This window comes from Allolucifera butyrica, from assembly GCF_900476375.1.
In the GTDB taxonomy this organism is placed as follows: Bacteria; Bacillota; Negativicutes; order Sporomusales; family UPPP01; genus Lucifera; species Lucifera butyrica.
Genome location: NZ_UPPP01000071.1, coordinates 1 through 57,671 on the forward strand (window position 1 = coordinate 1; position 57,671 = coordinate 57,671).

Below are 57,671 nucleotides of genomic sequence, written 5' to 3' on the forward strand. Positions count from 1 at the left end.
AAGAAAATACTTAAACGACATATCATATTTGGATCGCTCGACGATGTCCACGTCAGACAGTTCGAAGATCGTTTTGAGCAGCAAATATTTAAACATCCGAATCGGGTCAATCGCATTTCTGCCATTATCCAGACAATAGCGCTCTTTCAATTCCTCATACACAAAGGAGAAATCAACAAGTTCGCTGATTTGTCGCAGCATATTATCCTTGGGAATAATCAAGTTATAGAGCTCTATATAGGGACTTAAAACCATGGCTTGTTGTTGTTGTATCATTTGACTCACCTGCTCCCTTTGATACCTTAATTATACAGGAAAAAAGGTACAGCCTCTTCAGTTTTATTGAGAGACTATACCTTTTTTAGCATCATAGGGACTTTTTCAGTGGCCTCCGCAATGGCGGCCCGGATTTTCAAACTTTATTTACCGGTAAAGTTAGCTTTTCTTTTTTCCGTAAAAGCAGTCATACCTTCTTTTTGGTCGGCTGTAGCGAAACACAATCCGAATACTTCCGCCTCATAAGCCACACCGGAATCGAGGTCCATATCCATCCCCTCGTTGACGGCAGCCTTACAAAGCTGAACGGCAACCGCCGCCCGGGACAGGATTTTAGCCGCCATTCCTTTCGCCACCGTCAGCAGTTCTTCCGGCGGCACTACTTTATTGACCAGACCAATTCGATAAGCCTCTGCGGCATCAATCATATCGCCGGTATACAACAGTTCTTTGGCCCGTCCTTTTCCAACCAGACGGGGCAGCCGCTGCGTGCCGCCAAAACCAGGCGTAATGCCCAGAGTAACCTCAGGCTGGCCAAATTTAGCCTTCTCCGACGCAATGCGAATGTCGCAAGCCATAGCCAGTTCACAGCCGCCCCCCAGGGCAAACCCATTGACGGCAGCAATCACCGGCTGCGGCAGATTCTCCAGTTTATTAAACACGGCCTGGCCGAATTTCCCCCAATTGCGGCCTTCTACGGCGGACATAGGCTGCATTTCCGTAATATCGGCGCCGGCTATAAAGGCTTTTTCACCGCTGCCGGTCACAATCACGACTTTAACCGAATTGTCTTTGGCCAATTGATCGCACAAAGCATCCAATTCGCTAAGGGTAGCGCCGTTCAGCGCATTCAGCGCTTTCGGCCGGTTAATGGTGATCATCCCGATGCCGTTGTCCTTCTCAAACAACAGATTTTCAAATTGCCCCATCATGATCCCTCTCCCCCTATTTTATTTGGCGTAATCATAAAACCCTTTACCGGTCTTACGGCCTAAATAACCGGCCTGCACCATCTTTTTCAGAAGCGGGCAGGGACGATATTTGGGATCGCCATAACCATTGTACAGGACTTCCATAATATACAAAACGGTATCATTGCCGATCAAATCGGACAACGCCAGGGGACCCATGGGATGATTGAAACCAAGCTTAGCCACATTATCAATATCTTCCGCACTGGCCACACCTTCCATGAGGGCATAGACCGCTTCATTAATCATGGGAATCATGACCCGGTTGCCGACAAAACCGGGATAGTCGGCCACTTTAACCGGTGTTTTCCCCAACTTTTCCGCCAATTCTTTTACGGCTGTAAACGTTTCTTCACTGGTTGCCAGGCCGGTAATCACTTCTACCAGCTTCATAACCGGCGCCGGATTGAAGAAGTGCATGCCGACAAACTGAGCGGGCCGTTTGGTCAGCGCCGCCAAAGCCGTAATAGGCAGGGAAGACGTATTGCTGGCCAAAATGGTATGAGCCGGACAGAATTTATCCAGGGTCAGAAAAATATCTTTCTTTATTTCCATATTTTCCACAGCGGCTTCCAGCGCCAAATCTACTTTACACGCAGCTTCGTCCAAATCGACCACGCCGGAGATTTTAGCCAGGGCCGCATCCTTTTCGGCCGCCGTTATTTTGCCCTTTTCCACACTTTTGTTCAAATTTTTGGTAATGCCGTTGATTCCCTTGTCAACAAATTCCTTTTTTATGTCCCGCAAAACCACTTCAATACCGTTCTGGGCCATAACCTGGGCAATGCCGCTGCCCATTTGCCCGGCCCCAATAATTAACACGCGTTTGAATTCCATAAAAACACCCCTTTATGTATGGTTTCTTGGTTTTCGATTTCCCTTTTCAATTTCCGCGCAACTTGCGAAATTCCTCTGTGAGTATGGGGAGAACTTCCATCACATCGCCCACAATGCCATAATCGGCGACTTTAAAAATGGGAGCATCCGCATCTTTATTGATAGCAATGACAATGTCGGACGAGGACATACCGGCCAAATGCTGGATTGCGCCGGAAATGCCGCAGGCAAAATAAATTTTTGGTCCCACCGTCTTTCCGGTCTGGCCGACCTGGTGCAACGCCGGCTTCCAGCCCGCATCCACCGCTGCCCGGGAAGCGCCGACCGCCCCGCCAAGCGCATCCGCCAGTTCTTCAATCAATACAAAGTTCTCCGGTTTGCACATCCCGCGGCCACCGGACACAATGATTTCGGCTTCTTCCAGGTTACAACTGGCCGTACAGACTTTGATCACATCGACCAGTTTGGTGCGAATATCCGTTGGCCGGACTTTACTGGCAACCCGGATTAATTCACCGCTGCGGCTGTAATCAGGCTGCGGCTTCTTGAATACCTTGGGCCGTACCGTTCCCATTTGCGGGCGATGCTCCGGACACAAGATGGTAGCCATAATATTGCCGCCAAAAGCCGGACGGGTCCAGGCCACCAGCCCCGTCTGTTCGTCAATACCCAATCCGGTACAATCGGCCGTTAAACCCGTTTCCACCCGGCAGGCCACGCGCGGCCCCAAATCCCGGCCGTCATTGGTAGCCCCCAGTAAGAAAACGGATGGTTTATAGGTTTTTATGAGATCGGTGCAGGCAATGGTAAATGCATCCGGACTGTAATGCGCGTACTCCGGTCCCTCAACCAGATAGACGGCATCCGCTCCCGCAGCAAAAGCCTCTTTGGCGACCGGCTCAACGTTATCGCCAATCAATACACCGCACAGTCTTTGTCCCATGGCCTCCGCCAGTTTACGCCCTTCACCCAAAAGTTCCAGGCCGACATTGCGGAGCTGTCCTTCATTCATTTCAATATAAACCCATACATCCCGGTAAGCACTTTTATCAATGCCTGCCGTTTTCGCTTCTTCCTCCCGGATAATGGCTCCGACCGGACAAACATCAATACAGGCGCCACAGGCCGTACAGGCTTCGGTAATCAGAGCCTTGTCATCCTCCTCGGTGGTAATGGCGCCAAACGGACATGTATTTACACAAGCGCCGCAGGCGATACATTGTTCTTTCGTTACTTTAACAGCCATTGGTCTTTCCTCCCGTTACACAATCTTGGCATCGGTCAGTTTTTGCATCAGTTCGGCGACCGATTCCCGTGCCGTATCCCGCTGGATAATCACTCCCTGCGTGCGCTGTTTCGGCGTAAAGATTTTGCGTACTTGGGTGGGTGACCCCTTGAGGCCGAGTCTTTGTTCCTGTACAACCAGGTCTGCTGCCGTCCAGACCGGTATTTCCTTCCGGTTGGCTTTCATAGTTCCTCTAACCGTAGGAAACCGCGGTTCATTAATCGATTTTACAACCGTGAGCAATACGGGCAGCTTCGTCTCAATTACTTCATAGCCGTCCTCATGTTCCCGTTCGACCGTAACGACCTCGCCATTCACGCCGATCTTGGCAACATAGGTTAACTGGGAAATACCCAGGTGTTCGGCTATTTCCGGCCCTACCTGAGCCGTATCGCCGTCAATGGCCTGCTTGCCGCACAAAATAATATCAAATTTGGCAACTTTACGAATGGCAGCCGCCAGAGTATAACTGGTCGCCAGCGTGTCGGCGCCGCCAAAGGCCCGGTCGCTTATGAGCAGCGCCTCGTCGGCGCCCATAGCCACGCATTCCTTTAACGCGTCTTTGGCCTGCGGCGGCCCCATAGAAATGACAGTCACCTTGCCGCCGTGCTTTTCTCTTAATTGCAGTGCTGCTTCCAGCGCATTTTTGTCAAAGGGATTGACAATGCTTGGCACCCCTTGCCGGATCAGCGTGTTGGTCGCCGGATCAATCTTTACTTCCGTCGTATCCGGCACTTGTTTGACACAAACAATAATATCCATGATCTTGCCTCCTGGTGGAAAGCCTTAAAGGTCGGAACAGCAGGCCCGCGGACTTCCTTGCCGAATATCAGCGCAGAATGGAACCGGAAACAACCATGCGCTGTACCTGGTTAGTTCCTTCATAGATTTGAGTGATTTTAGCGTTCCGCATCAAACGTTCCACGGGGTATTCCCGGCTATAGCCATAACCGCCGAAGATCTGAACGGCGTCGGTAGTAACCGACATAGCGGCATCGGATGCGAACATCTTCGCCATGGCCGCCTCTTTGGAATAAGGCAGGCCTTTTCCTTTCAGATAAGCGGCCCGGTAAACAAGCAAACGGGCGGCGTCAACCGAAGTAGCCATATCAGCCAGCATAAAGGCAATGGCCTGATTGGCGGCAATGGGTTTACCGAATTGAACCCGTTCTTTAGAATATTTCACGGCATGTTCCAATGCTCCCTGCGCAATGCCCAGCGCCTGCGCGGCAACACCGATCCGGCCGCCGTCCAGAGTGCTCATGGCAATTTTAAACCCGTCGCCTTCCTTGCCCAGCAAGTTAGCTTTCGGCACTTTTACATCCTGGAATACCAGTTCCATCGTCAGGGAGGTGTGGATGCCCATCTTATGCTCCTGCTTGCCAAAAGTAAAACCGGGCATGCCCTTTTCCAGAATAAAAGCGGAAATTCCCTTTACTCCTTTGGATTTGTCCGTCATGGCAAACACGACATAGGTATCGGCTTCCCCCGCGTTAGTAATAAAAATTTTGCTGCCGTTTAAGACATAATGGTCGCCATCGGCAACAGCAACCGTCTGTTGGGAAGCCGCATCCGTCCCGGCGTTGGGTTCGGTCAGACCAAACGCGCCCAACTTAGTTCCTTCTACCAGCGGCACTAAATACTTCTGTTTCTGTTCTTCCGTTCCGTAGGCAAAAATAGGCCAGGAGCATAAGGAAACGGATGCCGACAGCGTAATCCCTATGCCGTCATCCACGCGGGACAATTCTTCCACCGCTAAAATATAGCTTAAAACATCGCCATCGGCGCCGCCATACTTTTCCGGGAAGCAAATACCGGTCAGTCCCATTTCACCCATGGAATTATAAAGCTCACGGGAAAATTCACTTTTTTCATCCCGCTCCGCCACCGTGGGCGCCAATTCTTTTTCCGCAAATTCGCGCACCATTTTTTGCATCATTTTTTGTTCTTCATTGAATTCAAACTGCATGAAAATCCCTCCTCATTTTTTTAACGCGGCTTACCGCCGGCTACAAGCTTTCCACAATGGTTGCACAGCCCTGGCCGCCGCCAATGCACAGCGTAGCCAGACCCCGTTTGGCGCCGCGATGTTTCATGGCATAGAGAAGGGTCACGAGAATTCTTGCGCCGCTGGCGCCAATGGGATGACCCAGGGCAATGGCGCCGCCATTGACATTGACCTTTTCCTGCGGAAAGCCCAGTTCTTTGCCGACTGCCAAAAACTGAGCGGCAAAAGCCTCATTGGCTTCAATTAAATCCATGTCGCTGATGGACAGATTGCCCTTAGCCAACGCTTTACGGGTAGCCGGCACCGGTCCCATCCCCATAATCGCCGGATCCACGCCGCCCACGCCATAAGCAAGAATCCGCGCCAGCGGTTTAATACCCATCGCTTTGGCCTTATCGCCAGACATAACCACTAAGGCAGCGGCTCCGTCATTAATCCCCGATGCATTGCCGGCCGTAACCGTACCATCCTTTTTAAAAGCCGGCCGCAGGCCGCATAAGGCCTGGCTGTTGCTGCCGGGGCGGGGATACTCGTCCGTATCAAAAACAACATCGCCTTTTTTCGTTTTGATCGTAACCGGTAAAATTTCCTCTTTAAAAGCGCCGTTTTCAATTGCCTTTAATGCTTTTTCCTGCGACGCAAGAGCCAGCTGGTCCTGCGCCTCCCGGGTAATACCAAATTTTTCCGACACATTCTCCGCGGTAATTCCCATGTGATAATCATTGAAGGCGCACCATAGCCCGTCCTGGATCATCTCATCAACTACCTTGCCGTTACCCATGCGGTATCCCCACCGTGCCTTGTTTTCCAAAAGATAGGGCGCATTAGTCATACTCTCCATACCGCCGGCAACAATAATATCCGCATCCCCGGTCAAAATAGCCTGCGCCGCCAGATTAACGGCTTTCAGACCGGAACCGCACACTTTGTTGACGGTAAAAGACGGAACTTCATAAGGCAATCCCGCTTTCACGGCGGCCTGGCGAGCCGGATTCTGACCAAGACCGGCCTGGAGAACATTGCCCAGAATGACCTCATCGACCTTTTCCGGCGCGACGCCGGCCCGCTTCAAGGCTTCCTGCACAACAAGAGCCCCCATTTCCGTGGCGGACAGCGATGCCAACGACCCGTTAAAGTTGCCGACAGCCGTACGTACGGCACTGGCGATTACTACTTCTTTCATAGACAAATACACCTTCCTTTTTATTTATTGACTCACTTTTCGCAGGCCTCTATTATTTGACACTGTTTCTCCCGGGGAAGATAAACTTGGTGAATTTTTAAAGGACTATGACCCCTTTATTTTATTAGGGCTATAAATTAGGAGAAATACTGTCGACAAAGCTGGGTGCGAAATGTGGGTTATTAAAATGACGGCTTACGCATACGCGTATTTGTATGAAAAGACTCCCTTTTAATGTGCTTTGTTTTGCGGGGTTTGATACTTGCAACACCGCTAAGTTGTTATTTTTTTCGGTTACTGCTTCATAAAGGCAAGGATTCTTATCCTGTTAAATTTGATTTTTTATTTGTTAAAAAATGCACGTACTTTGTCAAAAAATAACCCCGGAAAAAAAGCAGTAAGTTTTTTGTAGCTTATTTTACAGCAGTACGTAGTTTGTTAAAAAATGCACGTACTTTTATAAATCAAACCCTCTTCAAATTCAGCTTAATAAGATATATTCTTTTTCAGCTTATATTCTCCTGCTCTCTGGGAAAGGTTTTTTTAAAATATTTTAAAAACTTTGGCAGGTTCAAAGAGACTGAAACCGATACAAAGAATCCCGCAATTCAATAATTTTTTCAATGGGAATGCTTCCCGGCTGTGAAAACCGGTAAATATCCCTGGCAGCCTGGAGAAGCATTGCCGCCGGCCTGCCCGGTAAAGCCGTCTCAGGACAAGCTGCGGCGGCAGAAGGCTTGCCTTTTAGTTCGGTGGCCACAAGTTCCGTCAGTCTGACAGCCGCGGCCACATCCACTGCTGCTTTTACTTCCAAATCATGATATATCGCCTCTAACGTTTCGGGATTTACCACAGCATTCTTCATTCGTTCCCCGCTCCTCTCCATTACCACCGTTTCAGATACGGTGGCCCTCAATAAATAGTAGTATTTAACGGCAATTTTCTGGCATCCCCTTTAGCCTGCAAAAACTCATTAATATAAAGTGGATCGACCAAAAAGCACCCAAAAACTTCCGCCCATTTCATCCGGCCGTTCCAGTCATAAATGATATAACTGTTCATAACGCCTTCCCCCGCAAAATGAAAATATCGTACAAATTCCGTATTTACCATTGCTTACAGGGTATACCTGCAGGACAAAATACGCAATTCCCTTTCACTTGCCTGGTATCCTCTATAGTCCGGTACTGAACCGTATTAACAGGTAGTGATTCATTATCTCCTATTTGCATAAGAAAGACCCAAAGGGTCTTTAAATGGAAGGAAAGTATTTTACTTTTCGGCATTCTAAGCAAAAACATGCGTTTTGGGGAGATAGCCCGAAAAGTTATATTTTCCGATCCCATGAAAAATTTACCGGATTTCATTTTCTTGTAATGTGGCAAAATAAAGCAGGAGATGGCATGCATGACAATTCGCATTTTATCTGATTCCGAAACTGCCCGGCGCACGTACCCCAAAGAGGTCGGGGAATTTCTGGAAAATGGCCTTCCTGCTGCCGGTATTCCGCAAGAAAGTAGTGACATTTGGCTGAAAAGCCCGGTTAATCCGGACCCTGCAGAAAATCCCCGGTAAAATAGGTAAGAAACGCAGGACGGCACTTCAGGCAGTTCTGCGTTTCTTTTGAAAAAGCTTTATGTCCCATTCCTTTTCATTGTCGCTATAAGTTCAGGGTGCGAAATGTGGGGTTCAGCAGTATCATAGAAAATCTTGCTGTCCAGCCAAAAAAAAGGTATAATTTTTACGATTGTTTCTAAACTTTACGTTCTATTAACTCAGATTATCAACACAATGTAAGAAAGACCCAATGGGTCTTTAAATGGAAAGAAAGTATTTTACTTTTCGGCTTTCTTAAGAAGAATGTGTTATGTTTAGAAATAACCCGAAAAGTTATACTTTCTGATCCCACAAGAAAGGCCTAAGGGTCTTTAATATGGAAGGAAAGTATTTAGCTTTCCGGTCCCAAAAGAAAATCAATCGGAGGAATTATGCAAGACACTATGAGTACAGCTTCCCAACGACGTACCTTCGCGATCATATCTCACCCCGATGCCGGCAAAACAACGCTAACCGAAAAACTCCTTCTATACGGCGGAGCCATACATCTGGCCGGGTCTGTCAAAGCCCGCAAAGCACAAAAACATGCCGTGTCCGACTGGATGGAAATCGAAAAACAAAGGGGTATCTCCGTAACCTCCAGTGTCCTGCAATTCGATTATCAGGGTTACCGGGTCAATATTCTCGATACTCCGGGCCACCAGGACTTTAGCGAAGATACCTACCGGACGCTTATGGCCGCCGACAGCGCCGTCATGCTGATTGACGTTGCCAAAGGGGTGGAAGAACAAACCAAGAAATTGTTTCGCGTCTGCAAACAGCGGGGAATTCCGATTTTTACCTTTGTCAACAAATTGGACCATTTTGGCCGTAATCCTTTTGACCTGATGGAAGAAATTGAAAAAACACTCGGAATCCGCGCCTATCCCATGAATTGGCCCGTTGGTGTCGACGGAAATTACAAAGGCATTTATAACCGCCGGCAAGCCCGGGTGGAACTTTTTGACAAGGACAGTTCCCATGGCCAGAAAATGGTTGCTTCCACCGCCGGCAGCGTTGATGATCCGGTTTTTCGCCAACTGTTGGGGGAAGAAATCCATCAAAGTCTGTGCGACGACATTGCGCTTTTGGATATGGCTGGCGACCAATTTGACCCGGAAAAAGTGGCTCATGGTGAGCTTACACCTATGTTTTTCGGTAGTGCCATGACCAATTTCGGCGTCCAGCCGTTTCTGGAGTCCTTCCTGGAATTAGCGCCTCCCCCGGCGCCCCGGATTTCATCAGCCGGCCCCATTCGTCCGGACAGCGCTGATTTTTCGGCTTTCATCTTTAAAATACAGGCCAATATGAATCCCGCCCACCGGGACCGTATTGTTTTCATGCGGATTTGCTCCGGTAAGTTTGAGCGGGGAATGACGGTATATCATGTTCAATCCGCTAAACAGGTAAGGCTTAGCCAGCCGCAGCAGTTTCTGGCGCAAGACCGTACCATTGTGGAAGAAGCCTTTCCGGGAGATATCATCGGCGTCTTTGATCCCGGCATGTTCGGTATCGGCGACACGTTATGCCAGGTTGGCCGTGATTTCCGCTTTCAGGGGTTTCCTGTATTTCCGCCGGAACAATTCGCCCGGGTGCAAGCCAAAGATACGATGAAACGCAAGCAGTTTCTCAAGGGAATGACCCAAATAACCCAGGAAGGCGCCGTTCAGGTCTTCCGCCAGCCGGACATGGTCGAATCGTTCATCATCGGCGCTGTGGGCAGCCTGCAGTTTGACGTATTGCAATACCGCCTCAAACAGGAATACGGCGTGGATATCCTGATGAACACCCTGCCGTACGGTGTGGCCCGCTGGCTGGAAGGTGAAAATTTAAATCTGAAAGCCCTTAAAGGGTTGGATAACGGCATGGTCGTTCAGGATATTAAAGAGCGTCCGCTGATACTCATTAGTAATGAATGGCAGCTCAACTGGCTGAGAGAACGGAATCCCGGTGTAGAATTCCAGGCGACCCCGTCGGACCCCCAGTCTCTCTCCCTGACCGGAACTTAACATTTATCAAAATAAAAATAGTCGTGCCCTTTATAAAAGGGCATGACTATTTTTGTTGTCAATGGAAGAGACTCTGTACAAGCTTGTTGGCTACAGCCTGTTGTAATTCGGCCCGGGTTGTGGGAACCTGCCGGCTTTTTAGTCTTTCCATCGCTTCTTTACTTAATTGTTCGGGATAAAAGGTTCCTAAGGACGTGTTTACGGCAAGGTCGGAAATCTCCGTAGCCGTACCCTGCTTTACAAACGAACCGGTCATCGTGCGAAAAGCAATGCCATAGGCCTTACCATCCTGAATAGTAAACGTCCCCTTTGTTACTGCATCACTGCTGTGTCCGCTTGTATGGCCGGTAAAAGCCAGCGGTCCGTGCACATCCTTATCGGTAAGACGGGAACTTTCCATGTTTTGCCCGGAGACATCCAGCTCATAGTTTTGAGTTTCCGCATCAATCGTACCGGCAGCGGCCAGTGTACCTTGATAAAGTTCGCCGTGGGCCTCTTCCAGCACCAGTTGCGGAGCATTGTAACGAAAAGATCCGCTGATATTGTCCACCGCCATACCTGCCATACGAAACTGCGGTGCACTGAAGCTTCCCCGGATGCGGGGCTGGGTCAATGATCCATCCACCTGCAGTTGAATCGCCAGCGGCCGCTGTATTTCCAAGCCATTTAAGAAAGCTGCCGGATCAACATCAGGCAGGGCGAGGGAAAATTCCAGAGAACTGTTGCTATTCTGCCAGGAAACGGTCCCTTTACCTGTTGCCTGCTGCCCGCCAATCTGCAACGAAAGGTCGGTAAACTGCACTTTTTTACCATCACTGCTGATTTTGCCGCTTCCCTCCCGGATCTTAACCTTCCCGTCGAGAGCCAGCCCGGAAAAACTACTGTCCAGCCTGTATGTAATCGCCCCGTTAGTCTGGCGCTTAGCCGTAATGGTCAGTTGCTCCAGCTTTCCGCCCGTTAAATGCACCGCCTGTTCAGTCGTAAACGACTTGGCTAAAGGGGCTAAATCCAATTCAGCCAGCCGAATTGCCATTTCACCGGGACGTTCCTCACCCCAATGGCCGGAAATGCTCAGGTCCTTTCCTCCTGTTTTTCCCTGTAAATTAACAGCTACGTCGGGATACGCCTGAAAGCCGAGTGAGCCGCTTACATTCTCCATCAATTGGTTAAACAAACCGGTCGCCACATGAATTTTTCCATCGGCCAATTCAAGATTTCCATGATATCCCGTTGTTTCTTTACCGCTATCTTTTAGCAGACCTTCCCAATTCCACCGGCTGTTTTTCTCCTGCAGCCAGATTTCGGCTCCTTCCAGCCTGACACTTTCTATACTTTGCAGGCCTACATTCCCATGAGTAAGGTCGGACCAGCGATAATTCAGTTTCAATATAGGAACACGAAGCAGGATATTTCCGCCGGCATCATAAAGAGCCACATCTTTTACTGCGATCCAGCCTGACACCGTCAAACCGATGTCTCCTACCTGCAGCCTCCCATTCAGATGCTGGCTTATCTGACGGATCAGGTTATCCTGCAGCATTTTACCCGCCTTAGCGGAAAACGAAAACCAGGCGCCGGACAATACTCCCAGTAAAGCCAGCATTATAATAAATCCTTTTTGTCTTTTTGAAAGCTGCCTCTCCATCGGTGAACCTCCATAATCATTGAGTTGCAACTAACATTTAAATTCCTGGCGGACGGGCCAAAATCCTCTTTCCGCCCGTCCAGAAGCCCAAGCCAAATCCCACCAATCCCATAAGAAAAACCGCTAACGCGGTTTTTCGGTCCATGGCGCAGGGCTCGAGGCGCAGGAAAACCATCTGGAAATCATTTTGGGCGAACAATCCAGGCAGAAGGATCGTCTTGTCATAAGCGGAGGTTAAGTGGCAACGGCGCATCGTTGATAAGGCGATTCTTCTGCCGTTATCGGCTATAAACTTATACTTTTCAGTCCTATAAAGAAAACCGCACCAAGTAAGTTCTTGGCGCGGCGATAAGAATATCTGCTTTTTATAACGAATCCTGGTAAATAGCCCGGACTGTTTCACGGGTTGCCGGAACGGGCGCCAAACTTAGCAACAATTCCAGACTGGGAGTTTCAAATGCCAGTTGCGTCAACTTTTCCACGTCGGCTTGCGTAAAGCCTTCTTCGGCAAGATGTTCCTTAATACCAATTTCTTTCAGCCACTTCTTCAGCCCGGCATAGGCCTTGTCCGCCTCCGATGGCGAACCGGTCAGCCCCGGTACAATGGGCGCAAGAATATGAGCCAGAATTTCCGACTTGGCGGCGTAGATTTGTTTGACAACAGCGGGCAATAAAATGCCCAGGCCCAGGCCATGAGTCAATTCCGGCTTCACGCCGCTAAGCGGATGTTCCAGTGCGTGTGTAAAATGAAGTAAGCCGTTATCAAAAGCCACACCGGCAATCATCGAGGCATACAGCAGAAAATACCGCGCTGTCAAATTGTCCGGCTCGGCTTTGGCCAGCGGCAGATATCTGGCAACCAGCCCGACGGTCTCTTGCGCCAGAGTGATCGCCAAAGGATTGGCGTTGATTGTCGTAGCCGCTTCAACAACATGATTGATCGCATCCACCGATACGTATACCGTTTGCTCCGGCGGTAACATGGTCATCAGCGCCGGGTCATTAATGGAATATAAGGGATAAAGGCAATCATAGGCGAGAGCCGGCTTATATTCTTTTTCCGGAATGCTGACCACTGCAAAACGGTCGGCCTCCGTACCGGTACCGTGTGTCAGATTAATAGCTATAATTGGCGCCGCTTTTTCCGGCGTAAATTTAAACTCACACAGATTTCTGGCCGTTTGATCCGGATATGCCAGCAAAACGGCAACACTTTTGGCGGCATCAATCGGGCTGCCGCCGCCGATAGCCAGGACAGCCTGCGCCCCAAAATCACTTGCCAGTTTGGCGGCCTCATCCACTTGATCGACGGTAGGGTTGGGCGTAATTTTGCTATACAATATGTAGGTAATCCCTTTTTCATCCAGTGCTTTTTGGGTAACAGCCCAGGCACCGGTCTTCACATGCGAGGAGCGTCCGGTAACGACCACTATTTTACGGATACCCCGTTTTGCCAGGCTGCCGGCAATATCCTCCATCTTATTTATGGCTCCCACACCGAAATATACCGTGGTTTTGCTTCGGATTTCAACTACCTGATTAAGATTGATCTGTTTTTCCCACATAGGATTCTCCACCCCTTTATGCTAGTTTATAAATGACGATTCTCTCGAACTCTATACAACTTTATTGTATCCAGAGTAAGGTATAAAGACAAAGCCCTTCTTGTGAAAAAAATAACGTCTGTGACTGTTTAGGCCGGTTCAGCTCGCCCATTTATCTTTTCTCTTCTTTTTTGAGATTATTTTCACAAATATTCATTATTCCTTGCGTCTTTGGCAAAAATTTTGTTATGCTGTAGATTATAATAGATTAGGATACAATAACAAAAAAATGAGGTGTTTTCATGGAATTTAACCTTAAGATTGGCATGTCTGCTGAAAAATCGGAACTTGTAAGTGAAAATAATACCGCCCTAAAATTTGGCAGCGGCGGTGTAGCTGTCTATGCCACGCCGGCTATGGTCAGCCTCATGGAGGGCGCCAGCCTGGCCGCAGTAGATTCCCACCTGCCGTCAGGAATGACAACAGTCGGAACGGCTCTGGAAATAAAGCATATGGCGGCCACGCCGATTGGCATGAGGGTTCGCGCAACAGCTGAGCTGGCAGGAATTGACGGTAAACGTCTTACCTTCCAAGTCCGTGCGTATGATGAAAAAGAACAAATCGGAGAAGGCACGCATCAACGATATATAATTGATCTGGTCAAATTTTTGCAAAAAGCCGACAGTAAAAAATAATGCAGCCTTGCTTACATGAATACCGGACATCCGTCTGAAGGATTATCGGTTTTCGAATCGAATAGAAAAAATGAAAAAATACATGTCAGAGTAGGGATTTATTATGAGGAACTGCCTCAGCCTGCCATGGATTGCCAAACGAATATTTTCCCTGCTGTTATTTTCCTGGTTAACTGCTTGGCAGGGTCTTAGCTGTGCTCAGCCACGGGGGGACGGGAGTTCCCCTTTCCTGATAACCGCTACTCATTTGTCCGAGGGTGCCCTGCTGGCATTATTTTTCTTATCTTTAAGTATCGCCTTGCCACTTTGTCTCTTTCTTACCAATTTAAGGGACAGCCGCTATCTGCCGCTTGGGGCTACCGCGCTGGCCGCCGGAATTTATATTGTAGCGTCATCCGGCCTCGGCGTGTCCTTATTGAGCACATCCGTCTTATGGCCTTATCTGGCTTTATGCTTTCTCTTTCTCTTACCGCCTGCTTTTTGTTTATATCCGGTACAGGCTTTTCCAGCAGAATCGGCCTTATTTCATCTTTCTTTTTGGCAAAAGACTCATCTACTCTTTGCTCTGGCAGCTCTTATCGGCGTGGCTGCCAATCTCTTCACCGCCATAACAGCATTGAAATTATTTTTAGTTTTGACTATGATTACTTTTTCGACACTATTTTTACTGCTTATCCGAGTCATCCGGACCGGCCGCCGGGATGCGGAAATTGTTTTGGCCGGTTTGGCGGCCTTCTTGCTTATAAGTCTTGCCGGACCGGTTAGTGAAGCTGTTTCCGTTACTTTGCCGCTTAGCTATCTGCCGGCTTGGGGCGGACTGCTCCTATTGCTCAGTATTTTATTTTCCCTTAAATTGTCCCCGTCACTGCCGGAAAAAACGACAAAACCGGCTTCCGGCGCCGACGCCGGTTTTTCCGCTTATTATGCACCGACCACCCACCTGTCGCCGCCGGTAAAAAAAGGGGCTTCCTGGCAAATCGAAGTGGCCGGCTTCGCACATGATGTCAATACACCGTTGGGCACCGGCATCTTGGCGGCCAGCCGGCTGACGGAAGAAATTAATGAACTGTATACTCTCTTCAGTACAGGGGAATTGAAGAAATCGGAACTGGAAAAATACTTGCTGTCATATAAAGAATCGGCTGAAATTATTGCCGCTAATTTGCAGACCGCAGCCGATGTTGTCCGGGCGTTCCGGGAAGAGGCTGCTGCCAATGGCCGGCAAAGCAAGGTATATTTTAATATTAACACCTGCCTGCAGTCGGTATTGACCGGCCTTAAACCCCGTATTAAACAATCCGGACATGAACTGACCTTCACCTGTCCGGAAGAACTTTCTGTTTCCGGCTACCCGGCTGCATTATCACAAATTGTGACCAATCTGATCATGAACTCCCTGATTCATGCTTATCCGTCCGGTAAGCGGGGGCATTTAACCCTTGCTGTTACCGCAACACCGGGCATGATAACAATCAAATACACCGATGACGGTCAAGGAATCGCCGGTGACTTACTTGACAAAATTTTTGAACCCTATGCTACCACGAATTCCTCGCCCGCAAACACGGGTCTGGGTCTGTTTGTCGTCCATTCCCTGGTTACCCGCCGCCTGGGAGGAACCATTGAATGTGACAGTGTTCCGGGACAATACACCTGCTTTTTGATTAAAATCCCGACTGAGAGGAGCTAACTGCCAGTGCTTGACGAAGAATACCTGCTTTGGAAACCGGAATCTCCCGACGAGGAACTGTTTCAGTTCGCAGTGGAAAATTCCCCCCATACCACATGGAAAGTCATCATTGTCGACGATGAAAAAACAATTCACGCCGCCACCCGAAAAGCCTTAAGCGGCTTTTCTTTTGAAGGCAAGCACCTGCGGTTTGTCAGTGCCTATACCAGGGAAGAGGCTAAACAGGCAATTTTCCGTCACCCCGATGCTGCCGTCATTCTTTTGGACGTTATGCTCAATGGTGAAAAAGCCGGTTTGGATGTTGTATCTTATATCCGGGATGAACTCAAGAATTTCTTTGTCCGCATTATTTTACGGACAGGCCAGCCGCAGGAAGCACCGGAAGAGGTCGTCATCCGGGAATACGATATTAATGATTACCGGGAAAAAACGGAAATGACGGCCCGTAAATTGTATACCATACTGACGGCTTCTCTCAGGGCGTACAGGGACATCATGCTTATTGAGAATAACAAGCGGGCCCTTGAGCGCATTCTGGCCTCTTCTTCCTCCCTGCTGGAATCACAATCCATGCATAAACTGGCCGGCCGGGTGCTAAATGAACTGACGGACATTCTAAAATTGAACACAACCCGGAACCGCGGCACTCTTTCCGGCCTGATTGCCACAAAAGATACCAATGGCGACTTTTACGTAATGACTGCTACCGATAATTACGGGAATATTGTCGGACAATCAATTAACCAGGTATTCTCAGCCTGCTCGCTGGAAATGTTCCGCAAAGGCCATACGTCTTCTACTGAATACCATAAATTTTTTTGCAGCAAGCACGGTCACGAAACGTTTATTTATCTTGAAGGAGTCGGACTCATAGACGACTGGGAAACCAAGTTTATGGAGATCTTAATGCTTAATGTCCTCGCCGCCATCGATAATATCTATCTAAATAAAGAAATCGAAGAAACTCAGAAGGAAATTATTTTTACCCTTGGTGAGTTTTCCGAAGCCCGCTCGCGGGAAACCAGCTATCATGTCAAGCGGGTTGCCGAATATTCCCGTCTGCTGGCTCTCAAGTACGGACTGCCGGAAGAAGAAGCCGAAATTATCCGGATTGCCACGCCTATGCACGACGTTGGAAAACTGGGTATTACCGACAACATTCTGAACAAGCCCGGCCGCCTTACGGCCGATGAATTCGAAATTATTAAATCACATGGTATGCTCGGGTATGAAATCTTAAAAAATTCCAACCGGACCATTATGCAGGCCGGCGCAGTCATCGCACTGCAACATCATGAAAAATACAACGGGGAAGGCTATCCGCAGGGCCTTAAAGGGGAAGCGATTCATGTTTACGGCCGGATAACCGCCATTGCTGATGTTTTTGATGCCCTGGGCAGCGACAGGGTATATAAAAAAGCCTGGCCGTTAGATCAAATCCTGGCCTATTTTGAAAAAGAAAAAGGTCAGCATTTCGACCCGGTCCTGGTAGATATTTTTTTTGCCAATCTCCCCGAATTTCTGGAAATCCGGGACCGTTTCAACGATCCTGCCTCCCAGGTCTAAACAAGAAAGACCCAAAGGGTCTTTAATGGGAAAAGAACCACCGCCGGAAAGGCGGTGGTTCTTTTTATTTGTTAACAGATGGTCGAACTGCTGCTGAACGATTCTTCTTCACCGAAGCAGCAGAATAACAGTAGAATAATAATAATGATGATGATCCACCAACTTCCACGGCCGCCACCACAACCAAAACCCATGTTAATTCCTCCCTTTAAACAATTCATATTTTGTAAAGGCTACTTTATCCTATGCAGCGGGCCGTATTTTTGCTATTTCTCCGTCAGTAAAAATCCTTGACAGAGGACTGCGGAAAGTGGATTTATAAGTAAATTTTCTGTATTTCTTTTACAACCTGACGGGCCTGACAGGAAACCTGAGGGATACCGTACCCGATAAACAACGGCGAAGTAATAAACCGCGGCATAATTTTAACGGTAATTATGCCGTCGATCTGATAAAAAAACAGATTATAACTTTTACAATGTTTATTAAAGTAATGCAGTAAATAATGTGTTACAATCTGGATATAATCGGCCATGCGGTCGATATATTGCAAATTCTCCAACCGGACGTTAAACTCATAGAAACCGACTTGCGGCTCCCTGGTCAGGTTCAATTCCACGCCGGTATCGCAGTCAATAATTTCACCATGCAAGCTTTGCCGCGAAATATTAGGTGTATAATCAATGTTTTTTAATCCGACGATCTGCATGTGCGGATGCCGAATCGTACCACCGGAATAAGGGCCATGATTCTTATAAAACAGGACCGATGCAAACTGACCGCTCTGCATCATTTCCTGCCATTTTTCCACACCAAACCGGATAACCTTATGAAGATGCTCCCGGGAGTAGGTCGACAGTTCCGCATCACAATCATAGGTTTCAATTAGCACCGTCTGATAAGTATCCTGTAAGACAGGATACTTATTTACCAAAAATAGAATGGGGCCTTCCTCCGCCAGAATTCCTTCCAACTGGTCCCGATGGCAGAAAGGACATATATCACCGGAATTAATAACAGTAATCGGCTTAGTACCGCCGAGAATGGAATCAAATGATAAATGTTTTTTATCTACCACTGCTTTTATCTCCCATGCTGAAATCCTCACTATGTTACATTTTATGCTATGCGTTCCTTTACGACATATTCCACATACAGACAAATCATCCTGCCGGTGTTATGGGTAAAATATCACGTATCTAGTGGTCTGTAAACTCTAAAGCTACAGGATGAATTGCGAGAGGTTTTTCGTCCTGTGAGGCGGAGGAGGCGCGCATATCGGAAATATGTAAGCCGACGAAAACAAAGCAGGGCGGAAAACTTCTCGTAAGAACACTATAGAATTAGGGTTTACAGACCACTAGTATAAAAAAAGACCGGAATGCACGCGCCATGCCTCTCCAGTCCCTTTTATGCGATTCCCTTTGCAAATCAAACTAAAATACCCATAATTATTCTGTCAGATCAGGCATCGGCCCCGTTTCCACCAACCGGTCAATGTCAACGTGAATCGTATTATGCTTTTCCAAATAGGTAACATGTGCGGTATTACGCCCCTTGTCAATATCTTCAATCCAAACATAGTTGTTACGGTATTGAACTCCGATACTATCCGGTGATTTTAAAATTTCCTCCGCCCTGTCGGCATTCATTCTTCCTCCCTCCTTCCACATTATAGTATTCGTCTCCGGTACTAAAATCATGCAATAACCTCCGTCCGCAAAACGGCACCTCTCGTTTTGGTATTACATATTATGTAATACCAAGGACGGAAGGAGGCATATCATGAGCTATTACCGTTATAACGGCTACCCGACGCGCCGCTGGCGTCCTGGCTGGGGCTGGGGCGGGGGCTGGTGGGGCTGCTGCCCCTGGCATTCTTGGCATCACTGGCATCACTGGCATCACTGGGGCTGGCCCGGCTGGTGGTGGTAGTACCAAACAATAAAAAGCGTTATCCTTGGCTAAAAGGATAACGCTCTTTTTTTATTTTTTCTCCGGCCGCACCGGAAAAGCGGCAACCGGCAAATGCATAACCAGCCGGTTCTCGCCGCTGCCGTATTCATCCAGGCGAAGCTCAACAGCCTGGAAACCCAGCTTTTTTTCATAGACCGCAATCGCGGCCGCATTATCCGGATCCACCGTTAATTCCACTTGTTCAATGTGATCCTGCGCCAACGCCAGGATGCTCTCCCGGAGCAGTTTGGTGCCCAGCCCCCTGCCCCGGACTTCCCGGGAAATCGATACCCCGACCATATAGGCCCGCTGCGGAAAATCCCAATCCAGCATATATTGAACGGCGCCGACCACCTCATGATTCTCGCGGATTACATAAACGCGGCCGTGCCGGATCAGCGGCACCAGATGCCACTCATTCATACCACCGGCTCCAAAGGCTTCTGTTTCCAGCTGCACCAGCCGCTGAATCAGTCTGGGTTCGATCGTGCGCACTAATTCAATCATGGCCGCCTCCTATATATATCTTCCCCACATACCTGGAATTGCATACGGAAAGCAGACCGGCATAAGTCAGGAAGAATTCCATTTCATCACCAACCCTGACCTTCTGCCGGGCTTCCGTAATATCCACAATCAAATGGTCACTGCTGGCACCCATGATTGTTATATTTTCATCAACCGGTGTAATCCCCTCAATATAAATATCTTGTTTGCCCAAGGCCAGTATCGCCCGCTTCCGTATGCCCCGGTCAACGAACTGGGGAATATTGCCGAAAGCATCTCTCCCCACACGGCCGATAGGTACGGAAGGCTTGGACTTGACCTCAATAACCTCCCCCAGCAGCCGGAACGCATCCTGATGGAGCCAGGGAATTTTCCGGCTATTGGTCGTATCCGTACCCAGAAGGATTCCTTCACCGATCCGCAACTGATTCACCCCGGCTGGAATCAGTTGTTTTTCCACCAGTAATAAACTGGACGTTCCACCGCCGGAAACAACCTCAAGCTGAATGCCGTAACATCGTTCCACCGCCTCGACCAGCTTGACCAATGTACCTAAATTATTCGAGCTGGGTAATACACCGCCGAAACAGCCCATGTTAGTCCCCAGGCCAACCAGCCGGACCCCTTTCAGTTTGACAATATCTTTGACCGCGCACAAGACATTTTCCGTCAGGATTCCTTCCCGCAAATCTCCTACGTCCACCATCAATAAAACCTTGTGCACCCTGTTTCTTTTGAGCGCAGCCTCGGATAACGCTTTAATTACGGTAATCTCGGAATTCACGCTGATATCGGTATCCTGGACAACGCTATCCACGTTGCTCAACCGGGGAATCCGTAATAAAGTAATGGGTAAATTAAAGGCGCCTTTATGCAATTCCAGGATATTCTCCATGCGGGAATCGGCCAAACCGTCCACACCGCCGGCCACCAAGGCCGCAACGATTTCGGGAATGGCACTGAAACCCTTGGTGACTCCCAGCACTTCAATACCCTGTTGATGACATTTTTCCACCACCCGGGCGGCGTTTTGCTGTAATTTATCCAGGTCAACCTCCAGAGCCGGACTGACTTCCATATAAAACCTCCTCACATGATTCTCCCAATTAAATCAGCTATTTATCGGCTGAACATATCATATGATAGCCTGCCTTTATCCCGGCAGGCGGGCCGCAAGCAAAGAGAATATGTTTCCATTAATAAGCTATTCTCGTTGCTTTCCATAAATTCCTTTTATTTCCACTCAGTCCTCTCAATCTCATCCATCTTCGCCAATAAAGTCTGAAACTGAGCCAGCTTTTCTTTTTCGTCCACCCGAATACCGGAAGTATAATAAGTAATAGCCCCGGAGCCCCCTCCCAGCCGGTCCTGATTTTCCAGGTTCCGTTTCAAATTCATAACCGTCCCCTGAGCCCCGTCAATAATTGCCGTTTGAGCCGGAAAGATCTTTCGCATCGTATCCTTAAACAAAGGAAAATGCGTACAGCCAAGCACCACCGTTCCATACCGGTTCAGGTCATAAGGAGCCAGAGCCTTTTCCAAATACGGCCGCACTGTCTGCTCATCAAATTGAAATTTTTCGGCAAACTCGACAAGACCGGGCAGGGCCAAACCGTCCACAATATGCTCGTCATCCAGCCGCGCCACCAGATTTTGAAACTTTTCTTCCCGCAGAGTCAGCCTGGTAGCCAACACCAGAACCCGTTTCCCATTTCCCTGACATTGCTGAATGGCCGGTTTCACTGCGGGCTCAATCCCCATAATCGGAAACGGATACCGCTCCCGTAAATCCCTGACTGCCGCGCTGGTTGCCGCATTGCAGGCAATTACTAAAGCCTTGACTTGCTGTTGGGCAATAAATTCAACGGCCTCAAAAATATATTTTCTGACTTCCGCCAGCGGCTTTTCGCCATAGGGCACATGAAATGTGTCGGCATAATAAATGTAATCTTCCCCGGGCAGCAGCTTAAGCGCCTTATGAAGTACGGTAATTCCGCCGACACCCGAGTCAAAAAAACCGATTCCCATTGTATCTTTCATTTCCTTTCCACTGTAACTTACTATATAGAATACCAATTCCGGCCAAATTTCAACCCTGCCGGATGGTATTAATTAATACTTATGGCAATGGCCGCCATTTTCCTGCTTTCCATTCTCTATATCTTGTCCCTTAAATCATCCAGCCGGTCCATGCGAAAGTATTGCAGCAGTTCGATAAAAGCCGGCGAGTGAACCGGATCCTCCCGCATGCCGAATAAATGAGTGTTACAATCACAATCGGAAGCGCCAAAGCCCGGTATCCGCCAATCGGCGATTTTGCTTACCGCCGCGGCAATTTCATGTTCCAGCGGCGCGGTAGTCCGGATCGGTATCGCCGCATGGGGTTCGCAGATTTGCCGCAAGTAATCAATGTGCCAGTGGAATTTTTTCCGTTTGCGGCGGTGGCGTTCCAACCGGGCGGTTAAATTTTGTTTGGCTGACCCCACATAAAGATAATAGCCCCGGGGAAAATGCATAATCCCTTTCGTGCCGACAGGCAGGGAGCTGTCCACCGGCAGCCGCAAAACAAAAATATAACAGCCGCCGTCTTGTGCTTCCCGGCCAATAATCTCCCAGGGAACCGGCAAAACCCGGTTCTCCTTTCCCAGAATCAGCCCGGGCAGCCATTCCACCGCCACAGGCACAACCTCAATTTTCCGGCGTAGTTCGTATAAAGTCCGGCTGAACGCCAAATCCGTATGATAATCAGGCAAGAAATACTGTGCGTGACGCCATTGAACCAGAAATAACACACCCGTCCGGTAGCCGGCCTTGGTCAGTTCCGCCAGTTCCCGCAAGTGCTTTCGCCCCCGTTCCGTAGGTGCATCCGGAAACATGGCCAGGGTCCGGCCAAACAACGTGCAGGATTTAATCTCCACAATAAACCGTTCCTCACCCCGGCCCAGCAGTAAGTCGAACCGGCTGTCGCCGAAAGTAACCTCCCGTTTCATTACATCCCAGCCGCTAAATGCCGGAATCCGGTTTTGCCGGATCAATTGCGCGGCAACAAGGTTGCTAAGCTGGGTATCCAGCAGAATTGGCGTTCCGTTCCGTTCGACCCCGACTACCTTATATTGGGTCTTTTTTTCCGCCCCCGCACTGGGGGTTAAATACAAAAGCCGTCCCGGGAACAAGAGTTCCCACATCCGCCCCGGATTGGGCAGATGTGCCTGAATCCGTTTGCCCTGAAGATCGCATTCAACAACGAAACGATTGCAGCGCCGCACAAAACCGGCAGACACAATGCCGCTGTAATACACGTCCGCCATATCTGTTTATTTCCTTTCCAATTCAAATAATTATTCTTATTATACTCCAGGAACTCCAGGAAGCCAAATACTCCCAAGAAAAATGTAAAAATACCGCCTGCACTTTCGCAGACGGTATTTTTATTTTGCCGGGAAAAACATATTAATCCAGTTTGGGCAGTGTATTGGCACCGTGCGGCATAACGTGAATCCGGGCGTCGCCTTTTATTTTTCCGTACGCGATCGTCAGCGCTTCTTCCAGGGTGCGGACGGCTACCATATTAGCCTTTTTCAGCAAAGCCGGATCTAAAGTGGTAACGTAAATCAGAGTGTATTTGGCTGCGGTTTCACACATGTAGTAGCCGACAAATTTGGAAATGCTGTAATTGGCTCTCAATTCCTGTTCCCGTGCCAGAAGCGTATCGTAATGGAGGATAATATCCTGTACATCCGAAGTACCGCCGATTCCTTCCCGGCATTCGGCCAGAATAATGATAACCCCACCGGGCTTAGCCGCTTCCCTGGCATTGATTACTGTTTTTATAGACTGATAAAGATTAATATCTTTAGGAAATCCGCCGGCTGAAGCCACCACCAGATCTGCTTTTTCCCGGATGACAACCCCGTCAATTTCATCTACAAGCTCCCGGCCGGCGGCATGAGCGGCGACCAGATTACCGGCCACAGCCCCCGCAATATTGCCGTCCGGTCCCATGATTACATTAAACATAAAACTGGGTTTGGCAAAACTGGCGGCCTCCATCATATCCAAGTGAATCGGATTATTCCGTACATAGCCTGACCGGATGCGGGGATCCGTGCCGGCTCCTATTTCCGGGCTCAAAGACCAGGCATGATTTTTCATTACGGTTTCATAGCCGGCGATTCCAGGCAACACATATTTAGGTCCGCCACCCCATCCGGCCAGGAAATGGTAGACAATCCCCCCCGTCAGTACCAGGTGGTCACAGACCATGGCCTTTTTATTCAGCCATACAGGCGTACCCCAGGTTGTCATCCCCATGTAAACCAGGTTCGCCTCATCCTGGCTTTCATGGTCAATAACCTGGAAGCGCCCGGCCAGTTCCGGTCCCAACAGCATGGCGTGCTCCTCCCGGGTCTGCGTACGATGCGTACCCGTGGCACTGATAATGGTAATATCCGTGTCTTTAATTCCCCCGTCATTCAGTTCCTTTATTACATGCGGCAAATAGGCGGCTACCTTCTGCCAGGCCCGCGTGGAATCCGGTATAACTACGCAAACCGTCTCCCCCGGATGAACCAGTTCCCGCAGTCTGGCGCTGGCCAGCGGCCGGGCCAGTGCTGCCTGAATCATTTCCTCTTCCGTCTTATCAACCGTATAAGGGTTACTTTCGATCACCTGGGCTACCTGGGCGGGTTCCAATGTAGCATTAAAAGAACGGTCACCCCACTTTAAATTTATGTTCATTATCTCATCTCCCTTTAACATTTCCCGGCACCTTTTTCTTAATCAAGTCGAATCTTTATTTTGCGGAACCAGCCTCTCTGGCGGCCGGTACGGACAAACCCGCCGGTTTTTCCCGTTTCAGCAGCTTAATCCAGCTGCGGCATGCATCAATTAAAATCGCAGCAACTAAAGTAAGCAGCACAACCGAAAGAATTCCGTTAATCAGGCCCAGCAAATCATGCCGTTTAAAAAACAAATTTATATTCAGATAGCCGGCGGCAAATACAGTCACTGCCAAAAAAGCCGCAGGAACAGCAGTAACTGCCGCATAGATTTTTTTCGGTGCCACCTTTAAAACAACCGTAGTCCCGATTGCCAGAGCGACCACTGCCAATAACTGGTTGGCAACCCCAAATAGCGGCCAAATGGAAGCCACATCACCGCTATAAAGCAGATAGCCCCAGGAAAAACAAATTGCCGCACTGGTCAGGATGACGCCCGGCCACCAGTGAGCCTGCTTGAAAGGAGTATAGACATAAGTCCCCAACACATCTTGCAAAATGTAACGTCCAACCCGGCTGAACGCATCAATGGTTGTCAAAATAAACAGGGCCTCGAACATAATAGCGAATTGGTACCAATAACTCATTAAGTGCTTCATGCCTCCAATGCTGGAAAAAATGTGCGCCATTCCCACGGCCAGAGACACGGCCCCACCCGGCCTGTGAGCCACATCAATCCCAACCAGGGCCGATAATTGCTTGATTTCCACTGCCGGCATATTCAATTTGCTGAATACGGCCGCAGGCGTGTTAATCGCGAAATAATCACCGGGTGTCAACACCACTGCAGCAATCAGCGCCATGACGGCAACAACCGCTTCTACCAGCATTCCGCCAAAAGCAATGGGACGGGCTTGTGTCTCCAGTTCCAGCATTTTAGGAGTGGTACCGGAACAAATCAGCGCATGGGCGCCGGAAACAGCGCCACAGGCAATCGTAATAAATACATAAGGCCAGACCGGACCGGGAATGACCGGACCGCCGCCGTAAATGAATGATGTGGTAAAAGGCATTGTAACATCGGGATGAACGATAAAAATGCCGAGCGCGAGCGCCAGAATCGTGCCAATCTTCATGTAGGTGCTCAGATAATCCCGTGGTGCAAGCAATAACCAAACCGGCAGCACGGAGGCAATAAATCCATATACCGGCAAAGCAATGGCAAGCTGATGTTTCGTTAGGGTAAACAAACCGGCCAAAGGGGAACCGGCAATGTAGCTGCCCGAAAAAACTGCCAATAACACAAGCAGAAAGCCGGCCAGCGAGCCGGAACGGATAGCACCGGGAAACAGCCGGAACATATATATCCCGATCACTAAGGCAATAGGAATGGTCATAGATAAGGTATAGGTTCCCCATGGATTGTTTAAAAGTGCATTGGCCACGACAATGCCCAGTCCGGCCAGGGCGACAACAACAATAAACAGTACGGCCAACGAAGTCGTTACCCCCGCAACCGGACCGATTTCCCGTTTGGCAATCACTACCAGTGATTCGCCCCGGTGGCGGACGGAAGCAAACAAAATAACCAGATCATGCACTGCCCCGGCAAAAACCGACCCTAGTAAAATCCACATAAAGGCGGGACCCCAGCCGTATTGAGCAGCTAAAATAGGACCGACCAGCGGACCGGGTCCGGCAATCGCAGCGAAATGGTGCCCAAACACAATCCATTTGTTGGTAGGTACAAAATCCCGGCCGTCTTCATAGTAAATGGCCGGTGTCGTATTGGCATCATTGAGCATCAGCACCTTGGCCGTGATAAAAGCCGAATAATAACGATACGCTAAAAGAAAAAAACACACTGCAATGATAATGAGCGACACTGAATTCATATTTCTACCCCTTACCGTATAAGTTTAAGCATCAAAGCGTGTTTTTATCATAAACAATTTCCTGAAGCGTGACAACTTTTAAAAACAATAGTATTTATGCAATAAACATCAAATACGGATAAAATGTTAACTTTACAACAAATTTCCTTGCACTTTGTATACAATATTGGCAAAAAAGACCGCTCGGAACGCAGAGAAACCATCCGGAAATCATTTCGGGGCGGCCACGATCTCAAAAAAAAAAACCGCTAGTGCGGTTTTTTCGGTAATTCGAAATGTTATTTAAAAGGTCCGGCTTAATTCAAAAGCATCCCAGATCGCATACATAATATTGGCCACCTGTCTGGCATCGCCCAGCAGGTATACATTGTCAACGCTGTCTTTAATCTGTTCATACAAGGTATTGTTGGAATGATAGCCAATGGAAAGAATCACGGAATCCGCCGGTATTTCTGTTTCTACACCGTCTTTAGCCACAATAATGCCTTTAGTGGTTGTCCGGACAACTTTTGTCGACGTCCGCACCTCAATCCCGTTGAACGGCATAAGGTCTTCCAGCATACTACTGTTGGCGTGACAAAGCGGTGCGCCGTTATTCAAAATCCGGGGCAAAGCTTCTACAATTACAACTTTCTTCCCTTGCCGCGCCAGCATCAAAGCCGTCTCGCAGCCTACCAGCCCGCCGCCGACCACAACGGCTCTGGCTCCCGGGTCCCGTTTGCCGAGCAGCACATCCTCCGCCGCACAGATAAGCTCCTGATTACCCAGGTTCATTATCTTGGGGACGGATCCCGTTGCCACGATCACGGCGTCGGCCTGAAAACTCATCGCCATGCCGGCAGTTATTTCCGTATTATAACGGATATCGACGGCCAACGCTTCCAGTTCCTGTTTGTACCACGCCACTAAGGCATGATCATCTTCCTTAAAGTCGGGAGCGCCGCCGGGAATCAGATTACCGCCAAGTTCCCGGCTCTTTTCAAACAGGGTTACCTTATGGCCTCTTTCCGCCAGGACCCGGGCCGCCTCACAACCGGCTATCCCGCCGCCAATCACCACCATGTTCTTTTTAACAGTTGCCGGAATAATTGCCATTTCATTTTCCCGGCAGCACGCCGGATTTACAGCGCAGCCCAACGCACAATATTCCTGCAGCCGCCCCATGCAGCCTTCCTGGCAGGAAAGACAGGGACGAATTTTGGCCGTTTGGTTGGCGGCTATTTTATTTACAAGGAAGGGGTCCGCCAGCAGGGGCCTGCCCAGACTGACCATGTCTGTCTTGCCCGCCGCCACAGCGGTGCTGGCCAACTCGGGATTATCCATCCGGCCGGCGGTAATAACCGGTACTTTCACATTCTGTTTGCATATCTCCGCATAGGGCAAATAGAGCCCTTTCTCCTGATACATGGGTGGATGGCTCCAATACCAGGCATCATAGGAGCCGACGTCTATATCAAAAGCATCATAACCGGCTGCTTCCAAAATTTTAATGGCTTCCACTCCTTCTGCCAGGTCACGGCCCTTTTCCTCAAAAACCTCGCCCGGCAAGCCCCCGGCCCGCAGGTCCTTAATGAAGCTCTTCGGTGAGTAGCGAAGAATTACCGGATAGTCGGCGCCGCAGGTTCTTTTGATCTCCTCCAGAATTTCAACGGCGAACCGCAGCCGGTTTTTGAGGCTGCCGCCATATTCATCGGTACGGTGATTAAACAGGGCAATCGCAAACTGGTCAATCAAATACCCTTCATGCACGGCATGAATTTCGATGCCGTCAAACCCGGCTCTTTTCGCGATAGCGGCTGATTCTCCGAATTTCTGAACAATATATTTGATTTCCTCTACGGTCAGTTCACGGCAAATCACATGATCCAGCCAGCGGTGCGGTATAGCCGACGGCGCTACCGGCGGCGCATCACCAATGTTGGTGGGAATGGTCACCCGGCCGAAACCGCCGGAAAGCTGGAGAAAAATTTTAGCGTTATAAGCATGTACCCGTTCCGTTAACTCTTTGGAAGTTCTGGTAAAGTGAATCGGATTATGGGTAGGACAGCCCACGGACGGCATCGGATGGAATTCCACCTTATTCTCCACAAACGTGACTCCGGTGATGATCAGTCCGGTCCCGCCCTTGGCCCGCTCCGTGTAATACTGGATACCCCGCTGATTCCAGCCGCCCTCGGCATCGCATAACCCGCCCGGTCCCATAGGAGCCATGGCAAACCGGTTCTTTATTTGACAATTGGCAATTTTTACAGACTCAAATAAATTAGCATATTTTCTCCCCACGGTCTTTTCCTCCCCTTTGCTTTTAATTATTTAATTTCACCGAATGAATTCACCGAACAAGTTCAGTTTATCACTTGAAATCAGCCAATGTCAATATGAGAAAAACCGCTGACGCGGTCTTTCAGCTCATGGCGCAGGGCTCGGGGCGCGGGGAAACCATCTTGGAAATCATTTCGGGTGAATAATCCAGGCAGAAGGATCGTCTTGTCATAAGCGGAGGTTAAGTGGCAACGGCGCAGCGTTGATAAGGCGATTCTTCTGCCGTTAACGGCTGCCATTACTTATTACGAAAAAAGCCCCTTAATCCGCTTGCCGGATCAAAGAGCTTTTTTCGCCAGATAGGAGCAAATACACTGGATAAACCGTTCCGAATAAGACTTTAAATCATACCGGCCTTCCTTTAAACACCAATCAAACACAATTCCCCGCAGGATGACAAAGATAAAATCGACAGCTTCCCCGGGCGGCATCTCCGCCGACAATTCCTGTTTGGCCTGCCCTTCCTGGATCAAATCCCGGAGAATTGTCTGCATAGCCCGCCCTTGGGCTACAAACAGTTTATTCTCCGAAGTGTAGAGGTGTTTTACCATGTCAAAACCGTTCGTGGTCACAAACTCAATATAAGCATTTAAATATTCCCTGATTTTCCCCAACGAATCGGCTGATTTAAGGTTCGTTTTAATTTGTTGGTCGAAATAATTGTCACCCTTGTTATATATCTCGAATAAGATATCATTTTTGGACTGAAAGTAATGATAATAGGTTCCCACGGACACACCGGCGGCCTGACAAATGTCGCTGACCGAAATATTGGCAAATCCTTTTTTGCGTATGAGTTTCATAGCCGTATTGTATATTTTATTGCGCGTTGCCGCCGCCTGCAGTTTGCGGCTCGTCATCTGTTTCGTTTTCATGTGCAGCCCTTTCCACCAAGACACTTGTAAAGTGATTATAGCACAATCCAAATTAAAATAGAAATAAGCAACAATACCAAAACGATCTGACTCGCAACAGCCGGTTATCCGGGTTTCTTATTCAGTATAATATCCAGAATAATATGGTCTGCCGCCAGTGTCCCCTGATTACCCAAACGGCAGAAATTATCAAGGGACGACTCGGCGTCGGTTTCAATAATTCCGTCCGTCGCCTGGATGGAACGATTTTCCACAGCCATAATGGCCGATTGCACGGCGGCACTGGTGCAAGTGGCCACTTTCATAGCACACCCCGCTTTGGCGCCGTCGCATAGCATACCCGTTACATTTCCCAGCATGTTTTGCACAGCATATTTAATATGAGTCAAACCGCCGCCCAGCAAATAAACAATGCCGCAGCTGGCGCCCATGCCGGCGATGGCCGCGCCGCATAAAGCGGACAGCCGGCCGAACTTTAATTTAATATAAATCGTTACCAAATGACTCAGCGTTACAGCCCGTACGATTTCCCCCTCGTCAGCCTTTACTCTTTCGCCAACGGCCATTACCGGCAGCGTAGCACACAACCCCTGATTACCGCTGCCGGAGTTACTCATGACCGGCAGTGGACAACCAGCCATCCGGGCATCGGAACCGGCGGCAGTCATTGTCATCGCCCAGGTGGAGAGATCATCCTGCAGTAACCCTCTGTTCACACTGTCCCGAATGGTTTTTCCCACCTGCAGCCCATAATCATTCTGCAGCCCTTCCCAAGCCATCTGCCGGTTTATGGCCATACTTTCTTTGACAAGTCCCAATTGATTCAGGTCAACTTTCCTAATAAACTGCCACGCTGTCGCCAGATTTAAAAACGAACAATCGCCGCCGGCCGCTTCGCTGCAATCATTTCTACTGAGCACTTGCCCGTCCGCTTCCACCAAAACCACTTGAGTATGCTGATCCTCGATCACAACCCTGGCATAATGATTTGACGAACGGACCACCGCTTCAATGTATAATTTCTTGGTGCTAACCGCTGCAGAGACGGTAACCCTGCCGCTCGCCACCATATCCTTCGCCTGCTTCAAATGGCTTGCGGCCATTTTTGACAGGACTTCCAGCTTTTGCTCCGGCTCGCCGGCAATTACCCCCAGTGCAGCCGCCAAATCCATACCGCTCTGCCCCGTGCCGGGGATTCTAACCGCCATGGCATTTTTGATGACATTGCCGCTGGCAAAGATCTCAACCTTGCTTACGGCCCCGGCCCGGACGTATTGTTTCGCCAAAGCCGCCGCGTAGGCAATGGCCGCCGGTTCCGTGCAGCCAAGCGCCACCAGTAGCTCTTTATCCAAAAGTTTCAGGAATTTCTCTTCTTCCAGTGCCAAAGGCACTATAAAATCAGTCCGGCTCATACCTTTCTCCTCTTCTTAATAATAAAAATACGCCAAAAACTCTCTTCGTGAGACTCCTGATCATGTTATGCAATTTTAATACCAACTCAAAAAACCAGCTATTTAGAGAGATTTCCCGGCATGTAAGCGGCACTATTTCTCAATTTGCGAAACAACAAAAGCGCTAACTTTATCCAATGCACCAGCTAAAACAGTTTCGCAAAAAGAGAAACGGCTTCTCATATTGAGAAGCCGTAAAATACCAGCCCTTTGCAACCCTTCACAATCAATCCCGGGCATATTCTTTTAGCTTTCGATACAGCGTCGCCTTGCTAATTCCCAGTGCGGCCGCCGCCTTTTCCTTTCCTTCCAGAGCCGGGCCGAACTTCGCCATTGCCGCCAGAATCAGCTGCCGTTCGGCAGCCGCTATGGACATCATGTCTCCCGGAGCTGCTTCCCCGCTGCGCTGAATTCTGTCCATAACGTGCGGCAGGGAAATCCTGCTGCCCGTTTCAATACTCACCAGATACTCGATTATATTTTCTAATTCCCGCACATTACCCGGCCACTCGTACTGCAGCAGCAGATTGTATGCGCCCGTATCCATGCCGGCCAGTCTTTTGGCATAGGCTGTCTGGTATTTTTCCAAGAAGTGGCTGATCAATACCGGCAAATCCTCCCGCCGCTGGCGCAGCGGCGGAACAACCACAGGAAACACGTTAATCCGGTAGTAAAGATCCTGCCGGAATTGCCCCGCTTTTATCATCGCTTCGATATCTTTGTGGGTAGCCGAAATAATACGCACATCCACCGGTACAGGCTGGGTCCCGCCAATCCGTTCAATCTGCTTTTCCTGCAGTACCCGGAGGAGCTTGGCCTGCAGCGGCAAGGGCATATCGCCGATTTCGTCAAGAAAGAGCGTACCGCCATCGGCCAGTTCAAATTTTCCCGGTTTACCGCCACGGCGGGCTCCGGTAAATGCACCTTCCTCATAACCAAATAACTCCGTTTCCAATAAGGTGTCCGGGATTGCCGCGCAATTGATCGCGATGAACGGTTTATACCGCCGTTCACTGCTGCAATGGAGCACCCGGGCCAGCAATTCCTTCCCGGTTCCGCTCTCGCCCCGGATCAGCACGGCAGTATTGGTACGCGCCGCCATACTGACCGCTTGTTTTACGTTTTCCATCGCCGTACTGCCGCCCAAGATCTCGTCCGCACGGCAGTCAATTTCCCAGCCATACCGGGATACTATTTTTTTGACCGTCTCCATTTCCTGCAGCGTGGCCACAATTCCTTTTACTTCCGCCGCATCCGACCAGGTATTGAACTTCATGATACAATGCAGACGGCGTCCCTGCAGCCAGCAGGGAATCTCACCGGTGCCGCTTTTTCGGCTGCGCTCAAGCAAATCCTCGATTGTCAGACCGGCAAATACCCGGACAATGTTCGTGCCAATCAACTTGTCCGCCGCTACCCCAATCATTTTGGCCGCCGCCGTATTCGTATCGATAATCCGGCCGGCCGTATCCATAGCAATAATGCCTTCCTGAACGGTATTCAAGAGGGTTTCCAGTTGATTCTTCATCCCTTTTAGTTCCGCCATACGCTCCTGTTCAACGACTTTGCTGGCCAGAAGATCCGCCATCCGGCCGAGGAAATCCAATAAATCATGCCGCCGCGCTAGCAGCGCCTGTTTTTGCTCCGGTGTAAACGCCACCAGGGCAATTACACCAATGGTCGCCTCGCCGCTTTGAATCGGGCAGCATACCTGCGCCAGTTCCGTACAATACTGGCGGGATTCGCAGCGAAGGCACACGCTGTTTTCACCCGGATCGTCGATGATTACACCCGCTCCGGTCTGCAAGACCTGAACAAACAGGGATGCCTTAATCGGCGCGTTACCCATATTTCCGGCATAACAGCCGGTACCGGCCACCCGGTATAAAGCATCATCGGTGATTGTCACTTCTACCCCTAAAACGCTGGCAATTGCCGCCGCGACCTGCTGAACGTCCTTTTTAATCTGATACAGCTTAGACATAGTATCCTCCCGCTTTCCGCCTCACCTACTACGTCTAATTTGACCTTCTTCACAGGACTCCTGCAATTATGCAACGAACCCCGCCGCCTGAATCAGGCAGCGAGGCTGTCGCCGGACCGTATTAACGATTTAGCTGAGACTTAATTTCCCTGATTTCTTTTTGCATGTCGATCATATTGGCCATGATATCTTTCGCCAGAATGCCGGTCATCAAATGATCCTGGGCATGCACCATCAGTAACTTTACGATTATGGAATCCCCGCCGGCTTCCTGCTGGATCAAACCGGTCTGAACCCGGTGAGCCGCGTGTAAATTTTCTTTGGCGGAATCCATCAGCTTTTGGGCTTCTTCATAGTGCCCGTTTCTGCAAGCTTGAAACGCCTCGAAGATATCGCTCCTGGCCGCTCCCGAGTGCGTTATCAGTTGAAATACAATTTCTTCCTCCCGTTCCATATATACCAACCTCCCTAACGGACCAAAATAGTTAAGCCTGAATAACCTTGCCGGTATTGACCGTCTCGTGATGTTCCTGCCTCAGACACTGCTTTTCGTACAGTTTGAAAAACGGATAGTACAGCACAAAATCCAAAGCAATAAAGATCAGAACCAAGGCCCCCGCTTTCCAGTCCAGTGTGGCCAGAAAGGCGCCGACGGGGGCCGGCGTAGTCCATGGCGCAATAATAAATGCCGGTGATATAATTCCAAACTTGGTAAGATAGAACGCAATCACCCCGTTGATCCCTTCAATAAATATGAACGGTATGGCCAGAATCGGATTAAACACCATCGGCAAGCCAAAGGTTATTGGCTCGTTAATATTGAACAACCCCGGCAGCAAAGCAATCTGCCCCGTCGACTTTAACTGCCTTGACTTGCTTACCAGCAGCATGATAATCACCGCCAAGGTGGCGCCGGAACCGCCGAGACAAATAAAGAAGCTCCAGAGGGGTGTTGTGAAAATATGTTCCATAGGCTGGCCGGCAACTTTAGCCGCCGCGTTGGCCAAAGTATTGGCATCCCAGAAAGGCTGCGCCACCCCGCCGACAATCGCAGCCCCATGGAGTCCCATAAACCACAGCAATTGAGCCAAAACAGTGAGAAAAAACACTCCCGGCGCACTGTCAACCGCGCTGACGACCGGTGATATGGCTTTCATAATCGCTTCCGGCACCAGCATCGCAAACTGGCTTTGGAAAAATAAGCTCACCATGTAGAATATAAAAACATTGGCAATCATCGGAAACAGCGATTCAAACGTCGCCGCCACTGCCGGCGGCACTCCGTCAGGCATCTTAATGGTAATGCCCTTTGCTTTCATAAACCGGGCAACTTCCACGGCCAGCAGACCAACAATAATGGCCGTAAAAATCCCTTTGGCATCCAAAAAATTCGCCGGAATGACACCCTGCCCCAATTTAGCGATCCCTTTGGCGTCCATGCCGTCCTGTATCCGGGAAAGCAAGACGGCGCTTTGCGACGGCGCCGCAACCAGCAAAAAAGAGGTTGCCGCCAAAATAGAACCGGAAAGCGGGTTCATTTTATAGGAAACGGACAAACTGTATCCTACGGCCATGGCAATAAATAAAGCCATAATTCCCATTGTCATGGCAAAGGGGGTTAAAATCGCCGCCATATGGGCCGAAGCCCAGGCGTACCAGTCCAGTAAGAAGCGGGTAAAAAAATTAGTGCCCGTAACCCGCTGCGGATCAATGGGCGGGAAGGCCAGGATTAAACAAATTCCGCCGACAATGGATAACGGAATGGAAGCAATCACTCCGTTGCGCATTGCCAAAATATGCTTTTGATTAGCAACAAAATCAGCTACGGGCCCCAGTTTTTCCTCCAACAGCCGGCTGAACTTATCAAAAAACGATGCCTGATTGCTCATAAACTAGCCCCCTCCTTTTATTTGCTTTTTTGCTGGTAAAGTTGCCGGGCAAACTCCATAATTTTATCCCCCCGCAGCGTGCCATAGTCAACCATATTGATTACATCCAGAGGTATGCCCTTGGGCTGGGTAATTTTCTCAAATTCCTTTTTCTTAAACCGCAGCTGTGGTCCCAGTAAAACGATGTCGTAGTTATCGACTGCCGCCTCAAACTCCTCAGCCGGAATGGCGACCAGAACGCTGTCCGCTTCCTCAGGCTTTAGCGCTTTTTTCATTTTTTCCACAACTAAACTCGTTGACATGCCGGCGGCGCAGACTAATAAAATATTCATGCTGTTGCCTCCTCCTTTAGTACTATTGCCTTTTAAAATACGCAAATGCCATGCCAAAACTAACGCATAAGAAAAAATGGTTAGTGACAGGCATGGCATCTTGACCCGGACCGGCGTCTTTATACTCTTTTTATACACAAGTTCATTTTCGCCGTCTTTACCGGCTTTATTTTATACTCATCGCCGGGAGCACCCGGCTAACTATACACATCATATACTCATAATAATCCGGAAAATATACCAGATCTCGTCTTCCGCAAAATCAATTTCGTAAAAATCCTCGATTTTTTTTATGGACTTTTTTATACAGAAAAATTCGTACGTATACTTTTGCTTTAATTCCGCTTTACTGAAACAAGGCGGACATAACCCATGCTGTCTGGTTCTGTTAATAGCACACGCTAAATGCATAATCAATCCGACAACCGCTTCCGGCTTAAAGGTAATTTGCAGATTTTCCTGAATTGCCTTGATAAAATCGCCGAACAACTGCCGGTATACTTCAATATCAATCTCTTTCAGCTCGCTTTTCATCGCGGCAAATACCTGACCGTAAACGTCCTCCAACTCCGCTTTTTCCACCGCTCCCTGCAACTGCTGCAAATTTTCATCCTCGAACAGGGCCGAAACCGGTATAAAGGGTATGTCATAAATGTCAGGATTAAAGGTTCCTACTAAGGCAATAATCTTTTTTTCCTTGGATAGTTTATTAATTTTAGCTAAAAATTGTTTTTTATTATTAACGGACATCGGCACTACCTGGATGTTTTTATCCGTCAGATTTAATTTATCCTCGAGCCGCGTTTTGATTTTCATGGCGCTTCCCTCCCCGGTTGTACAGAGGGAGATAATAATATGGTCCTTCTCGGGAACCAGGGTGCGCGTTATACTGGCAGCGTAGTTGGCAAACAGGGATTGGTTATTTTTTATGTCCTCACAAATCTCATAAACGGTGGAGCCGGTAAAGGCTTTGCGGGCACACTCAATGACAATCAGAGTGGAAACCATATCCAGCACCTGAATGTCAATGCCGGTTTCTTCGCTGATCAGTTCACCAAACAGATTCAGCGCCCCCATGTCGACAAGCAGCAAGGCTCCGGCCCCCTGGTGATTTTTCACAAGGATATCCTTGATTTCTTCATAGGCAACTTTGGGATTTTTGTCCAGGGGCATATCATAGGCGAATAAATTATCGCTCCCCGCTAATTTTAGCGCTACTTCGACCATGGATGAGGCTGTGCTTTTGCCATGGGTAGCCACAACAATAATCGGCTTGCGTTGAAGAATCTCTGCGGCGGTTTCGTCCACCGCCAGAAACATGGCAATAAACCCCGCCTCATCGGCCGGCACCCGAATATCGTATTTATATTCGATCATTTCGGCGAAATGCAGGGCCACCGCATATTCCTCAGGCTGCTTTTCAATAATGTCTTTAATGTTGTGATTGATAATCTTCTTGCCTTGTTTGATGCGTTCAATGCTTGACTGGATATGAAGGCACAAACCGTAAAATACTTTGGCCGGAAATAATTTTCTCAGCTTTTCGCCGGCGAATTTCAGCAGGTTCTCCACGATCAGGATAATGTCGTTATCCACTACTTTCGAAAGTTCGTCCTTATTAACCCCTTGTTCAAAATTATGAATGAATTTTTTAAAATAGTTTTCGATATCAAAGGACATGATAAACCGAATGTCCTGTTCGTCGATCCCCTGTTCCTGCAACTCCTGAATCCGTTTTTCAATATTCTCGTAAAAGTTTTGGGGGAGGGAATCATCATCCGGCTCAACTACTTCTTCCGCCCGGTTCGGCTTAAAGCAAAGCTTGGCATCCCCCTTTAACAGGCGGTCTACCAGTTCGGCGCGGTTTTTATACAAAAGCAGTCCCTGCCGGACATGGTTGGCAAAGTCGGTATTATGGACTTCAATACTCTTTTTTCCCCGGGATACGCACTTTAAAAAAGCATTGGCGCAGCCAAGCTGAATATCACTTTTCAATTGCCCCACATTGCCGCTGCAATGATACAGAACCAGGCAGCGCAAGGTATTGGTGGATACAATAATTTCCTTTCCGACCCGTCGCGATTCAATTTTGAAGAATTCGCATACCAGTTCGAAACGTTCTTCCATGGTCCGGTCCTTCAGGGCCGGCAGGGATATATTCATGGGAATCCGGCGGGTAAAGGTTATTAACAGGGAACTGTCTATTTCCTCCGTAGTCGCACAGATTATTAAAACTTCACTTTTCTTTTTGTTATCCACGTCGCCTAACGGACTGTATATCCCCTTGTCAATCAGGTAAAACAGCATTTCCTGCCCTTCCGGCGGCAGTCTGTGCACTTCATCCAGAAACAGAACCCCTCCGTCCGCCCTTTCAACAATACCGGGACGGTCCTTATCGGCCCCGGTAAAAGTTCCCTTTTTGCAGCCGAATAAATGGGCCAGCAGCAATTGCGGATTATTCGCATAGTCGGCGCAATTAAAGGAAACAAAGGGTGCAGAGGGCGAGTAAACTCCATTTTCCACGGCAAAATTGTACATCATCTCAGCAAACATGGTTTTGCCGACCCCGGTGGGGCCCAGAATCAGGGTATGGAGGCCGTGGGGCGGATACAAAATAGCCGCTTTGGCCCGCTGAATACACTTTTGCAAACTATGGGAACCGCCAATCAGCATGTCGAAATTGTTTCGCTCGTGGTATTGCGGCTGTTTGCCGCTGTTTAAATCCACGGCGTATAATACCGGTTTTCCTTTGATTTTTATTACCTTTCCGGCATCATAAAGCTGGTTCAGCACCGCACTGACATTGGTCCGCTGCAGCCCCATACCGCCGGCTATATCGCCGGCGCAGCAGCCGGTAACGTCGTCGCGGCCTTGGGCCTTTTGTTCGGTGCATACTTTTTTTAAATACTCCAGGATCGCCGCTTCGCTTTTTTTCATCTTCGCAATCATCCTACTCCGATCTTTCGGCTCATGGCACAGGGCTCAGGGCGCGGAAAAACCCGTCTTGGGCGGCCACCCCGGCAAAAGGATCGTCAGACCCACAGGTCTTCCGGCTCCAAGATAAAACGGCCAACAAATTGTCAGCCGCTTAGCAATCATTGCACATCCTGGAAGATACAGGATATTCTTTTTTATTATAATATATAGAAGTTCATTAAGTAAAGAAACTCTTATTTGTGCATCATCCGGTAACCAATGCCGGATTCCGTGGTAATATAGCGCGGCTGGGCCGGATTTTCTTCAATCTTGCGCCGCAATTGGCCAATATACACCCGGATATATTGGTTATCGTCACTCTCCACGCCCCAAACCAGTTTTAGCAGCTGCCGGTGAGTAAGAACCTTTCCCGCATTCTGGGCAAGCACTTTCAACAGGTCATATTCCGTCGGTGTAAGCTTGACCTCCTTGCCACTCAGAGTCACTTCCCGTTTGGTTAAATCAATGATCAAATCCCCGCATTCCAGACGGGAATCATCGCTGCCGGGACTGGCGTGACGCAGGGAAACCCGGATTCTAGCCATTAATTCGCTTATGCCGAAAGGTTTGGTAAGATAATCGTCGGCGCCGGCGTCCAAGGCCTCCACTTTTTCCTGCTCCTGGTCCCGGGCCGACAAAATTAGAATCGGAACCCGCGACCACTCCCGGATACGGCGCACAACTTCTTTGCCATCCATATCCGGCAATCCTAGATCGAGAAGTACGATATCCGGCTTATAAGCGGCGGCGGCAAGAAGCCCGTCCTGCCCGTTGACCGCTTCACTGAGCTTATAACCCTGACCTTCCAGCGAAACTTTTAACAAACGGCGTAATTGCAGTTCATCATCAATTACCAGTACTTTTAATTGTTGGTCCAAAGCCAGTCACCTCTCTACTTACTGTCTGCCGGTTTTTTATCCGCTTCAACCGGCAGGGAAAAGCTGATCCGCACGCCGCCGTTGGGCCGGTTTATCGCCCAGATTACGCCGCCATGGGCTTCAACAATTTCTTTGCAGATGGAAAGACCCAAGCCGGTACCGCTCTTGGCTTTGGCATTATCCGCCCGGTAAAATTTTTGAAAAATGTTTGACAGTTCTTTATCCGGTATGCCGATACCCCGGTCGGCTACCGAGACAATTACCTTTTCCTCTTCTTTCAGGGCACTAACATCAATGATACTATTCTCTCCTGAATATTTCAACGCATTATCCACCAGATTCACCAGTACCTGTTCCAACAATACACAGTCTCCTTTGATCATCGGAATGCTTTCCGGGATATCTGTTCTCACCTTCCGTCCGTCCAGGCTGTCTTTCAGCCGGTGGAGAGAAGCGCCCACAATGTCGCCAATGTCGCACCAGTCTTTTTTGACTTGAATCGCCCCGCTTTCCCAGCGGGCCGTATCCAGCAGGTTGTTCACCACCCGTTCCATACGGATAGCTCCGTCCTTGATGTTCGCCATCAATTCATATTGTCCGGTGCGCGGCAGTTCAATCGTACGGTCAAGCAAGGCGTCGATGGAACCGATAATCGTGGCCAGGGGGGTACGGATCTCATGGGAAATGGAGTTGAATAACGCCGTGCGCAGCCGTTCCGATTCGGTCATCAAAACGGCCTGACTGGCCTTTTGCGCCAATTGAATTCTTTCAACCGCAATCGCCGCCATACTCGTCCAGGCATCAATCAGGCGCCATTGCTCGGTTGTAAGCTTTTTTTCAACCATATGCATGCCGAAAATCCCGATCACCCGGCCATGAACTTTTAACGGCAAATACAAATACTGGGCGGCAGGCAGTGTTTCCGTCGCCCGTCCGGCCACTTCCCCATGCTCATAAGCCCACATGGCAACAGCGCACTCACTGGGCTCGCTGACCACTGTCCTGCCGCTTCCGTCCGGTCCTGCAAAAGCTTTAATTTCCAGCTTGTCATACTGGTTGGGAAGCAGGACGACCACTGCCCAGTCCAGGGCCTGATAGGCTCTTTGGGCCAATCCGTTAATAACGGCGTCCAAATCAACCTGGGCGGCAACCTCCCTGCTAAATTCGTATAAAGACCACGTGCTTTTTTCCCGCCGCTGAGCAAAGCGCGCCTCATGCCGCAGCCGTTCGGCCTTTCCGCCGGCAACAAAAGCGACCAGTAAAAAAATGATAAAACTCCAGAGATAACGAATATCCGACACTGTAAAACTCAGTCGCGGCGGGACAAACAAAAAATCAAACACCACGACCGTGGCGATTGCCGTTGCGTAGGAGGGGCCGCGGCCCCACCGGGTAGCGCTTACCAGCACCGGCAATAAGTACAGCATGGCAATATTGACCAGTTCCAGTTCCCGGTGTAAAAACCAGCTAAGAAAGGTGACCGCTCCCATCATCGCCAGTCCGCCGGCATAATGGGACCAGAATATTTGCGGCGGATTTACCGCGGTTTTTACACGGGGCGCATATTCCTGATCCTTTTTGCCCCGGACAATATGAATATGAATTCCACCGCTTTTGCGAATCAGCTTATCTACCAGCGCCTCACCGCGCAGCCACTCCCAAACCCGGTTTTGCTGCGGTTTGCCAATTACAATATGAGTGATATTTTCCGCATGCGCCATAGTCAGCAACTCTTCCGCCGGGTCATGTCCCGACAGCGAGCGGACCTTGCCTCCCAAATCCTCCGCCAAGTGCAGATTGCGAGCCAGACGTTCCCGTTCTTTTTCCGTCAGCGGCGTACTGCGGGGTGTTGCTATATGAACGGCATACCATTCCGCTTTCATGGCTTGCGCCAGCCGCCTGGCTACACGGATTAAATGAGCGGAAAAAGGACTGGCACTGACGCACACCATGATTCTCTCAGCCGCCGGCCAGGGACCTTCGATGGCATGATCATGCATATATTCATTAAGCTGCTGGTCTACACGATGCGCGGTAAACCGGAGCGCCATTTCCCGCAGGGCATTAATATTGCCGGGACGGAAAAAATTTCTTAGGGCCCGCTCGACCTGGCCGGGCACATAGACCTTGCCTTCTTTTAACCGTTTGATCAGGTCTTCCGGCGGTATATCGATGAGCTGCACCTGGTCCGCCTGTTCAATAATGGAGTCCGGCACAGTTTCCCGCACTTTTATGCCCGTAATTTGTTCCACAATATCATTTAAGCTTTCGACATGTTGAATATTCAGGGTGGTATAAACGTTAATCCCCGCATTCAATATTTCTTCCACGTCCTGAAAACGTCTTACATAGCAGGATCCCGCCACATTGGTGTGAGCCAGTTCATCCACCAGTACCAGTTCAGGGTGCTGGGCAATAATCGCGTCCAAATCCATTTCCGTCAACTGCTTACTGCGATATTCGAGCAGTTTTGGCGCCAGCCGCGGCAATCCTGCCACCAGTTCCTCCGTTTCCCTGCGGCCGTGCGTTTCCACCCAGCCGATCAGAACGTTCATACCTTCCGCCTGACGCTCGTGAGCATTTTCCAGCATGGCAAACGTCTTGCCTACGCCGGCGGCGGCCCCCAAAAATATGGTCAGTTTGCCGCGGCCCTCTTTGGATGCTTTCTTTAACAATAGATCCGGATTACGGCGCTGCGGCTCATTAATACTCAAAAAACCCATCCCCTCTCCCAATGGGAATATTGCCCATAGCATACAGCCTGGCTATGGGCAATCCGAACTACAGACTTCACCATTTATTTACTTTCATTATACCGCAAACGGGCTATTGTTTATCAAGCGCTAAATTTAGTTTCAATACATTGACCCGTTGTTCGCCTAAAATTCCGAATTGAGAACTTTTAGCATACCTGTCGACCAGATCCCGCACCTGGCCGGCGGATATTCCCCGCGCCTGAGCAACCCGCTCGACCTGCAGATAGGCTCCTTCCAGAGAAATATCCGGGTCCAGCCCGCTGGCGGACGATGTTACCATGTCAGCGGGAACTACCGCGTCGGCAGGCAAGTTATTTTCCCGTCTTACCAGGGTGAGTTTCTCCTTAATGGCCTGCATCAGCTTGGCATTGGTCGGGCCCAGATTAGTGGCGGCGGAGCCGGCTGCATCATAACCATCCTGCCCGGCTGCCGAGGGACGGCCATGGAAGTAACCTGCCTGACTAAAATTCTGACCTAATAGCGCCGAACCGACAATTTTACCGTCCCGCTGAATGAGCGAGCCGTTGGCCTGGGCGGGAAAAATAACCTGCGCCAGGCCGGTCATCGCCAGCGGATAAACAACACCGGTCAATAGGGTAAATATAATTAATAACAACAGCCCATTTATACTTTGTCTGAGCATTGTTTTCAGCATCCTTTCGCCTGCATGTTAAACTAATCCCAGGGCAACCAAAATCATATCAATCAGCTTAATGCCGATAAAGGGAGCAATCAAGCCGCCAAGGCCGTAAATGATCAGGTTGCGCCTGAGAATCAGGGCCGCCCCCAGGGGCTGATATTTAACTCCCCGCAGGGCCAGCGGAATCAAGGCAATAATAATCAGCGCATTAAAGATCACGGCGCTCAGGATAGCGCTTTCCGGTGTGGCCAGCCGCATAATGTTAAAGGTGTTCAAAGCCGGATAGGCGGTGGAGAACATGGCCGGAATAATGGCAAAGTATTTGGCTACGTCGTTGGCGATACTGAAAGTAGTAAGAGCGCCGCGGGTCATCAGCAATTGCTTGCCGATCTCGACCACTTCGATCAGCTTGGTCGGATTGCTGTCCAGATCCACCATATTACCGGCCTCTTTGGCCGCCTGGGTACCGCTGTTCATGGCGACGCCCACATCGGCCTGAGCCAGCGCCGGCGCGTCATTGGTGCCGTCGCCGGTCATGGCCACCAGCATTCCCTTATCCTGATATTCCCGGATTAATTTCAATTTGGCCTCCGGCGTGGCTTCCGCCAGAAAATCATCAACCCCGGCTTCCGCGGCAATCGCCGCCGCCGTCAGAGGATTGTCGCCGGTAATCATTACCGTCTTAATTCCCATGCGGCGCAATTCCTTGAACCGCTCTTTAATTCCGCCCTTAACCACGTCTTTTAAGTAAATCGTGCCCAAAGCGCGGGGACCATCCGTAACGACCAGGGGCGTACCGCCGCCCTTGGCAATCTGCTCACACTGTGCGTGAACCTGGCGGGGGACCATCCCCCCTTGCGCATCAATAAATTTGCGAACGGCGTCCATAGCCCCTTTCCGGATTTGCCGGCCTTTCATATTCACCCCGCTCATGCGGGTCTGGGCCGTAAAAGGCACAAACTCCACATCCAGCGTGGCAATATCCCGTTCGCGCAAGTTATACTGCTGCTTGGCCAATACGACAATACTGCGGCCTTCCGGTGTTTCATCGGCCAGGGAAGAAAGCTGGGCCGCGTCGGCCAGTTCTTCCGCCGTAACTCCCGGCGCCGGAATAAATTCCGCCGCCATCCGGTTGCCTAAGGTTATGGTCCCGGTTTTATCCAGCAACAGGGCGTCAATATCACCCGCCGCCTCAACAGCCCGGCCCGACATGGCCAGGACATTCCGCTTCAGCAGCCGGTCCATGCCCGCAATGCCGATGGCGCTTAACAGACCGCCAATCGTCGTTGGGATCAGACAAACGAGCAAAGCGATCAGTACTGTTACGGAAATGGTAGTGCCGGAATAGATAGCGTACGGCTCAATGGTCGCTACGACAATCAAGAAGATAATCGTCAGACCGATGAGCAAAATGGTGAGGGCAATTTCATTGGGGGTTTTCTGCCGTTTGGCCCCCTCTACCAGATTTATCATACGGTCAAGAAACGTCTCGCCCGGATTGGCGGTAATTCTGACTTTAAGCCAGTCCGAAAGCACCCGGGTGCCGCCGGTGACCGAAGACTTATCGCCGCCGGATTCCCGGATAACCGGCGCCGATTCGCCGGTAACGGCGCTTTCATCAACCGAGGCGATTCCTTCAATCACTTCCCCGTCGCTGGGAATAACATCACCCTGTTCAATGAGGACCAGATCACCTTTTTTCAAACTGGCCGCATCTACCAGCGTGGTTTTTTCGCCGCTTAGCTTTTTGGCCTTCGTTTCTGTCCGTGTCTTGCGCAAAGCCTGGGCCTGAGCCTTCCCTCTCCCTTCGGCCAAGGCTTCGGCAAAATTGGCGAATAACACCGTAAACCACAGCCAAAGAGCAATCTGCAGTTCAAATACGACGCTGGCCCCGCTGCCGTTTAGGAAGTCGCGCAGCATCATAACGGTAGTCATCAGGGAGCCGATAAGAACAATAAACATGACCGGATTGCGGAATTGGACCCGGGGATCAAGTTTTACAAAGGCCTGACCGGCAGCCGACCAGATCATCTTTTTATCAAAACCAACTTTTTTACTCATAACTGCTCCTCCTTAAAAGAACTGGCCGTGCAGCATCGACAGATGTTCGACAATTGGGCCGAGGGCCAGGGCCGGCAAAAAGGTCAATGCCCCGACAACAATGACGATTGCCGCCAATAATATTACGAACAGCCAGCCATCGGTCGGAAAAGTGCCGGCGCCGGGGGGCGATATTCTTTTTTCCGCCAAGCTGCCGGCAATGGCCAATACCGGCAGAATAACCCCGAAGCGGCCCAATATCATGGCGATACCCAGCGTCAAATTATAGAACAGGCTGTTGCCGTTCAATCCGGCAAACGCGCTGCCGTTGTTGCCCGCACTGGAGGTGTAGGCGTAAATAATCTCACTGAGGCCATGGGGTCCCGGGTTATTGATGGCGCTGGTCCCGGCTCCGGTTACGGAGGCAATGGCGCTGCCGGTCAAAATGGTTACAGCCGGTACCAGTACGGCAATCACCGCCATTTTCATTTCAAAGGATTCAATTTTCTTGCCCAGATACTCCGGAGTGCGGCCCACCATTAAGCCAACAATAAATACCGTTAGGATCACAAAAACCAACATACCGTAGAAACCGGCGCCAACTCCGCCGACAACCACTTCCCCCACCATGATCTGGAGCATGGGCACCAGTCCGCCGAGCGGGGTATAGCTATCCAGCATGGAGTTTACCGCCCCGCAGGAAGCCGCCGTTGTTACGGTACTGAATAAAGCCGAACCGCCGATGCCAAACCGCACTTCCTTACCTTCCATCGCATTGGGGCTGCTAATTCCCATGGCCGCCAGATTCGGATTGCCGAACAGTTCGCTGCTATACAGAGTGCCTAAAAACAGAATGAACAGCAGCAGCATAGCGGCCAGTACGGCGTAGCCCTGCCGCTTGTCCCGGACCATATGGCCAAAGGTAAAGACCAGCGCGACAGGAATCAGAAAAATAGCTAAGACCTGAATAAAATTGGTGAGCGGCGTCGGATTCTCAAAAGGATGGGCTGAATTGACATTGAAAAAGCCGCCCCCGTTGGTGCCAAGCATTTTAATCGCTTCCTGGGAAGCCACCGGCCCCATGGCAATGGTCTGTTTCGCCCCTTCCAGCGTTGTAGCCGACACGTAGGATGAGAAATTTTGGATTACTCCCTGCTGTACAAACAGTAGGGTTAACACAATACATATCGGCAGAAAAACCCAGAGAACACTCCGTACCATATCAACCCAGTAGTTGCCAATATCTGCCGTGGTTTTGCGCGTTAGGCCGCGGATCAGAGCTACCGCAACCGCAAGGCCCGTTGCCGCCGACAAGAAGTTATGCACGGCGAGGGCGGCCATCTGGGTGAAATAGCTCATGGTCGTTTCGCCGCCATAATTCTGCCAGTTGGTATTGGTAATAAAGCTGACAGCCGTGTTAAAAGCCAGATCCCAGGGAACCCCGATCTGGTGCTGGGGATTAAAGGGCAAAATGCCTTGCAGCAGCTCGGTAAAAAATACCGCCAGAAAACTGAACAAATGAAACAGAATAAGCGCCCAGGCATATTGTTTCCAGTTCATCTCCTGGCCGGCGTCAATACCGCACAGCCGGTAAATGAGCCGCTCAGCCGGCACTAAGAGAGGATCTAAAAAAGTTTTCTTGTTTTCGAATACATGAAACATGTATTTGCCTAACGGTAACGCCAGCAAAATCAGGACAATCAGGTAAACAACAAACAGCATTACATCGTTAATCATTTAAAATTCCTCCGGTTTCAATAATGCATAAAGCAGATAACCCAGTAAAATCACGGTGACAATGCCACCGGCCCAATAATCAACCATTCTTTCTCCTCCTTCACTGAATTACGGACTAGGCTGCATTTTTTCCGACTTTATTTTTCTATCCTTAGGATGTAAGAATCAAGAAAAAAATATAAGCTGGTTATACAATATCACCCGCCGTATAAAAAAGGGGTAAAGATTATTGGCGGGGCTGTAAAAAAAACATAAAAAAGGGTTATAAGACCAAGTATTTGCCATAAATCAGGAGAAACTAAGCAAAGAAAGGGTGAAAAATATGCCGGAAATAAAGGGGAAAATGCGGCCTGACCCGGACAAATTGCTCGCACAGCTTATCAAAGAATCCCGGGGCAAACTGACAATCTTTTTAGGTGCGGCGGCCGGTGTGGGTAAAACGTATAGCATGCTTGATGTGGCTCAGCAGCGACTGAAAGAAGGTGTTGACGTCGTTATTGGCTGGATTGAAACGCATGGACGCCGGGACACGGAAAAAATGCTTGCCGGGCTGCCGCGTATTTCGCCGCAGGTAATCCATTACCGGGAAAAACAATTGACCGAAATGGATATTGACGCCGTTTTGGCCCGCCGGCCGCAACTGGCGCTGGTGGATGAACTGGCCCATACCAATGTGCCGGGTTCGCGCCATAAACGGCGTTTTCAGGATGTGAAAGAGTTGCTGGCGGCCGGTATCGATGTTTACACCACCATCAATATCCAGCATATTGAAAGCCTGAACGATGTCGTTACCCAAATAACCGGCGTTATTGTCCGGGAAACGGTGCCCGACTATATCATCGAACAAGCCGACACGGTTCGGCTGATCGATATTCCGCCGCAGGATCTGATTACGCGTTTAAAGGCCGGAAAAGTCTATATGCCGGAACAGGCCGAAAAAGCCCTGCAGCAGTTTTTTCAGCCGGCCAACATCAGCGCTCTGCGGGAACTGGCCTTACGCTTTACCGCCGGCCGGGTAGACAAGGATCTAAAAGAATATATGCAGATCCATCATATTGAAGGGCCGTGGCCTGTCGCCGAACGGGTCATGGTCTGCGTCAGCGGCAGTCCTTTTTCCGCCCAGCTCATCCGGGCGGCGCACCGGCTGGCGGGAGGACTTCATGCCGACTGGCTGGCAGTACATATTGAAGAAATGAAACGGCGCTTTCCTATGGGCGATAAAGAACAGGACCGGATAGGCCGGAATATGAGACTGGCGGAAGAACTCGGAGCAAAGACGCTAACCGTTGTCGGCGCTCATCTCACTCAGGAAATTCTGGATGTGGCCCGTGCTCACAATGTGACGGCCATTGTCATCGGCAAACCGCATCACAGCCGTCTCCGGGAAATCTGGCATGGTTCGGTCTTTGACAAGCTGGTTCGTCAAAGCGGCGGCATTAATATTTATGTCATTCGGGGAACGGCGGAAGCAGAACCGGTACCGGCCATCCAGACTGCCCCGCCTGTCCAGCGTCTGCCTTGGCCGTACTATGCCGGGGGGCCTGCTATGATAGTTCTGATAACGGCTCTGGGCCTGCTGGTCAGGAAATGGCTGGGACTTGTCAATATCCTGTTGCTGTACCAGCTGCCGGTAATCCTCAGCGCGTATTGGTGGGGGCGCTGGCCATCCTATTTCACTGCCCTCGCCGGCATTCTCACCTTTAATTTTCTTTTTATAACCCCAACCTGGCATTTGATGATGGGAAACATCCGTTATCTGGGAAGCTTTGTTACGTTTCTCATCGTTGCTTTCATTATCGGGGGACGCACGGAACTTCTCCGGCATGAAGCATGGGAAGCCAGACAACGGGAAAAAAGCACCCGGGCCTTATATGAATTTAGCCGCAGCATTGCCGCTGTCAGCGATTTAAAGGCGATTGCCGCCGGTATGGCCAGGCAGGCGGCGGAAACACTGGAGCAGGAAGTGGTTATCCTGCTGCCTGACAAGGAAAAGAAACTCATCCTTTGGGGTCGGCACAATCCACGAAAGCGGCAGACAAACAATGCAACCGGTCAGACGCTCTCCAATCCCGCCGAAGCCGCCGTCGCCACCTGGGCCTATCAACACGGACAAAGTACCGGCCGTTCCACAGAAACTATGTCCGGGGCCAACTTTCTATATATTCCGCTCAAAATACACGGAACAGTGCTTGGTATATTTGGCGTCCAAGTGACGGCGAAAAAAGTTACCCCTGAACAGCGGCGCCTTATCGAAGCCTGGGTCGGTCTGGCGGCGCTTGCCGTAGAACGGGTTAAGCGAGAAGAAGAGCCCCGGAATACTTCTATCCCGGCCGAAAACAAACCGGACTTTCCCCCGGCGCACCCCCGAAAAAAAGGACTTTCCGGGGAAAAAACGCAATAAGAAAGACCGCTGTGCGGTCTTTCGGCTCGTAGTGCGGGGCTTAATAACTGGAAGAGAAACTCGAGAAATAACAGCAATTTGCGGCTAAACAACTAAGTAACAGGATTAAAAGGATGATTGCAACAATGATCCAAATGCCACCGTCAAAACCGAAAAACATAAAATTCCTTCCTTCCCAAATTATATTCCACTAGGCGTTAGGAAGTTGAAAACTCGCTGCCTACGAAAAAAAGAATGATGATCAAGATGGCGATAACCCAAGTGCATCGAATACCACAGCCACAGCCACATTCGTAGCTATAGTCACTATAACTGGAAGAGGAACAGAAAAACCGAAATGGATTCCAAGCCATAAGTATCCTCCTTTTTTCAGTTTGGACACTCCAAAAAATTCGCCTTTATTCCAAGCCGAATCCTTTCTTCCTGCTTAAAGACCCTTTAGGTCTTTCTTATTTCAATGAGCCGGACCCGCCTTTTCGCTATCTTTTCCGTCAATTCATCAATCTGTCTTTGGAGATGATTGGCCGCCGCCTGATTTTGCGCGGCTGTTTGCGCTGCCGTCTCCGTATTTTTAAGTAATACCCGCTGCGCGGCGATAATGAAAATCATTTCCGCCGCCAGATCCAAAACATTGGCAAAAACATTTTCCTTATCAACCGTCAGCGGCAGTGCAAAAGCAATGCCAATGATTGCGCCTAGTATAACGACCGCCATAGGAGTCAGGTTAAAAAACATATCCTTCCACTCCCTTCACCATTTTGCGCAGTATACTTTTGGGAGTCATTTTGGAAATTCCCGCGCGTAAAATTGCGGCCGGTATTGGCCAGGCACCACGGGTACACAAGTATTGGCGGTTTTGGCAGCCACTACAGTGGTTGACGGTTTGGCAGTAACTGACGCGGTTTGAGGAGTCGCTGTAGTTTTGGCAGTTGGCAATTGTGTAGTGGCCGGCGGGTTGGCAGTAGCCGACGAGACTGCAGCGGTTGACGATTTGGTAGTAGCCTGCGGGGTGGTAGCGGTTGTCGGTTTTTTAGCAGCCGATGGCGCTTGCGTGGCAGGAGTCGCCGGTTTCTCTGGTTTCACAATAAACCAGGAGCGGGGCTCCAGGGGAAAAAAGAGGATGATGATGATTCCCAGAATTACTCCCTCCAGAAGGGGATGAAAGAAAAAGCGGAAATGAGTATCGCGAAAAAAATCAAAATCCATAAACAATCCTCCTTGTCGCTTTGGTTGCCCGGGTCATTCCGGCAATTCAGGCATCTCAGCCAGTATTTTCTGTAAATTATCTATTTGCCGCTGCATGTTTTGCGTAGACGCCTGCGCCTGTTCCGCTTTTTCCACGTCGCTAAGCAGCGTCCTCTGAGCGGAAATGATAAGAATGACATATCCTGCCGCCAGCAAAACATTGCCGAAAACGTTTTGTTCATCGACGGTTAAGGGAAGTGCAAAAGAAAGGCCAATGATAGCGGCAATCACAGCAACTGCCATAGGAGTTAGTCGAAAAAACACTCCCGTCATCTCCTCGCCTATGTAAGTGTTATTTTATTATATACGGCTGTAGCGTGATTGTTCAAAGCAGCCAACAAATTTTTACCTTTTCATAAAAGTGCAAAAACTGTCGGAATAATGCCTCGCTTCAAAAGGAAAAGGGCCTTGTTTATGGAATATTAGCAATAAATGCATTTCCTGGGGAGAGATGACGGATGAGTAAAAGTATTCTCCTGGTTGATGATGAAAAACAGATTTTGCGCTCCTTGGAGCGGGTCTTTCTGGAAACTGATTACCAGGTTTTTACGGCCAATACCGGCAGTGACGCTTTAGCCATTTTGGCGGAATCCAAGATTGATCTCATTATCAGCGATATGCGTATGCCCAACATGGACGGCCATGCCCTGCTAAAACAGGTTAAACAGCTCTATCCCGCTACGATGCGTATTATCTTAAGCGGTTATGCGGATGAAAATAAAATTTTTGCCTCCCTCCTCGACGGCTCGTCGAAGCTGTATCTGCTAAAACCCTGGGACAATGAAACCTTATTGCAAATTGTCAATCATATGTTTGATATTCAGACCATATTGGAAAAAACCCGGCTATTGCCCATCGTAAACAAAATAGAAGGGCTCGCCACGCTGGGAAAAATCTATAACCGCCTCAAGGCGCTGATCGAATCGGAAGCCGGCGTAAAAGAAATTGCCGATTTAATCGAAAGTGACCCGGTCATCGCCGCCCGGGTACTGAGTCTTGCCAATTCGGCGTTCATCGGCAGCCGGACCGGCTCGGTACATCAGGCTATAGTGTATTTGGGTCTGGAAATCATTAGAGATGTTGTTTTTACCATCAGTGTTCTGGAAACGGCGCCGAAGGAAAGTTTGAATACCACCCGCCTGATGCTTTGGAAACATGCCGCTTTGACCAATAAATACCTGAACATGCTCTATATGAAAGCGCTGAATAAAAAAATCCCCGACTCCTGTGCGTCTGCCGGTTTGCTGCATGACATCGGCAAAGTATTTCTGCTCAGCCAGTATCCCCAGGAATATTTGAATATTCTTACCGAACTAACGGCCGATAAGGTCAGCCACTTAATTGAAAAAGAACACAGCGTCTTGGGAATATCGCATCAGGAGCTTGGCGGATATCTGCTGAATTGGTGGGAACTGCCCTATCCGATTGTGGAAGCCGCTTTGTTTCACCATACGCCGGCAATGGCCCCCATTATCAATAAAGAGCTGGTATGCGCCGTACATCTTGCCGATTATCTGGCCTGGAAAGCCGTGCACCGGCAAAATCCCCGGCATTTGGATGAATACGCGCTCCAATTTCTGCAAATACGCGATGAAGCGGAATTGTCGCTGCTGACTCGCGAAGAAAGCTGAGGAGTTGAATCGATGCAAAGAAATATCGTTTTATTTGTTGATGATGAGGCCAATATCCTCAATTCCATCCGCCGCGCCGTAATTGATGAAGAGTATAAAGCAATGTTTGCCGGCAGCGCCGCCAAAGCCTTGCCTATTTTGGAGCAAGAACCCGTCTCGGTTATTGTGACCGACATGCGGATGCCGGAAATGGACGGACTGACTTTTCTTAAAATCGTCAAAGAAAAATATCCCGCTGTCGTGCGTATGGTTTTATCGGGTTACACAGTATTGCCGCAAATTCTGGCTACGGTCAATCAGGCCGACGTGTTTAAATTCATAACCAAGCCGTGGAATATGGAGGATGACCTGCTGCGTTCCGTCCGGCAGGCAGTTGACTACTATAATATGCAGCAGGAACGGGCTACCTTCAGGGACATGCTGGAAAACCGCAATGCCGCCTATCAGAAGGTTCTGCATAAAATGGAAGATACCGTGTCTTCTTATAAGCAGAGTACCGAATTGCTGCAGGAGCTGACCTTATGGAAAAAACAGTTTCAGCCGGCAACAACGGAACAGGCTTCGCTGCTTCAGGACGTATTTTATCAATTTATCGAAGCCTTGCCGGTAAGTAAAGCAGATTTGAATGCCGACAAACTATTAAAAATGTTCGAGAAATGGTCCAACAGCCATGACATAACCGCCACTCCCATTTTTGCCGGTCCCGACCCGGCGGCTTGTAAACTTCCTGTTTATCCTAAAATAATGCTCTTATTTATTGAGTTTTTCGCCGCTAAAATGCAGGCTATGGCGAAGGAAATTATTCTTACCTTTGAAATTAATCCGGAACAAAACCGTCTGGTCATTGCTTTTCAAATTCACCTGCCGGACACGAAAGCAGCCGTACTGGCCAATTTCGCCGGCTGTTTTGAGTTCCTGTCCAAACTGTGCGCCGCTTATGAAAGCCGTTGCCGCCATCAGGAGACGGACTACGGCTTGTTAGTCATGTATGATATGGAAGTTTTAAAGTCATAGGAGGGTTCTCTATGCCGGCCATGCACAACCACCCGGAAGCAACGGCGCCCGGACCCAAAGAGCACTTTGTCATGCTGTATCACGCGGCCCTGGCCATTATGAACCGAATGAATATTGACGACTTGCTGCCGGCTGTCATGGAACACGCAGCCAGTGCCTACAATGCCCGGGACGGCTTTATCGATTTGCTGGATGAAGAAAAAGAGGCTTTGATTACCCGCTTTGGCACGGGAAAATATCAGCAGTTGATCGGCACTACCCGGAATTTTACGCAGGGAGCCAGCGGCGAAGTCTACCGGACGGGTGCTGCCTGCGCCGTCCGATCAAACACAATCGCTGCCAATAATGAGCCGCCTTTGGTAATCGCCGTTCCCTTAGCGGCAAACCAAAAAATCATCGGCGTATTGGGAGTCGAATTACCCGGCGAAAGCAGTCAGCCGGCCCCCGGTCTGGATTGGCTGGAACATCTGAGCCGTTTGGCTTCGATTGCCCTGGATAATTCCTATCATTATTCCATGGTAGAAAAAGAACTGATGGTGCGCAAATGGGTGGAGGCAGCCTTCCAGGTTTCGGAGGAACGCTATAAAACCCTGGTGGATAATATCGGCGTGGGCATCACGCTAATTAACCGCGACATGGAAATGACTTCGGTAAATAAACAATTGCAAAAATGGCTCCCCCATATTGAAGCGCAGCTGCGGCCCAAATGCTACCGAATGTTTGCCAACGCCGCAACCATTTGCGACAATTGTCCCGTAACCAAAACCTTTGAAACCGGTAGTATTAATGAAAAAATCCATACCATGCTGGTCGGCGGACAAACAAGGTTTTTCCGCATCGTCGCCTGGCCGGTCATACATAAAAACGGATTTGTCGGCGAAGTCATCGAAATGGTGGAAGACATTACGGAGAGACGGAAAACTGAAGAACAGCTGCTCAAACTTTCCCGGGCGGTGGAACAAACCTCCAGCAGTGTAATTATTGTCGATACCGATAACTGCATTGAATATGTAAATAAAACATTCAGCCAGATTACCGGTTACACTCCCAGTGAAATAACCGGCAAAAAAGTTAGCATATTGCGTTCCGAACTGACTCCCGCCGCCGTATATCAATCCATCAGGCCGGCTATCATAGCAGGAAACGAATGGCACGGTGAATTGCACAACCGCAAGAAAAACGGCGAATCGTACTGGGTGTCGATTTCCGCCTCCCCCATTCGTAATAATGAAAATGAAATTACACATTACGTTTCCATTCAGGAAGACATTACCCTCCGTAAACAAATGGAAGAAGAGTTAACCATAAAAAACAAAAGATTAGAAGAGGCCCTGGCTGAGCTCGAACGCACCCAAGTACGGCTGGTCCAACAGGAAAAACTGGCCGGCATCGGACATTTAGCCGCCGGAGTAGCCCATGAAATCAATAATCCCCTGGGCTTCGTCCTGAGCAACTTTGCCACGTTAATGAAATATCTGGACCGCATCGGCGATGTTTTAACCTCCTATCACGAATGCAAAACCTTTATGAGTCAATCCCAGGACCCGGAAATCCAGCAATGGATCCGCAAATTGGAAGACCTGGAGCAGGCGAAAAAGCTTGGTGTAATTTTGGCGGACATGCCCGAACTCATTAAAGAATCCAACGACGGGTTAGAGCGGGTAGGAAATATTGTTAAAGAACTGCGCGCATTTTCCCGCGTCGACCAGCAAAACAATTTCGACGCTTACGATTTGAACGGCGGTCTGGAAAGCACTTTGCTGATGGCCCGCAACGAAATTAAATACAACGCGGAAGTCGTCAAGGAACTGGGCAATCTGCCGCTAATTCAGGCTGTAGGCGGTTCGGTCAACCAGGTTCTCTTAAATATCCTGGTCAATGCCGCCCAGGCCATTAAAGCCAAACAGCAATCCGGCATGGGACGGATCCGGGTCAAAACCTATCACGACACTGCTTATGTTTATTGTGAAATCGAAGATTCCGGCGCCGGCATTCCCGCAGACCACCTGAATAAAATATTCAACCCCTTCTTTACAACCAAGCCGGTAGGCCAGGGAACCGGCCTGGGCCTGAGCATCTCTTATGATATTATTGTAAATAAACATCACGGCGACATTACAGTTCAGAGTGTCTTGGGAGAAGGCACGACCTTTACTGTCAAATTGCCCATTGCCCAATAAATAAGGCTCGTGGCGCAGAGCTCAGGGCGCAGGAAAAAGGGAGCCGTCTCTTATAGAAACGGCTCCTTTTTATTGGAGGCAACTAGTTTGCTGTTTAAATCTTATAATTGAAGATCTACAAAAACCATATTGAACTTTTTGTCATAATGATTGGACCAGCCCATGGCATTCAGAGCATCAATATCCACTTTGGTCCCCTTGTCGGTCAGCATATTGTCGGTAAACTGATACTTTTTGTGTCCAATCCGGAGCGTTTTACCTGCCGCATCATAACTTCCGCCGGTATAGGCCGCTATGGTTTGAATATCGGCATAGGCTTTGCCGTTTTGAATCGTGGCCTTGCTTGAACTTCCATAGGCCATATTGCCAAAGATAACAAGCTTTACGCTGTCACCGATGGCCGGAACCTCTTGTTTGGTATTATAGCGGGAAGGCAGAATTTCGTGATTGCTGGTGCTATTCTCCGGGTGGGCCTTATCAATCACATACGTGTCAACCAGTGTTCCGTCCTGTTTAAAGGCTTTTATGGTAACTTTTCTGCCGTCCACGTCCACCGTCTGATAATCGGGCTGATCCTGGGGATCATAAAATTTCGCATCCCACACCTTTTGCGTTAAATCGGGATAATATTTGGCGCCGCTGCGGCCGGTTACGTAGTATACAGTTCCCTGGGACGGACTTTGCATAAACTCGTCATGATAAATCGGATAGGTCCGGGACGTTCCATGATCATGGCCGTTAAATACAACATCAACATGATATTGATCGAAAATCGGCGTAAATATCTTTTTTAGCAAAATGTTGGAACGGGTTCCCTTATTATAATACGGGGTTTTATGGAATAGGACAAACGTAAAGACAGCATCCTTATTTTGTTCAAGGTCATTGCGCAGCCAATCCGCCTGTTTTAAAAACATCGCTTCTTCCTTGGCCTGATCGACATTTCCCTGCGCATCTTCACTTTCCTCTTCCCCTTGGCTGTCCAGGACTACAAAATGCACTTTACCGTAATTGTAGGAGTAGGTTTGCCCTTTTAAGCCGTCCGGTCCGTTTTGAAACACCGGAAACTGCTGCACAAAATATTGAGGCTTGGTACTATTCCAGTCGGCTGCGTCATAGGTCTCATGGTTGCCTTGTACGACCATAGCCGGAATTCTGTCAACAACCCCCTGAGCGGCAGCAAACCAATTATTCCAATGCTGATAATACTGGCCTTTTTCTACCAGGTCGCCCACATTGATAAAGAACTTTGCGTCAGGATTGGCCTTATAGGCATTTTCCAGGGTAACATGCCAGGGATTGTAATTGGGAACCTCATAATTACCGCTTTGGCTGTCGCCAAATACCAGGAACTTGAATTGATTGTCCGTAACCGTTGCCGTATCTTCGGTCGTAAAGGAAGAATAGCCGGTCCATTCGTTTTGGTCATTACCAATCCGGTATAAATACTTGGTTCCCGGTTTCAGATTATGTAAGGTAACCGTAAATAAATTCATCCGGCCATAATTCAGGTCCGTTGCGGCCGTCTGAAATAAGTGCGGTTTTATTGTCATCGTATTTACTGCGCCATTTTCTTCTTTATACTCGATTTTGCAGTCATTTACCGCCGTGCTGGTCCGCCAGGTAACGGTCATGGTTGTCTCCGGGTCGGCCGACCACGTAAGCGCCACATGCTCCGGCATGGTTGTGGCGTTTAAATGAATGTCGATTGCCGTTTGGTCATACGTCCTTGCTGCCGCCGAAGCCAACGGCGCCGCCGCCAAGGCAATCATCAGCACTGCTCCTGTCATAAACGTCAACCATTTTCTGTACATATTTTCCCCTCCAGTATGAAATAATTTCCAAACAACTTCATTATACTGTTCTTGCTGGAGGCAATTGTTATGTCGATGTTAAAATTTGGTTAATCCATTTTATTCCAACACAAAATGGGCGCACCCTGGAAAAGGTGCGCCTGTCATTCTCTTACTTCAGTTTAAGCTTGGCCAATGCATCGGCCAAGGCCGTATTGATTGGTTTTTCCCCTGCTTTGTCCTGCTGCCGCAAATACTGGGACACGTCTCTTTTGGAAAGTTGGCTGCCATCCTGCTTGCGCCGTTCCTGAAAAGCCGATAATTTCTCCCGGTAACCGCAAGGACAGACAAAAATTTGTCCCTCCCCTTCACCGCGTAACTCCAGCTTTTTGTGACAATTGGGGCATCTGGCATTGGTCACTCTGGCAACACCCTTGCGATAGCCGCATTCCCGGTCCTGGCAAACCAGCATTTTGCCTTTCTTCCCGTTCACTTCCAATAAATATTTGCCACACTCAGGGCATTTCGTCCGGGTCAAATTATCGTGCTTGAAATGCTCCTCGCTGTTCTTTATATCCCGCACCACCGCGGCGGCATAGCTTCGCATTTCATCGGTAAATGCCTGCTTTTTTAAATTTCCCCGGGCAATCGCCGCCAGCTTTTGTTCCCACTGCGCCGTTAAAGCGGGGGATCTCAGTTCGGACGGCACCAAATCCAGCAGTTGTTTGCCCTTGCCGGTAATAAAGATGTCTTTGCCCCGTTTTTCCAACAAAAACGAATTAAAAAGCTTCTCAATAATATCCGCACGTGTGGCCACCGTTCCCAGCCCGCCGGCCGCACCGATGGTCTTTTTCAGTTCGGCGCTTTCCTGGCTCATATATTTTACCGGGTTTTCCATCGCCGACAGCAAAGTGGCTTCATTGAGAGGCGCCGGCGGTTTCGTCGCTCCCCTGGTTAGAATAAAATTTTTAACCGGCAGTATGTCACCCTGATTGATGGGCGGTAACAGTTGTTCGTCCTGCTCCTCCGCCGTCTCCCCGTCCTCGGCGTCATCCACATCCTGACCGTAAACCTCCCGCCACCCCGGGGAAAGGATCGTTTTGCCCCGGGCAAGAAAAGTTTCCCCGCCAATGTCCGCTTTGACCA

The 57,671-nt window shown here is 49.4% G+C and carries 49 protein-coding genes (1 of these 49 running past the window's edge); 9 read left to right on the forward strand and 40 right to left on the reverse strand.

The genetic code is table 11. From position 1 onward, the window contains the following. The 9 genes from LUCIF_RS11210 to LUCIF_RS26060 all read right to left on the reverse strand — a co-directional run. A partial coding sequence (locus LUCIF_RS11210) for a transposase (RefSeq protein ID WP_133306299.1) occupies positions 1 to 276 on the reverse strand: 276 nt, incomplete at its 3' end. Between the two features lie 143 nt (positions 277 to 419). Further along, the gene (locus LUCIF_RS11215; protein WP_122628052.1) at positions 420 to 1,205 is read right to left on the reverse strand and encodes a short-chain-enoyl-CoA hydratase; all 786 of its coding nucleotides are present in this window, start codon (positions 1,203 to 1,205) and stop codon (positions 420 to 422) included. 21 nt (positions 1,206 to 1,226) lie between these two features. After that, positions 1,227 to 2,084, reverse strand: coding sequence for a 3-hydroxybutyryl-CoA dehydrogenase (locus LUCIF_RS11220; protein WP_122627985.1), 858 nt, complete (start codon positions 2,082 to 2,084; stop codon positions 1,227 to 1,229). Between the two features lie 46 nt (positions 2,085 to 2,130). Next, positions 2,131 to 3,330: an electron transfer flavoprotein subunit alpha gene (locus LUCIF_RS11225; RefSeq protein ID WP_122627986.1), complete on the reverse strand. Its 1,200-nt coding sequence runs from the start codon at positions 3,328 to 3,330 to the stop codon at positions 2,131 to 2,133. Positions 3,331 to 3,345: 15 nt separating this feature from the next. Further along, positions 3,346 to 4,131: an electron transfer flavoprotein subunit beta/FixA family protein gene (locus LUCIF_RS11230; protein ID WP_122627987.1), complete on the reverse strand. Its 786-nt coding sequence runs from the start codon at positions 4,129 to 4,131 to the stop codon at positions 3,346 to 3,348. A 67-nt stretch (positions 4,132 to 4,198) separates the two neighbouring features. Next, positions 4,199 to 5,338 (reverse strand): acyl-CoA dehydrogenase, encoded by a 1,140-nt coding sequence (locus LUCIF_RS11235; RefSeq protein ID WP_122627988.1) that lies wholly within the window; start codon positions 5,336 to 5,338, stop codon positions 4,199 to 4,201. Positions 5,339 to 5,378: 40 nt separating this feature from the next. Beyond that, the gene (locus LUCIF_RS11240) at positions 5,379 to 6,560 is read right to left on the reverse strand and encodes an acetyl-CoA C-acetyltransferase (RefSeq protein ID WP_122627989.1); all 1,182 of its coding nucleotides are present in this window, start codon (positions 6,558 to 6,560) and stop codon (positions 5,379 to 5,381) included. 571 nt (positions 6,561 to 7,131) lie between these two features. Next, positions 7,132 to 7,425 (reverse strand): hypothetical protein, encoded by a 294-nt coding sequence (locus LUCIF_RS11245; RefSeq protein WP_122627990.1) that lies wholly within the window; start codon positions 7,423 to 7,425, stop codon positions 7,132 to 7,134. Between the two features lie 47 nt (positions 7,426 to 7,472). Next, positions 7,473 to 7,622 carry a hypothetical protein gene (locus tag LUCIF_RS26060; protein ID WP_165865968.1) on the reverse strand — a complete coding sequence of 50 codons (150 nt, stop codon included), beginning with the start codon at positions 7,620 to 7,622 and terminating at the stop codon, positions 7,473 to 7,475. 345 nt (positions 7,623 to 7,967) lie between these two features. Between LUCIF_RS26060 and LUCIF_RS26065 the strand changes: the two genes are divergently transcribed. Both LUCIF_RS26065 and LUCIF_RS11255 read left to right on the forward strand, forming a co-directional pair. Beyond that, positions 7,968 to 8,135 carry a hypothetical protein gene (locus LUCIF_RS26065; protein WP_165865969.1) on the forward strand — a complete coding sequence of 56 codons (168 nt, stop codon included), beginning with the start codon at positions 7,968 to 7,970 and terminating at the stop codon, positions 8,133 to 8,135. A 413-nt stretch (positions 8,136 to 8,548) separates the two neighbouring features. Next, complete coding sequence (locus LUCIF_RS11255) at positions 8,549 to 10,165, forward strand: peptide chain release factor 3 (RefSeq protein WP_122627992.1); 1,617 nt, start codon at positions 8,549 to 8,551, stop codon at positions 10,163 to 10,165. A gap of 58 nt (positions 10,166 to 10,223) precedes the next feature. On the opposite strand, the gene LUCIF_RS11260 is transcribed toward LUCIF_RS11255, so the two are convergent. Genes LUCIF_RS11260 through LUCIF_RS11270 form a run of 3 tightly spaced genes read right to left on the reverse strand, consistent with a single transcriptional unit; the run spans position 10,224 to position 13,375 of the window. Further along, complete coding sequence (locus LUCIF_RS11260) at positions 10,224 to 11,810, reverse strand: AsmA family protein (RefSeq protein WP_122627993.1); 1,587 nt, start codon at positions 11,808 to 11,810, stop codon at positions 10,224 to 10,226. A 37-nt stretch (positions 11,811 to 11,847) separates the two neighbouring features. Further along, positions 11,848 to 12,213, reverse strand: coding sequence for a hypothetical protein (locus LUCIF_RS26070; protein WP_165865970.1), 366 nt, complete (start codon positions 12,211 to 12,213; stop codon positions 11,848 to 11,850). Then, positions 12,176 to 13,375, reverse strand: coding sequence for an iron-containing alcohol dehydrogenase (locus tag LUCIF_RS11270; protein WP_122627995.1), 1,200 nt, complete (start codon positions 13,373 to 13,375; stop codon positions 12,176 to 12,178). Before LUCIF_RS11270 ends, LUCIF_RS26070 begins: the two co-directional genes overlap by 38 nt. 281 nt (positions 13,376 to 13,656) lie before the next feature. Here LUCIF_RS11270 and LUCIF_RS11275 point away from each other — a divergent pair, with 281 nt between their 5' ends. The 3 genes from LUCIF_RS11275 (at position 13,657) to LUCIF_RS11285 (ending at position 17,305) form a co-directional block, all read left to right on the forward strand. Further along, the gene (locus LUCIF_RS11275) at positions 13,657 to 14,049 is read left to right on the forward strand and encodes a thioesterase family protein (protein WP_122627996.1); all 393 of its coding nucleotides are present in this window, start codon (positions 13,657 to 13,659) and stop codon (positions 14,047 to 14,049) included. A 103-nt stretch (positions 14,050 to 14,152) separates the two neighbouring features. Beyond that, complete coding sequence (locus LUCIF_RS11280; protein WP_122627997.1) at positions 14,153 to 15,739, forward strand: sensor histidine kinase; 1,587 nt, start codon at positions 14,153 to 14,155, stop codon at positions 15,737 to 15,739. A 6-nt stretch (positions 15,740 to 15,745) separates the two neighbouring features. Further along, positions 15,746 to 17,305, forward strand: a complete 1,560-nt coding sequence (locus LUCIF_RS11285; protein ID WP_122627998.1) for an HD domain-containing phosphohydrolase — start codon at positions 15,746 to 15,748, stop codon at positions 17,303 to 17,305. Between the two features lie 316 nt (positions 17,306 to 17,621). Here LUCIF_RS11285 and LUCIF_RS11290 read toward each other — a convergent pair whose 3' ends face one another. The 23 genes from LUCIF_RS11290 to kdpF form a co-directional block, all read right to left on the reverse strand. Further along, on the reverse strand, positions 17,622 to 18,383 hold the full coding sequence (locus tag LUCIF_RS11290; RefSeq protein WP_122627999.1) for a DUF4931 domain-containing protein: 762 nt from the start codon (positions 18,381 to 18,383) through the stop codon (positions 17,622 to 17,624). A 373-nt stretch (positions 18,384 to 18,756) separates the two neighbouring features. Next, positions 18,757 to 18,957 carry an H-type small acid-soluble spore protein gene (locus LUCIF_RS11295; protein ID WP_165865971.1) on the reverse strand — a complete coding sequence of 67 codons (201 nt, stop codon included), beginning with the start codon at positions 18,955 to 18,957 and terminating at the stop codon, positions 18,757 to 18,759. Positions 18,958 to 19,291: 334 nt separating this feature from the next. Beyond that, positions 19,292 to 19,768, reverse strand: a complete 477-nt coding sequence (locus LUCIF_RS11300; protein ID WP_122628001.1) for a GNAT family N-acetyltransferase — start codon at positions 19,766 to 19,768, stop codon at positions 19,292 to 19,294. Beyond that, on the reverse strand, positions 19,761 to 20,846 hold the full coding sequence (locus tag LUCIF_RS11305; RefSeq protein WP_122628002.1) for an alanine/ornithine racemase family PLP-dependent enzyme: 1,086 nt from the start codon (positions 20,844 to 20,846) through the stop codon (positions 19,761 to 19,763). Before LUCIF_RS11305 ends, LUCIF_RS11300 begins: the two co-directional genes overlap by 8 nt. Positions 20,847 to 21,001: 155 nt before the next feature. After that, positions 21,002 to 21,808 carry a glutamate racemase gene (gene murI / locus LUCIF_RS11310; protein WP_207857512.1) on the reverse strand — a complete coding sequence of 269 codons (807 nt, stop codon included), beginning with the start codon at positions 21,806 to 21,808 and terminating at the stop codon, positions 21,002 to 21,004. 116 nt (positions 21,809 to 21,924) lie between these two features. Next, positions 21,925 to 23,076, reverse strand: a complete 1,152-nt coding sequence (gene sfsA, locus LUCIF_RS11315; protein WP_122628004.1) for a DNA/RNA nuclease SfsA — start codon at positions 23,074 to 23,076, stop codon at positions 21,925 to 21,927. A gap of 142 nt (positions 23,077 to 23,218) precedes the next feature. Then, positions 23,219 to 24,505 (reverse strand): lactate racemase domain-containing protein, encoded by a 1,287-nt coding sequence (locus tag LUCIF_RS11320; protein ID WP_207857514.1) that lies wholly within the window; start codon positions 24,503 to 24,505, stop codon positions 23,219 to 23,221. Between the two features lie 55 nt (positions 24,506 to 24,560). Then, a complete protein-coding gene (locus tag LUCIF_RS11325) occupies positions 24,561 to 26,381 on the reverse strand; it encodes a carbon starvation CstA family protein (protein WP_122628005.1) in 1,821 nt (606 codons plus the stop codon). A gap of 282 nt (positions 26,382 to 26,663) precedes the next feature. Further along, positions 26,664 to 28,664: an FAD-dependent oxidoreductase gene (locus LUCIF_RS11330; RefSeq protein ID WP_122628006.1), complete on the reverse strand. Its 2,001-nt coding sequence runs from the start codon at positions 28,662 to 28,664 to the stop codon at positions 26,664 to 26,666. 80 nt (positions 28,665 to 28,744) lie between these two features. Further along, positions 28,745 to 28,942 (reverse strand): hypothetical protein, encoded by a 198-nt coding sequence (locus LUCIF_RS26075; RefSeq protein ID WP_165865972.1) that lies wholly within the window; start codon positions 28,940 to 28,942, stop codon positions 28,745 to 28,747. 39 nt (positions 28,943 to 28,981) lie between these two features. Next, positions 28,982 to 29,578, reverse strand: coding sequence for a TetR/AcrR family transcriptional regulator (locus tag LUCIF_RS11335; protein WP_122628007.1), 597 nt, complete (start codon positions 29,576 to 29,578; stop codon positions 28,982 to 28,984). A gap of 104 nt (positions 29,579 to 29,682) precedes the next feature. Continuing rightward, a complete protein-coding gene (locus LUCIF_RS11340; RefSeq protein ID WP_122628008.1) occupies positions 29,683 to 30,990 on the reverse strand; it encodes an L-cysteine desulfidase family protein in 1,308 nt (435 codons plus the stop codon). 265 nt (positions 30,991 to 31,255) lie between these two features. Continuing rightward, complete coding sequence (locus tag LUCIF_RS11345; RefSeq protein WP_122628009.1) at positions 31,256 to 33,013, reverse strand: sigma-54 interaction domain-containing protein; 1,758 nt, start codon at positions 33,011 to 33,013, stop codon at positions 31,256 to 31,258. A 121-nt stretch (positions 33,014 to 33,134) separates the two neighbouring features. Next, positions 33,135 to 33,467, reverse strand: coding sequence for a PTS lactose/cellobiose transporter subunit IIA (locus LUCIF_RS11350; protein ID WP_122628010.1), 333 nt, complete (start codon positions 33,465 to 33,467; stop codon positions 33,135 to 33,137). Positions 33,468 to 33,498: 31 nt separating this feature from the next. After that, positions 33,499 to 34,902 (reverse strand): PTS sugar transporter subunit IIC, encoded by a 1,404-nt coding sequence (locus tag LUCIF_RS11355; protein ID WP_122628011.1) that lies wholly within the window; start codon positions 34,900 to 34,902, stop codon positions 33,499 to 33,501. 17 nt (positions 34,903 to 34,919) lie between these two features. Then, positions 34,920 to 35,234: a PTS sugar transporter subunit IIB gene (locus LUCIF_RS11360; protein ID WP_122628012.1), complete on the reverse strand. Its 315-nt coding sequence runs from the start codon at positions 35,232 to 35,234 to the stop codon at positions 34,920 to 34,922. Positions 35,235 to 35,444: 210 nt separating this feature from the next. Continuing rightward, positions 35,445 to 38,171, reverse strand: coding sequence for a sigma-54-dependent transcriptional regulator (locus LUCIF_RS11365; protein WP_122628013.1), 2,727 nt, complete (start codon positions 38,169 to 38,171; stop codon positions 35,445 to 35,447). A gap of 233 nt (positions 38,172 to 38,404) precedes the next feature. Beyond that, complete coding sequence (locus LUCIF_RS11370; RefSeq protein ID WP_207857516.1) at positions 38,405 to 39,088, reverse strand: response regulator; 684 nt, start codon at positions 39,086 to 39,088, stop codon at positions 38,405 to 38,407. Positions 39,089 to 39,102: 14 nt separating this feature from the next. Continuing rightward, on the reverse strand, positions 39,103 to 41,802 hold the full coding sequence (locus LUCIF_RS11375; protein WP_207857518.1) for an ATP-binding protein: 2,700 nt from the start codon (positions 41,800 to 41,802) through the stop codon (positions 39,103 to 39,105). 112 nt (positions 41,803 to 41,914) lie between these two features. Further along, the gene (kdpC, locus tag LUCIF_RS11380) at positions 41,915 to 42,487 is read right to left on the reverse strand and encodes a potassium-transporting ATPase subunit KdpC (protein ID WP_122628054.1); all 573 of its coding nucleotides are present in this window, start codon (positions 42,485 to 42,487) and stop codon (positions 41,915 to 41,917) included. Positions 42,488 to 42,514: 27 nt separating this feature from the next. After that, entirely contained in the window at positions 42,515 to 44,545 is a 2,031-nt protein-coding gene (gene kdpB / locus LUCIF_RS11385; protein WP_122628016.1) for a potassium-transporting ATPase subunit KdpB, read from the reverse strand. A gap of 12 nt (positions 44,546 to 44,557) precedes the next feature. Further along, on the reverse strand, positions 44,558 to 46,261 hold the full coding sequence (gene kdpA, locus LUCIF_RS11390) for a potassium-transporting ATPase subunit KdpA (protein WP_122628017.1): 1,704 nt from the start codon (positions 46,259 to 46,261) through the stop codon (positions 44,558 to 44,560). Continuing rightward, positions 46,262 to 46,348, reverse strand: coding sequence for a K(+)-transporting ATPase subunit F (gene kdpF, locus LUCIF_RS27305; RefSeq protein WP_122628018.1), 87 nt, complete (start codon positions 46,346 to 46,348; stop codon positions 46,262 to 46,264). Positions 46,349 to 46,583: 235 nt separating this feature from the next. Here kdpF and LUCIF_RS11400 point away from each other — a divergent pair, with 235 nt between their 5' ends. Next, a complete protein-coding gene (locus LUCIF_RS11400; RefSeq protein ID WP_126720595.1) occupies positions 46,584 to 48,662 on the forward strand; it encodes a DUF4118 domain-containing protein in 2,079 nt (692 codons plus the stop codon). Between the two features lie 438 nt (positions 48,663 to 49,100). Here LUCIF_RS11400 and LUCIF_RS11405 read toward each other — a convergent pair whose 3' ends face one another. Genes LUCIF_RS11405 through LUCIF_RS11415 form a run of 3 tightly spaced genes read right to left on the reverse strand, consistent with a single transcriptional unit; the run spans position 49,101 to position 50,171 of the window. Beyond that, complete coding sequence (locus LUCIF_RS11405) at positions 49,101 to 49,397, reverse strand: hypothetical protein (RefSeq protein WP_122628020.1); 297 nt, start codon at positions 49,395 to 49,397, stop codon at positions 49,101 to 49,103. A 45-nt stretch (positions 49,398 to 49,442) separates the two neighbouring features. After that, complete coding sequence (locus LUCIF_RS11410; protein WP_122628021.1) at positions 49,443 to 49,868, reverse strand: hypothetical protein; 426 nt, start codon at positions 49,866 to 49,868, stop codon at positions 49,443 to 49,445. A 33-nt stretch (positions 49,869 to 49,901) separates the two neighbouring features. After that, positions 49,902 to 50,171 (reverse strand): hypothetical protein, encoded by a 270-nt coding sequence (locus LUCIF_RS11415; protein WP_126720596.1) that lies wholly within the window; start codon positions 50,169 to 50,171, stop codon positions 49,902 to 49,904. A gap of 194 nt (positions 50,172 to 50,365) precedes the next feature. On the opposite strand from LUCIF_RS11415, the gene LUCIF_RS11420 reads away from it, so the two are divergent. Genes LUCIF_RS11420 through LUCIF_RS11430 form a run of 3 tightly spaced genes read left to right on the forward strand, consistent with a single transcriptional unit; the run spans position 50,366 to position 54,732 of the window. After that, positions 50,366 to 51,538, forward strand: a complete 1,173-nt coding sequence (locus tag LUCIF_RS11420) for a response regulator (protein WP_122628023.1) — start codon at positions 50,366 to 50,368, stop codon at positions 51,536 to 51,538. Positions 51,539 to 51,550: 12 nt separating this feature from the next. Further along, positions 51,551 to 52,552, forward strand: a complete 1,002-nt coding sequence (locus tag LUCIF_RS11425; protein WP_122628024.1) for a response regulator — start codon at positions 51,551 to 51,553, stop codon at positions 52,550 to 52,552. Positions 52,553 to 52,563: 11 nt separating this feature from the next. Then, entirely contained in the window at positions 52,564 to 54,732 is a 2,169-nt protein-coding gene (locus LUCIF_RS11430) for a PAS domain S-box protein (protein WP_122628025.1), read from the forward strand. A gap of 101 nt (positions 54,733 to 54,833) precedes the next feature. On the opposite strand, the gene LUCIF_RS11435 is transcribed toward LUCIF_RS11430, so the two are convergent. After that, the gene (locus LUCIF_RS11435) at positions 54,834 to 56,546 is read right to left on the reverse strand and encodes a purple acid phosphatase family protein (RefSeq protein WP_122628026.1); all 1,713 of its coding nucleotides are present in this window, start codon (positions 56,544 to 56,546) and stop codon (positions 54,834 to 54,836) included. A 151-nt stretch (positions 56,547 to 56,697) separates the two neighbouring features. Then, a protein-coding gene (locus LUCIF_RS11440; RefSeq protein ID WP_122628027.1) for a DNA topoisomerase III crosses the window boundary here: on the reverse strand, positions 56,698 to 57,671 show its final stretch. The gene runs 1,225 nt beyond the window's last position; only the last 974 of its 2,199 coding nucleotides appear in the window; its start codon lies beyond the right edge, outside the window; the stop codon is at positions 56,698 to 56,700.

Excerpts from the sequence above, each read along its gene's own strand:
- LUCIF_RS11215 (WP_122628052.1), bottom strand. The coding sequence starts at position 1,205 with ATGGGGCAATTTGAAAATCTGTTGTTTGAGAAGGACAACGGCATCGGG.
- LUCIF_RS11220 (WP_122627985.1), bottom strand. The coding sequence starts at position 2,084 with ATGGAATTCAAACGCGTGTTAATTATTGGGGCCGGGCAAATGGGCAGC.
- LUCIF_RS11225 (WP_122627986.1), bottom strand. The coding sequence starts at position 3,330 with ATGGCTGTTAAAGTAACGAAAGAACAATGTATCGCCTGCGGCGCTTGT.
- LUCIF_RS11230 (WP_122627987.1), bottom strand. The coding sequence starts at position 4,131 with ATGGATATTATTGTTTGTGTCAAACAAGTGCCGGATACGACGGAAGTA.
- LUCIF_RS11235 (WP_122627988.1), bottom strand. The coding sequence starts at position 5,338 with ATGCAGTTTGAATTCAATGAAGAACAAAAAATGATGCAAAAAATGGTG.
- LUCIF_RS11240 (WP_122627989.1), bottom strand. The coding sequence starts at position 6,560 with ATGAAAGAAGTAGTAATCGCCAGTGCCGTACGTACGGCTGTCGGCAAC.
- LUCIF_RS11245 (WP_122627990.1), bottom strand. The coding sequence starts at position 7,425 with ATGAAGAATGCTGTGGTAAATCCCGAAACGTTAGAGGCGATATATCAT.
- LUCIF_RS26060 (WP_165865968.1), bottom strand. The coding sequence starts at position 7,622 with ATGAACAGTTATATCATTTATGACTGGAACGGCCGGATGAAATGGGCG.
- LUCIF_RS26065 (WP_165865969.1), top strand. The coding sequence starts at position 7,968 with ATGACAATTCGCATTTTATCTGATTCCGAAACTGCCCGGCGCACGTAC.
- LUCIF_RS11255 (WP_122627992.1), top strand. The coding sequence starts at position 8,549 with ATGCAAGACACTATGAGTACAGCTTCCCAACGACGTACCTTCGCGATC.
- LUCIF_RS11260 (WP_122627993.1), bottom strand. The coding sequence starts at position 11,810 with ATGGAGAGGCAGCTTTCAAAAAGACAAAAAGGATTTATTATAATGCTG.
- LUCIF_RS11270 (WP_122627995.1), bottom strand. The coding sequence starts at position 13,375 with ATGTGGGAAAAACAGATCAATCTTAATCAGGTAGTTGAAATCCGAAGC.
- LUCIF_RS11275 (WP_122627996.1), top strand. The coding sequence starts at position 13,657 with ATGGAATTTAACCTTAAGATTGGCATGTCTGCTGAAAAATCGGAACTT.
- LUCIF_RS11280 (WP_122627997.1), top strand. The coding sequence starts at position 14,153 with ATGAGGAACTGCCTCAGCCTGCCATGGATTGCCAAACGAATATTTTCC.
- LUCIF_RS11295 (WP_165865971.1), bottom strand. The coding sequence starts at position 18,957 with ATGAATGCCGACAGGGCGGAGGAAATTTTAAAATCACCGGATAGTATC.
- LUCIF_RS11300 (WP_122628001.1), bottom strand. The coding sequence starts at position 19,768 with ATGATTGAATTAGTGCGCACGATCGAACCCAGACTGATTCAGCGGCTG.
- LUCIF_RS11305 (WP_122628002.1), bottom strand. The coding sequence starts at position 20,846 with ATGGAAGTCAGTCCGGCTCTGGAGGTTGACCTGGATAAATTACAGCAA.
- murI (WP_207857512.1), bottom strand. The coding sequence starts at position 21,808 with ATGAAAGATACAATGGGAATCGGTTTTTTTGACTCGGGTGTCGGCGGA.
- sfsA (WP_122628004.1), bottom strand. The coding sequence starts at position 23,076 with ATGGCGGACGTGTATTACAGCGGCATTGTGTCTGCCGGTTTTGTGCGG.
- LUCIF_RS11320 (WP_207857514.1), bottom strand. The coding sequence starts at position 24,505 with ATGAACATAAATTTAAAGTGGGGTGACCGTTCTTTTAATGCTACATTG.
- LUCIF_RS11325 (WP_122628005.1), bottom strand. The coding sequence starts at position 26,381 with ATGAATTCAGTGTCGCTCATTATCATTGCAGTGTGTTTTTTTCTTTTA.
- LUCIF_RS26075 (WP_165865972.1), bottom strand. The coding sequence starts at position 28,942 with ATGGCAGCCGTTAACGGCAGAAGAATCGCCTTATCAACGCTGCGCCGT.
- LUCIF_RS11335 (WP_122628007.1), bottom strand. The coding sequence starts at position 29,578 with ATGAAAACGAAACAGATGACGAGCCGCAAACTGCAGGCGGCGGCAACG.
- LUCIF_RS11340 (WP_122628008.1), bottom strand. The coding sequence starts at position 30,990 with ATGAGCCGGACTGATTTTATAGTGCCTTTGGCACTGGAAGAAGAGAAA.
- LUCIF_RS11345 (WP_122628009.1), bottom strand. The coding sequence starts at position 33,013 with ATGTCTAAGCTGTATCAGATTAAAAAGGACGTTCAGCAGGTCGCGGCG.
- LUCIF_RS11350 (WP_122628010.1), bottom strand. The coding sequence starts at position 33,467 with ATGGAACGGGAGGAAGAAATTGTATTTCAACTGATAACGCACTCGGGA.
- LUCIF_RS11355 (WP_122628011.1), bottom strand. The coding sequence starts at position 34,902 with ATGAGCAATCAGGCATCGTTTTTTGATAAGTTCAGCCGGCTGTTGGAG.
- LUCIF_RS11360 (WP_122628012.1), bottom strand. The coding sequence starts at position 35,234 with ATGAATATTTTATTAGTCTGCGCCGCCGGCATGTCAACGAGTTTAGTT.
- LUCIF_RS11365 (WP_122628013.1), bottom strand. The coding sequence starts at position 38,171 with ATGAAAAAAAGCGAAGCGGCGATCCTGGAGTATTTAAAAAAAGTATGC.
- kdpC (WP_122628054.1), bottom strand. The coding sequence starts at position 42,487 with ATGCTCAGACAAAGTATAAATGGGCTGTTGTTATTAATTATATTTACC.
- kdpB (WP_122628016.1), bottom strand. The coding sequence starts at position 44,545 with ATGAGTAAAAAAGTTGGTTTTGATAAAAAGATGATCTGGTCGGCTGCC.
- kdpA (WP_122628017.1), bottom strand. The coding sequence starts at position 46,261 with ATGATTAACGATGTAATGCTGTTTGTTGTTTACCTGATTGTCCTGATT.
- kdpF (WP_122628018.1), bottom strand. The coding sequence starts at position 46,348 with ATGGTTGATTATTGGGCCGGTGGCATTGTCACCGTGATTTTACTGGGT.
- LUCIF_RS11400 (WP_126720595.1), top strand. The coding sequence starts at position 46,584 with ATGCCGGAAATAAAGGGGAAAATGCGGCCTGACCCGGACAAATTGCTC.
- LUCIF_RS11405 (WP_122628020.1), bottom strand. The coding sequence starts at position 49,397 with ATGTTTTTTAACCTGACTCCTATGGCGGTCGTTATACTAGGCGCAATC.
- LUCIF_RS11410 (WP_122628021.1), bottom strand. The coding sequence starts at position 49,868 with ATGGATTTTGATTTTTTTCGCGATACTCATTTCCGCTTTTTCTTTCAT.
- LUCIF_RS11420 (WP_122628023.1), top strand. The coding sequence starts at position 50,366 with ATGAGTAAAAGTATTCTCCTGGTTGATGATGAAAAACAGATTTTGCGC.
- LUCIF_RS11425 (WP_122628024.1), top strand. The coding sequence starts at position 51,551 with ATGCAAAGAAATATCGTTTTATTTGTTGATGATGAGGCCAATATCCTC.
- LUCIF_RS11430 (WP_122628025.1), top strand. The coding sequence starts at position 52,564 with ATGCCGGCCATGCACAACCACCCGGAAGCAACGGCGCCCGGACCCAAA.
- LUCIF_RS11435 (WP_122628026.1), bottom strand. The coding sequence starts at position 56,546 with ATGTACAGAAAATGGTTGACGTTTATGACAGGAGCAGTGCTGATGATT.